Raw genomic sequence first — 55,698 nt, forward strand, 5'->3', positions numbered from 1 at the left:
TCTTCGGTTTCCTCGCCGGTGGCAATGCGCATGACCTTAACGGCGTTGTCGATCACGTCGGCTGGTCGCTTCTGGCCTTTAGGTGCGGTCGGCATCGGCACGTTTCTCCTGTGCGCTCTTACAGAGATTATCGAATTTGTTGCGAATCCGATCGTTATCAAGCAGTAGCTTGGCGCGCGGGAAACCTTTGCTACGAAGCTCCCGTTCGATGGCTTGCCACCCTTCAAAGTCGCCCGATGCGGCAAGTTTCCCAGCCTCGCGCCACATGCGCACGTCCATGGCCGTTTCCTCCTGATCCTCCGTTTATTCGCGCCCAATTGGGTAGTTGGATTTGTTCCATCAGACTTGATCGGGCGGCCGCATGATTGCCCGCGTCGGAACGCTCTCCCCATGGTGTTGCTATCCCTCAGATCAATCGGAGGGATTATGGGCAAAGAAGAGAGAACCGCCGCGAGACCGGCGCCAGAAAGTACCCGGCCAACCCCGATTCGGATCCGTCAGATCGGTTTTCGCAGGCTGCGGCCGACAACGAAAAACCTCGCGGCCGATTTGGGCTCACCCGCATCGATCGCCGAGCGGTCGAAGGATGCAAAGGCGCCAGAAGTTAGCCGCTTCGCCGGTGCCCGTGTAAAGAAGTCGTAGTGTCATTCGCCCCTGGAATTACTTGTTGGTCCGCACCTTCTGCCGCGGATTGATCCCCCCAGCATCAGTGGTGTCGTTCTCGATATCGCCTTCGATCGTGCTGTCGCCCTGTTCAAGTTCGTCGCCTTCCTTGACGGTGCCCTTGGACGTTCCAATGCCAGGGTTGGTGCCCATATCGGCGTCGCTTGGCTTTTTCGATTTTCGATGTCGGTTTCCGGTCATGGCCAATCCTCGCTATATACTGCACGAACCGGGAGACGCGCCGAAGGTTCCGGATCGGGCTTAATGCCGGATACATCCGCTCTGTGTTGCCTAGATACCGAAGGGGTGATTTCCCGGATGCTGCCCGCGCCGAAACGCCCTTTGTCCGAGCGGCGTTACGGCGGTCGTTTCATCAAAGCAGACCAAGGTATCGGTTCGCCGCGGCTGGTCAGGAAGGTGGAAGCGCAAGCGCTTGCGGCAGCGTCATCCTTCGGCTTCCATCATCGTCTTTGCCGGCTCCCGCGCGACGTTTTGCTCGATCAGTTCATGCCCCGGAGTCTGCGGGAGCGCCTTTCGGAAATTCTTGGCGTAATCGGGCGGCATCTTGGGCGGCATCATTGGTTCGTAGGCATCGACGAGCGCCTGAACGACGACCGGCCCTTCGGCGGCGAAGGCTTGGTCGAGAACGCGCTCGACCTCGTCGGCTCGCTCGATGCTGAAGCCTTTGCCGCCCATCGCCTCGGCGGCCTTGGCAAAATCGATCGGCTGCAATTCGCAGCCGAATTGCGGATTGCCAAGGAACATCATCTGCTCCCAGGCGATCTGGTTCAGCATGTTGTTCTTGATGACAAGCAGCTTCAATGGAATGCCGTAGCGCACGGCTGTGGAGAACTCGCCGAGCTGCATGGCAAACCCGCCGTCACCCACAATTGCAGCGATCGGCCGGCCGGGAAACGCAATGCCTGCGGCGATCGCATAGCTCAGCCCGCAGGCCATGGAGGCGAGCGCGCCAGAGACGCCGAAGGCCTGCCCGTCGCGAAGGTCGACATGGCGTGCGGCAAGTTCCGTATTCTGACCGGAATCCGCAGCCAATATCGAATTGTCGGCCAGCCGTTCGCCGAATGCGCGGGCGATCAGTTGCGGTTTGAGCGGATGGCCTTCGCTGTCCTCCGACTGCCGCATCATCTCTCGCCATCGGTGCATGGCGGACCGCGCCGCGGCGAGGAACATGCCGTCAGCCTTCGGCTTGAGCCTCCGGTTAAGCGCATGAAGCGTTTCCGCTGCATCGCCAACCAGGCCGGCCTCGACCGGGAACCGCAAACCGATGCGCTGCGCGTCACAATCAATCTGAACGCCGCGCGCCTGCCCCGGCTTCGGATAATATTCGATGTAGGGAAAGGTCGAGCCGACAATGAGAACGGCGTCGCAAGTTTCCATCGCCTGCTGCGACGCCAAGGTCCCCAAGATGCCGATGCCGCCCGTGGTGTAGGGATGGTCGTCCGGGAGCACGGCCTTGCCGAGCAGCGCCTTGATGATCGGCGCCTGAAGCAGTCCAGCGGTTTCCTCGAGCTCGGCCGCGGCACCGATCGCGCCGCGCCCCGCCAGGATCGCCACGCGCTTAGCGGCGTTCAGGATAGCTGCCGCCTTTTCCAATTCCTCGTTATCGGCGACGCAATGAGGAACGAACATGTTTTGTGGCATATGCGCGGGACGGTTGCGCTTTGAACGCTTGGCGGCATCGGAGGGCTGCTCCTGGATGTCGCTGGCGACCGAAAGATGGGCGACGCCCTTGCGGGCGAGCGCGGTTCGGCAGGCAAGGCTTGCCACGTTCTCCATATGCGCAGCGTCCGAGACCTGCACGTTGTAGACGGCGACGTCGTTGAAGACACGCGTCAGATCGACGTCCTGCTGGGTGAATGTCTCGATGAGATCGTGGAATTGCATCCCGGTAATTGCAAGCACGGGAGCCTGATCGAGCTTGGCGTCATAGAGCCCGGTCAGAAGGTGGGCGCCGCCTGGGCCGGACGTGGCAAGACATACGCCGAGCCTTCCGGTCCACTTGGCATAGGCGCAGGCCATGAAGGCGGCGGACTCCTCATGACGCACCTGGACAAAAGAGATTTCGTGCTGCCTTTTCCGCAGCGCCTCCATGATGCCATTGATCCCGTCGCCGGGCATGCCGAATACGACCTCGACGTTCCAGGCAATCAAAGTGTCGACGAGAATTTCCGCTGCATTTGGCATAGGTGAGGCTCCGCTGAATGGCTTCCGAACCAACAGGGCGGCGGTTGGTTCCATTTGGCCGGATAGTCACAAGGCTGGGGAACAATCCCCTCCGCATCGGGTTGGATCGCTTCGAGCTAACAAAGCCCGAGAGAATAGGCGTCCCGGATCTTACCAAGGGCGAATTTTGTGGGAACGAGCGAGCCGGACGGCTCGAATCCGCAGATGAGGAAAGCAGCAGGAATAGAGGTTCAGAGCCGGAAAGGTTCACAATGAGCGAGCCGCTGAAAACCACAAATCACGAGGTGATCCGTGCGTGGATAGAAGCCCGCGAAGGCAGGCCTGCGATCGCGCGAAATGCAGGGAAGGGCGCGGTGCTACGTGTGGACTTCGGCGAGCACGAAAACGATTTGGAGCCCGTCGAATGGGAAGAGTTCTTCACCATATTCGACGACAACGAGCTTGCGTTCTGGCACCAGGACATAACCTCTGAGGGTTTGCCCAGCCGGTTCAACAAATTCGTCGAGCGCGGGTGAGCCGCCAGACGGATCAGGCGAACGCAACTCGCTCGCTTATGCTTATTGATTGCCCGGCATTTTGTTGCTGTCTTGCGGATTCTTTTTTAGCCGGCCGCCGAAGACGTATCCTGGGGTGCGTTGCCGCCCTGGTTCTGCTCGGGAGTCCGCTTCAGCGGCGCCGTTGGCCAGCCACTCTGGACGTAGACGAAATGCCCAGTAGCACGCCAACAGCACAATTACCGTCAGCGGCAACGGCACTCGTCTCACGCCAACTCCTTATTTGCTGTGCTGGCGGTAATTTGCGGCCGCAGGATCGAATCCGGTCCAGCCACCTGCCTCGTATTCGTTCCGCCGCTCGGCGACGTCCACGGATCTGGAGTCGCGAAGGATCGCCTGGACTTGCGGAGCGAGATCATCCTCGACGCGAGCGGTGACCAGCGTGCCGCCCCGGCGGACGCCTTCGGCATAGACATGCGCATCACTTTCCGACACATCGGCACCATCCGTCAGGCTGCCAATGATGCCGCCCGCCGCGCCACCCACGACCGCGCCGGCAACTGCGCCCGCGGCCGTCGCCGCCAGCCAACCGGCCGCCACGACCGGGCCGACACCAGGTATCGCCATGGCGCCGAGCCCGGTCGCCAAGCCTCCCACGCCGCCCACGACCGCCCCGATCCCGGCGCCGCTGGCTGCATCCTCGGCCGCCGGGGAGGAATGCCGACCATCGGCATTATTGGCGATGATGCTGAGGTCCGATGTCGGCACACCCATGGACTCCAGTTCGCCTACGGCGTCGGCGGCATCGTCATAGTCGTCGAATAGCGCGGTGATCGTTTGCATCTTGAATGTCTCCTTTGGTGATTATTGTTGGCCGGCAAAGACATTTCCCTGGTAATCGAGCGCGACGGAGATTGGCTTGCCGTCTTTCTTCGCCTGGCCGCGCCAGACGCCCTTGTCATCCTTGGCGAGCGGCGAGATGTCGATATAGCCAGCGTCCTGGATTCGGTTTTTTGCCTGTGCTTCGGTGAAGCTGTTGGCGCCCGGAACCGGGGCAGGTGGCTTGGGTGTCGATGCCGACTTGACTGCCGGCATGCCTGCGTTGGCCGCGGCGATCTTCTCGATCATGTCCTGATGCATCTTCAGTGTCGGCAGGGTTTGCGCCGCGAATGCCTTCAGACTGGGGTTGTCGCCGTCGTTGGCGTAGGATTGGAAGAGGTTCACCGCATCGGCATGCGCACTGCGCTGTATGTCGACATAAGGCTGGTCAAACCCTTTCGTCGTGTTCTGCAGCTTTTCCAGGTCGCTCTTATGCGCAGCATCGGGTTGAGCCGGCACCTGCAGCTTCTGCTCGGTGGCGATCTTTTTCAGCTTCTCGTTCGCCGCGCCGTGATCGGCAATCATTCTCTCGGCGAAATTCTTGACCTGTTGGTCCTTGGCTCTGTCCTGGGCGAGCTTGCTGGATTCCACCTCGAACATTCCGCCGATGGCGGCCTTGTCGACAAAGGTCTGCGCGGCGTCGGCGGCGACTGCCGGGAAGGCAAACGACGCCATGGCGAAGGCCAGCGGTGCAAAAAGCGTGCGCGCGTTCATGTTCAACTCCTTTGCTCGATGGAGCCGAACAACGGTCCTACGGGCTTTGTTCCAGTCGCAGCAGTCCAATTTTTCAGCGCCCAGGACCGTTGCCAGCACGCAGACATCCGTCTCGCCGCCTGTGACCACCAGCGGCCCTGATGACCGTCTATCATCAGCGGTTCGCGCAACAGGTCGAGACCGTCGAGATGGAACCCGTCCTCTCCGCTTGGACCTGATTGCGCTATGAGATCAGCCGCACCGGCACCGACTTCGCCGCGGGCACGTGGGCCTTATGGGCGCGATGCCAGAGCGGTACCAACGGGTTGAGTTCCGGATAGTAACCCGCGCAATTGCCGATCGGAATGGAGTACGGCGTGACACGCAATCCTCTTACCCGTCGCTCAACTCCGTCATCGGCGTGCGTCTCAAGATCGACTTCCTGTCCCTCGCTGAGCCCCATCCGCCGGATGTCTTCCTCATTCATCAGCAGCACCATTCGCGTTCCGATGATACCGCGCAGCCGGTCGCGATAACCGTAGACTGTCGTATTGAACTGGTCGTTGGACCGGACGGTGGTAAGGGTCAGCACATTTTTGCCGGAAATATCGATATCCGGATCGGCTTCCAGCGTCGTGGGCAGTTTGAAGTTCGCCTTCTTGTTTGGGGTTTGCCAGACGCGCTTGGACGCCTTGATGTCGCGATGGAAACCGCCCGGCGTGAGAAAGCGCTTGTTGAAGTCCTTGAAATGCGCCGGGAAGCAGCGCTCGATCTCGTCGCGGATGCGAGAGTAGTCCGCAACCCAGTCGTCCCAAGGGACCGAGCTCTTGCCGGCGACCGTCGCCTTCGCCAGTTCCGCGACGATGCTCGGCTCCGATAAAAGGTGTTCGCTTGGTTTTGGCCGTGAGCCGAACGAGCCATGAATGCAGGCTGTTGAATCCTCGATCGAGAGCCACTGCGGACCGCTGGCCTGGACGTCCTTCTCCAGCCGCGAAAGGCATGGCAGCAGATATGTCACCTTCCCAGGAATGAGATGGCTGCGGTTGAGCTTGGTCGCGACCTCGACGTGCAGGTCGAGGTTCCGCCAGGCCTTCTCGACCAGCCCGGTTTCAGGCACGGCTCGCACGAAATTGCCGCCGAGCCCGACGAAACCATGAACCCGCCCGTCGATCACGCCCTCGCAGGTCTCGACCGTGTCGAGGCCTTTTTCCCGCGGCGGCTCGAACCCATAGAATTCCTGGAATTTGTCGAGCGGGACGAGCTCCGGTTTTTCGGAAATGCCGACAGTGCGCTGTCCCTGGACGTTGGAGTGCCCGCGCAACGGCGACACGCCGGCGCCAGGCTTGCCGACATTGCCGCGCATGAGCAGGAGATTGCACAGCATCTGGACGTTTTCGGTCCCATGGCGATGCTGGGTAAGGCCCATGCCGTAGTTGCCGATCACTGCATTGGCCAGGCTGTAGATCTCTGCGACATGTTCCAGATCAGCTCGGGAGATGCCTGAGCGTCGAACGATGCTTTCCCAGTCGGTGGCCCTCAGATAGGCCTCAAATTCGACAAAGCCCGCCGTATGCTCCGCGATGAAGGCGGTGTCGAGGACACGGTTTGCGCCGCGTTCCCTGGCCGCGTCGTCGAGCGCCAGTACCGCCTTGGCGATGCCTGTCATGGCTGCGATGTCGCCGCCGGCCCGGACCTGGAAGAAGTCGCTCGACATTTTCGTCCCCGGGCCCGGCGACAGCATCTCGACCGGGTTCTGCGGGTTCTTGAATCTCACCAGACCGCGCTCGCGCAGAGGATTGAAGGTGATGATCGGCACGCCGCGCTGACGGGCGTCCTCGATGGGATGCAGCAGCCGCGGCGCGGTGACTCCGGTGTTGTGGCCGAAGAAGAACATCATGTCAGCTTTGGCGAAGTCCTCCAGTTGCACCGTGCCGACAGGAGAGCCGATCGATTCCGGCAGGCCGACCGACGTCGATTCGTGGCACATGTTCGAGGAATCGGGGAGGTTCGAAGAACCGTAGATCCGGGCGAAGAGCTGATACATGAACGAGGCCTCGAGCGAGGCGCGTCCGGAGGTGTAGAAGACCACGGAGTTTGGTTCCAGGCGCCTGAGTTGCGCGCCTATATCGCCGAACGCATCTGGCCAAGCCACCGGTTCGTATTTGTCGGTGGTGCTGTTGTACCGCATTGGCTCTGTCAGCCGTCCCTGTTCCTCCAGATCGTGATCCGGCCAGTCCAGGAGTTCGGTCAGGCTGTGGGCCGCGAAGAAGGACGGTTCGCAGCGTTTCCTGGTCTGCTCCCACATTGTGGCCTTGGCGCCGTTCTCGCAGAACTCGAAAGGCCGCGGCTTGGCCGGCTTTGCCCATGAGCAGGAGACGCACATATAGCCGTCCGCCTTGTTCTGCTTCAGTAATGTGCTCCATATGTCCGACAGCAGCAGCCCCTGGTCGCGAGCGTTGCGGATCAGGGATTTGAGCGACCCCCATCCTCCGGTCGGATGATTGTATTTCTTGATTTCCACGTGATCGGTAACAGCCGGTTCCATGCGATTTGTCCAAGAAGGGAAGCAGAAGGAAAACCGGAATGGGACGCAGTTGTTCCGCTTCCCCTTTGTCAAAACGCTACAACGCCGCCGGCGTTCAGGCCTCCACGCCGATCAATGCGGATATGCCTGCTCCGGCACCGCAGGCGAACTCTGCGTCCGAGATCAGGCGCTTTCCAGACAGGCGGCCCGCGCGAGTTTAATGGGCATTTAGGCACTTCAGGAGAGGAGAGAGTTTGTCCTGTTTTAGCATGGTGACGGCTTGGATGAGACTGTCGCACTCGCTTGGCGAGAGCATGTCACCGGCCAGATCACGAAACTTCGTTTCGATGGCTGATTGATCCATGGGATTGTTGGCATCACCAAGGGGCAGGGGCACATCCGCCATCGCCTGGCGCTGACCCAACATCATTGTCACTCGCGCGGGGGTACTGTTCGGGAAATGACCCGCGAGGTCGGTTGGGTAGCGAACTTCGACTTTCTCGGCCAGCGCAATGACCGTTTCGTCCGCCAGGGATTCAGGACGCAAGGGACGGAACGCTTCGGCCCCCCTGACCGCCGCGAGCGCCGCGGCGAAAGGAACCGAAAACTGTGCGCCCTCGAGGGATTTCGGTGCCGTCTCGTTGGGCAGCTTGCGGGCTTCGGGAAAGACATCGATCTGGATCCGGCTAATCGGTTCGTCGTCGGATCGGTCGGCAACCAGTTTCAACACAGCGTCTATGACTGGGTGAGTGTATCGGCAGGCAGCATACGGCTTCAGATACGTCTCGGTAATCAGCCAGCGGTCGCCGAGCCCTGCGATGATTGCCGCAATGTCGTAGGCGTGATCGCGGTCCAGCATGTCGATCGACCCGGTCATTCCATATTGTGCCCGGTCGAGCGCGAACATTGCCGCGACGGTTGACCAAGGGCTGCTACCCTTGACGGAACTCGCCTGGCAGTCACCTTGCGGCAGGTTTTGCGGGGCTTCGGCGCCAGCGATCGCCATAGCATGCGCGAGTTGCGGGATTGGAAGGTGGCGAAGCCATCCGACTGCGGCCGCGGCTCCAAACCCCGTCCATTGACCGCTTGCGAAACTCATTGCATCGGTAAATCGCCTCGCCGCTGCAATCCGCAGGGCGACGTCGTAGCCAATCGCGATCGCGGCAAGAAGGTCCCTGCCGTCGCGGCCGAGGCGGGCGGCCTCGGCCAGGGCCGCCGGCACGATGGCCGCTCCCGGATGACCTGCTGCGCGGCAGTGGCCGTCATCAATGTCGAGCGAGCTGGCGGCCGCGCAATTCGCAAACAGCGCTCCCAATGGATGAAGCTTGTGATCGGTGAACCATACCGCAGCCCGACCGGGCCCGAAGCACCCTTTTGCCGCCAAGGCCGAAAGTCTGGCGTTGTCAGTCGGGACCCCTGCAACGAGCGCGGCCACTGTATCGAGCACGGCCCGTTGCGCCTTGTCGATCACCTCGTCCGTCAGTTGCTGCGCCCGCATGTTGCCGGCGAAATCAGCCAAGCGTTCCATCACAAAAGCCATCGCATTCTCCTCCATTAAGAATACCTAGTATACCTGTCCTGACAGGAGGAAAAGCGAATTCAGGCGCCACGACCCGAAACATCGATGGAAAGGACGTGCTGATCCCCGATCGGACCGGCAACGCGCATGCCGGTGTCGACAAAACCGTAGCGCAAATAGGCTGTTCTAGCCTGGACATTACGTGCATTGACGGCGAGCATCATGCGTCTGACGAGAGGACGGTTCTTGCCGATCCAGGAGATTGCCAAACCGACTGCAGCGCGGCCGAGGCCTTTTCCCTGGCAGGCCAGCGAGATTCTGAAGCTGTGCAGTGTCATGACATCTGGTGGTGACCAGTCTGGCACGCTTTCTCTTTCCCGCAGGACGAAGAAGCCGACGGTCACGCCGCAGGAAACGACGGCGAAAGGGTGCTGGTTGGCAGGATGACCGCTCTTTGCAAGATCATCGAACACCGCATCGATCGAACCGGCATACTGCTCCTGGTCCTCGGGAAGCCAGACTCTCCTGACGATCTCCCTGTCCGAAACCGCCACGTCTTGTAGCTCCACGTGCACGGGACTCTCCTAGATGAGTTTGCTCAACGCCGCGGCTGGCGCGGCGTAGACGTTGCTGCGGCTCTCAACTGACCGCGCTCCAGCGAAACGACCGCGATGGCAGCACAAGCAAACAGACCGGAAAGGCCGAGGAATGTGTGCCTTGCTCCCAAATTGCTGAAGCTCGCGATGAGGTAGACGGCGATCGCGGCCAAACCGATCCCTGCCTCGATATTGCTGCGAACACGTCCAACCATGCGGTTAGGCACGGCTTTCAACACCGCCACGTCGCCGGCGACGCGGATCATCATGAACGACAGGCCGATCAGACCTTGCCACAGCATGGCCTCGGCAAAGGTGTGGGCGGTGGACAGGAGTGCAGTGGCGAGTGAGACCAGAACGGAACCGACCGTCATGAAAACGCTCGCATCGAGCTTGTCGATGAACCTTGCAAGAACAGCGCTGCCCAGCAGGCCGCCGCCCGAGTACATCGCGGCGATCCAGCCGTAGAGCTCGCCCGTGAGTTTCAAATCGTCGCGAGCGAAACCGGCAAGCAGTGCGTTGGAGGCGTGGGCCGACGCATAGGCGAGCATCAGCGCGCATAAAGACGCTCTCAGTCTGGGATTGCCGACCGTAGAGACCACGCCTGCCAGCAAAAGCAGGCCATGGTTGGCGCGTGGCATCCGCACGCAGCGATCGTTGTCGAGCTTGAGAAGCCAGGTGGACGCAACCGCCACAAAGGACCAGACGGCGCAGATTGTCAGTCCGCCGCCGACCCCTGTGAGCGGAAGACAGAGCCCCGCAAGCGCCGCGCCGACAATGTTGCCTAGCTGGATGCAAAGGAGGCTGAAGGCGACGGCCCGGGCCAGCATGTCCTTGCCCGTCCGCTGCAGCAGGGCCTGACTGCATGGATAGGAGAGAAGCGAACCCAGCGATATCAGGCAGGCGCAGACGTAGAGCGCAGCTATGGGAATGTCGATTGGTGAAAGGCAGACCGCGACCAGCGACAGCAGCAGAACGCCGACGGCGTGCAGCGTTTCGCCAAAGACAAACAGATGACGTCGCGGGAGGCGATCGAGATGTGGTCCAAGGAAAGGGCCAACGGTGAATGCGAGCAATTGCCAGCAGATCAGTACCTTGCCGACCGACGTGACGTTTCCGGTAATCTCCAATGTGAACCAGGAAATGAGAACGATGAACATGCTGCGCGCGCACTGCATCGCAAACAGCATGGAATAAAGGGGCAGGTAGCCCAGGCGCTGCATAGACCCTTGCCCGGCCTTGCCGGTTAAAGACACCACGGCCGTCCTCGTCTGTTGCGATTATTCGCGGCAATGCCGCAGTCTGAATCAGCGCTTCACCGGTGTGGTGTTAGGCCGTCGCAAAGGTTGTTGCGGCTGCGCTATTGGCGCCCGCTAGCCCGGCTAGGCCGGCGTTTGTCCTGTATCTCCCAGTACTTGCCCGAGCGATCGGCGCTCCCACCCGAACCGTGACCAGCCGCGCATCGGATCGTTCGGCGTCGCGACGGTTACAGGATCCTCGCGGACCCGGCCTGGTCGGCTTGTGGCGGATTGAAGCCATTGCGGATCGTAGACGGTCTCGACATATCGATGGCCCTCGTCGGGAAACAGTGTGACGACGGTCTTTCCGGGGTTGCGCCTTGCCCACCACTGGCCGACCCTGAAGGCCGCGCCGCTGGTCGGTCCCATGAACAGACCATGGCTGCGATGAAGGTCGTGCGTGGCGGCATAGGTCTCTGCCGGAGTCAGCCAATGAATTTCGTTGAACTGACTGTGATCGACATTCCTCGGCAGGATGTTCCCGCCAAGACCGCTGAGATTGAGCCTGCCGCTCGGTTGTCCGAACAGGACGCTGTTCGGGGTATCGACGCCGATTGTATAGAGGTGGGGAAAGAGCGGGCGAAGATATCTCGACGTGCCGCACATCGATCCGCCGGAGCCTACAGGGCCGACCAGACAGTCGATCCTGCCGACGCGGTCTATCAGGAGTGCTGCGACCTTGCCGTAGGAAAGCGGATTGTCGGCATTGTCGTATTGGCAGGGCCAGTAGCTGCCCGGATGCTCCCGCAAATAGCCGTGAACCCGGTCGAGCCGAGCTCGTTGCAGACCACCCGAGACGGCAGGCGTGTCGACGATCGTAACCTGCGCGCCGAGCTCGTTCAGACGACGATGCAGATGGCGGTCGAGAGCCCAGTCGCTGACAAGAACCAGCCTATGCCTATGCTGGAGCGCAAGCATGGCCAGCGCCAGTCCAAAGGTGCCGGAGGAGGATTCGCAGATGGTTGCGCCAGGTTTCAAATCACCGCGCTCGGCGGCATTTTCCAACATGAAGCGCGCCGGCAGAAGCTTCATCAGGAAGAAGCTTGCACCGTACATGGCACCATCGAGCGGGACGATGCGGGGGTTCTCGAAATCTTCCAGCTTGCGCATAAGCTCACGCTTCGACATGACGACCCCTCCGCCAATCAGCTGTGAAAAATAGTCGGCTCGAACGCCGATCGCTTCAGCATGTCTGCCGCCTGCTCGATGTTGCGCGGGGCATCGGCATCGTGCTTGTCGAACAGCAGCCCGACGACAGTGCCGCTGTGAGCGACCTGGATGCCGACGGCACCGAAGCGGGCGCCAATGGCTTCGATCTCGTCCAATCGCGGTTTTGGCAAGAACCTTTCGTTTAGATGTGCGCTTGCCGTCGCGACCTTGCCGAGCAGGTGGGGGTCTGCCTCATTGACGGCGGTCCGCAGCAGGCTGCGCAGGGGTCGAAATGCCTCGACCTCGGCCGCGTCGTAGCGCGCTGGCTCGAACTCGAGCGTGTTGACGGTCGCTTCGGGCATGGTGTCCACGCTGATGATATCGAAGGCCGGCAAGGGCTTGCGGAAAGCCTCCATGACCAACCCTTCGCGATGCGCAAACAACACCGCCTGCTGCCTGAACAAGGTGGAATCGCAAGCGATTTCGGCGCCAACCGCAATGCGCATGACTTGTTCGGATGATGCTTCGATCCGCAAGCAATCCATCACCGCCAGGATGCTCGCCAGCACGTCGGCGGTCGAGGATCCCATCCCTCTGCCAATCGGGATATTGCTGTCGACCGAGAGGACACCGCCCAGGCCTTCCGGACCGAAGGCGCCCAGGGTCATTTGCGCCGCCCGAAGCGCCTTTTGACAATGAGGCTGGGACACGGTGACGGGTTGATCGACCTGCGCTCTGAACGAGGCCCGCGTCTTAAGATGACGGCAGGGCAAGGAAACCAGGGCGCGTCGGAAATGCACGCCTGTGTCCTCAAACAGGCCCTGTACCAATTCGCCGTGATGCCCGATGGCCTCGGCGTATCCAATGAGCTTCGACATCTGGCGGCCCCCGCAAAATACACCCATCATTGATGGTATTTCTGCAGGCCATAAGGGTCATCATCAACTATTAATTTGCAAATTCTCCAAGAAGAAAGTTTTCTTTCCAGTAACCATTTATATGCCCGCTGACTCAAAAGCTCATAATCATAAAATAACGTTGCGTCGTCTTAACGCACAACAAACAAACCTTGAAAACGGATCATCTGCCGCCGGCCAGCCGCCGCCCTGGATGCTCGCCCCGCCTTTTGCGCAGCGCATAACCGGCCAGCCTGACGGTGAGGATAAAGGCGCTTGCACAGTTCTGGTGCAGCAGCTTTCGCAATTGACTTATGTGAACATCGACGGTCCGCGCGCTGACGTTGTCCTTTGAAGGCCAGCCTGCCGCGATCAACTCATTCCGGCCGATCACCTTTTCGGGATGTTCAAGCATGTGCCGCAGCAACTTGAACTCGATCGGACCCAACGACACTTGCCTGCCACCGCAGCGAACCCGGTATGTGTCGATATTCATTTCGACGTCGCCGTAGGCGAGAGATTTGGCTTTGACGGATCCCGGTGAACGGTTAATCGCAAGGCTCGAGTGTAAGTAGTCTATCAGCCTTGCTGGCGCGAATGGTGTGGCAAGGCATTCATCGATGCCGGACTTCAGGAGCGCAATATGGTGCTGGCCTGCGCCAGGCGGCACCAAGGCGATGCAGGCGAGCGTGCTGGTGCGCGGGTCTTGCTTGAAGCGCGCTGCCTCCTCCACCAGCAGGTTTCCTGGCCTGCAGTCGAGCACGAGGGCGCGGATCGACTTCTCCGCGGCGAGGTCGAACGTTTCCTCCACGCTTGCCGCCAGCGACACCGAGAACCCGTCCACCTCCAATATATGGCCGAGCATCAGATAGAACTGCGGGTCTTGCGTGTAGATCGCGACGAGTGGCTTCATGAACTTGGCGGCGTGGCTTTGGAAGGCAGACCCGGCCGACGGAAGAATGGCGTGAAGATCACCCTTTCTGGCTCCTGCGCGACGACTGGATCGGCAAACCGCAAACGAGAAAAACCATCCTTCCTCAACAAGCTCTCAGAGTTCGCCTACAGGCACAAGGAAGGAGCGCTGGAACAGTTGTTTTGCGGTGAGAACTTTGTCTCTCGGCAGAACCCGGAAAGGCCAGGCACTGCGCAGTTAGAGGCATATTCGATTTTCGGCGAGAGTACTTGGGATCGGTGACCTTGATGTGGGGGTCGATAGATTGGCGCATAGTCGTATCGTCGGGTCGAGCAACAGAGGCAGACGATCGTCTTCGCCATGTGGGCGCGACAAGGCCAAACTTCTGGAACAACAGCTTTTGGCACCAGAATAAGCGGCCCGGGCATTCAGGGCCGGTAGTGGGTCAGTTTGAAAGTCCTGGGTCGATGATAACCGGAATGCCGGACACAGATGTGACCTTCATAACCTCGTGTCCGCCGATATCGCGGACTGTGCAGACTATATCGCGGGTCTCTCCGCGGGTCGTCGGCGCGGCCACGAACCTGCGCACGATTTCGATGGCGCGATCCTGCGCCGCCAGTGGGGTTGGAAGGTTGGTTCCGCCGGCATCGTGGTAAACCTCCCCGCTATGGGAGAGATCGAAGTAGAATCGAGGCATGGGCTAATAAGTGCGGAGTGGCGCAAAAGGTTCACCCGACTTATGAGTTTTCCTAATGCCGGGCCAGCTTCCCGTTCGCTACGCGCTCAAGCTCTGTTGATAGCTGCTCGGCGTCTTCAATGCCTCGCCTGAAAAGGCTCATCACCATGATGGCGATCTGTTCCCGGTCGCGCTCATCCTGGCACTCGGCGGGATGTTTTGCACAGTAGTCGTTCAAAGCTTTTGTGAGAATGTCGAGCTGGGCGGAATCCGCCATTCCATGGGATAACATACCGGCCTCCCTCCCTCATCGATATTGGAAGACGATACACCCAAAAAAAGTCAGCTTCGAGTCAATTAGGGTCGGACCGAGGTCCGGGGCTAACGTCTGGGTTTGTCAAATATACAATCGCCCTTTGGATACTTGTCGGTCATGGCTTGAAGATGCCATGCGCTTCCAGACGGCGCGTGGGCGAAACCGTATATTGTGATCGGGTCGGATTTCAAACTGCCCCACCACCTTCAGACCTGATGGGTCGTTGAGCGGCCTGCGATGTGCTATGATTTCGGCCGATGGGAAAGAAGGCAAAGGCCAAGCAGGCGATTGAACCCCCATTGGATCGCGAACGGACGCGAGAGGCTGACTACTATGCCCGCAAGGTCGGCATGACCAGAGATGAAGCTCTCAGGATAATCCGGGAAGCCGACCCGGCGAAGCTCTCGACAGTTCGAAATGGCAATGCAAAGCGCAAATAGGCGATCTAGCGCGACCCGGCCCCAAACCGCCGGATGAAGGCGGCATCCTTCCAGGTGATTTTCCCGCACCGACTTCAACAGCGCTTCAGGCAAGTCCTGCATTACCCGCGGTCCGCTGGTTGCTTCCAGCATGCCGCTTTGCAATAATCTGGCCTCGCAATATTCCGTGACTGACCGTCGCGGGCGCATGCTAGCCAGGGACGACACGACGCAAGTCTGGGCGCATCGCGCCTTGATCGTGGCTCACTGCACGTGGGTTTCAACGTCCGGCCGGCAGCACAACGCCGCCCTCGCTGGACCATCCCGCGGGAGCTGTTGTCATGGCCGAAATCAAGTCCAACCCACTGAACGTGTGCACGTCGGATGACGGCAAAGCCAGTTTTTGGGCCATCGCCGATCCAGTAACGGCGGCCAACGCCGCGCGCGCGGTTTACGGCTCGCATGCCGCTACCGCCGCCGCACATTGCGCCTTGACGGCACATTTCGACGGACGCAATGGCGACTACCGCTTCTGGTGCACGGTCTTCCACGAACTGGCGGGCGGACAAGGCCAGCTCCCCGGCTCCGCGGCCGCCTCGTAACGGATACCTCAAACTCGGCGGGTTTGTTTGGGCACCGTGGTCTGGATTCGATCACCAGCTGGTCGGGGTCGGGCACTCACCATGGCGGGCATGGTTTAGAGTGCCAGCGCCCGTGTGAGATCACCATGCTCGAAGGCGCTGGCCATGCGGTTAATCTCGGCGGAGCGGGCGCCCACCGCCTTGGCGGTATCGCGCCACGTTGCGGTCACCGTCGCGACTTCCTTGATGATCGTTCGCGCCTTATCCAGCGTGAGCGCAAAGAACTCCGACGCCGCCTCCAACAGATCGAGCGAACAGGTACCGTCGACCACATCGATATTGGTCGTCAGGACTCGTGGCTTGAGGTCGGTCGGAACTGGATTGAGATCGTAAGCAGGCGAAAGCGACCATCCGGTCTTTCCCAGCCAAAGGAAGCCGTGGTTGCGCAGGTGGTCGTCGACATTGGAAACCAGCACGTTGAAGACGACGCGGCGGTAGAGGGCATGGGCATCGCTTTTTCCCTGGGCACCATGTTGGGCAAGGGCATCGACCATTTCTGGATAGCTGCCGTGCTCACCGTCCTTTACGCCCATCATCGCCATTGCGGACAGGAACGGAATACGGACTCCGCCGTCGCGGTCGAAACGTCTTGACAGCATGACCGGCTTGCCTGCGACCTTGATCAGCTCGTGCTTCGGCGTGGCGATGCCGGCTTGTCCGGCCAGACGGAACGCTATTTCCTCCCACACTTCTATGCTGTAGTCGTCGGTCTCCTTAGGAAACTTGGCAATAGCCAGGTTGCCATGTTGGTCGATGACCGACGCCTTCGGTCTCGCCCCCCAAGGGAAGAGCCGGGCGCGAAGATCAGTCGGAGGTCTTCGTCCGTCTCTTCGTCCCGGAGGATCCGCTCGGTAATTTGCAGAAGTCGGCCGAGTTCGATTAGGGTAGGGACCCTGTCACGGGTCGGTGCCTGGTAGACGTCTTCGCCTACCCACCGGAAGCGGAAAGCGCCAAGCCGCGTCTCATCCGCGACGCCGAGAAGGTAATCGCTTTCCATAAGTGTGCGAACAGGACGTCCTTCGCGTTCCGCCAGGATCGTCTCCGCGCCGCGCCCGCGATTGGCCCTCGCCAGGCCGACCGCGCGCGTGCGGCCATCAAGGTCAACATGGACTTCGAAGTCAGCCATCGCGGAGCGTCCGCGCTGGTCGCTTTAGGTGAGCGTGTTTGGGCAACTGGGCTGCGGCCAACGCCTGGCCAACCTCGTCGTTGCCGATGTCGGCTAGCTGGCTCAGGCCATCGAGCAGGCCGAGCGCTTGCAGGACGCCTGCATAGATGCCGATGCTTACATTGGTGTCGCCGGCTTCGACCCGTTGCAAGGTCGAGCGCGAGGTGAAAGCACGCTCGGCCACCACAGCCATCGGCAGCCGGCGCCGCCGGCGGGCGTCGTGGATATCGGCTCCTAGCTTGCGCAGCGCCCGCTTGACCGCGGCTGGAGGAGTATGGGGTGTTGGCATTTTTTGAAGCCTTCGTCCTACAAACCACGTTGATTTGTAGCATGAAGCTTACAATTTCTCTAGAGCGCCAATAAGGCCGGTGATTTTCGATCCACCGGAGACGTCATGCGACGCGCACAGATGCCTGGGCAGCAGCTTGAAGGCGCGTTCAACACATGGTCTAGCTTGCGGTCGCTCACCGCTATCGGACCTTGTCAAATTGGCGCGGCCGCCAGCCGACCTCCTGCCAGCTTGAGCGCTGCGGCATGAGCTACAGGATCGCCTGCGGGCAATACCCTCGTCTGGCGCAGCTTTGTAATATATGTAATTGGTATTAAATAAACTTCGCAAATGCTTCATTTGTATTTTCGGGCAAACCAGGCAAAATGTGATGCAATTCTGCGCTATCTGACGGCCTGATAACATGCAGCGGACGTGCGGACTACTGCATTGGTTCGCCATCACAAGGCCGAGTCGCAGTGCTTGGAGTGCCATCTTGGAATTTCCGCTTAGAAATACGTATCCGAGATATCGAAAGTCTGGCGCGCAGAAGGTCCTGCGGGCGTTGACTGGAAACCACGCCACCAGCAATGTTATCTCAGACGAAGGCGATGAGATTTCTAACTTGTCCAGGTTTGGGCTCGCCTTACCGATGATCCGCCTAATCAACCGACATCATCGTCTGCTGGTCATCCGTGACAATCTGAGGCGACGGTCGGAACGCGGAAGCGTCTGGGCACCGCGCGCCCTCACAATGCGCGCAGCTCTATTGGCAGCACGGATTGCCGAGCGCTGGACGTGGCGGCGACTGGTCTGCCGTGGGGCGTCCAACGCATTCGAGGCCGAACAGAAGGCCCTTTATCTGATGGCTGCGGTCATTGCGCAGCGAAAAAGCATCAAACGGCAAGAGATTGCCATGGCCGCCCGTGCCGTCAGGCAATTCAGACACCAGTTGGCCGACCTTTTGGGGATTGTCGGAACGCACGACCCACTGTGAATATCTGCGATATCCGGGCTTCATTTCGCTGGGCTGTGGGTAGCGGGTCGGTTTGATCGCCGACATCGTGGCCCTGATCGAAGCCAAGGAAGCCGAAAAGCCGACCGTGCGCGGCCCTTATAAAAAGCGAGCCTAATTAGGAATTGAATGAACCTTTCCGCCACTTTGCGGTTGAGGCGTGCGCGAGGGGTCATCCTTAACAACGTGGGTGACGCCAAACACAGCGTGGTTCGAAGGTGGGAAAAAATCCGCCGCACAGCATGACGCGGAGCGGCGCGCCGAGATCGCGAAAATAGGCGGCGGAAGAAAGTATCGCCCACGACTCGTGGCCGATACATGGATTGAAATTCTTCCCCAGTAAGATTGAGAAGATTGACGAGATCGTTGACGGAGTTACCCAGTTCGTAAAATTGACCGTGCGGAGACGCATTGGCTTGCATCTCATCTTTCTCGCGTTAGCCAAGTTATCAGCGCTCGCGCGGCGATCCAATTTCAAACTGGAGACACCACTAAACCCTGCGCGGAACACTTCTCGAATCTGAATTGTCCGGACCGGTATCTTGCTCGCGGTAACCGGGCACAAGTCACAAAAGATCCTTCAGCCACCTGAGCGGGAGGAAGAAGTTGTAACCGGCGTCGCGCTGCTGGCCGGCGAGGTAGTTGCGGCCCTCCGGTGCTCGGCATTGATGTGGCCGATGACGTCGGCGGGGCGCTTCTGGCCTTTAGGTCCGGTTGGTATCGGCGCGTTGTTCCTTTGCCCTCTTACAGATATCATCCAATTTTTTGCGGACCCGGTCGTTATCAAACAGCAGCTTGGCGCGTGGGAATCCTCTGCTACGAAGCTCCCATTCGATGGCAAGCCATCCTTCATAGTCGCCAGAGACCGCAAGTTTCCCGGCCTCGCGCCACATACGCACGTCACGCTCTCGGGACACACCCTTTCCCCCGCGCTTTTACGCTAAGCATATAGGAGGTCGGGCCGCGCTGAAATCGCTGCGCCACAGCCTTTTCCGCGAGGGACATCCGATACTTTTTACATTTTGTGATTCGCACCATACCTCTAATGGGCTCTGATTGTGGGTGTAACGGGGCTTTGGTGGGTGCAGGCCTTTCTGACTTCAGGCATTTGGACGAAAAGGGGTGGGGGTGTGAAAGGTGGCCAAGCATGGCCTATACCAACACCATTGTCTTGAGCGGCGACCCTGCCTGAGGAGTTTCATATGACACCAGAACAACCCATCGAGCGTCATCAAAAGACAATCGAGTTCATCAAGGAGAATGTCGCTTGGTTGAAAGCATCCGGCTTTTCTATCGGTTCTGGAAAGCGAATCGAGGAGGGTAGCAATGCGGCCCTTGTCGAACGCCAAGAGGAGAATCTTCGCATGTATGAGGGCTTCATTGCGAAGCTCAAGGAATAGATCGAATAGTCGCCGATGTACGTCTCAATGCTCATCCGCAAGTTCGTCATCGAGGCGATCTACTCCGCCCTGTTTCTGATTGCATTTCATTGGGTGGCCGCCACACCGTTCGAGATGTTCGTGATCTTCGGGCTGTTCACCATCTTCCTGAGGCTTCGCACGGGCAACGATTCCGCCGAGCTTCGGGCGCAGAATAATCTGCTCATGCGCATGATATTCGACGGGAAGGATCTGCTTTCCCGCTTCTCGGACGAACAGAAGGATTCGGTCGGCGGCGAATACAGCGGCCAGATATTCTCCCGCATCATCTCTTGGGTCACCCAGGCCTGGATGCTGTTCTGGATCGTGAGGAGCATCTTTTAGATCGATCGGGTACGCCAATTGTTGACAACCCCACAACCGATTGAATCCAAGTTCCCCAGCCACACCATCTTTTGCTTATATATCAATTTCTTAGGTAACTTTAGAAGCTTCTAAGTATTACAGCCTAGTGGATGATCCACATGGCAGTCCGGCCTGCCCCTCGCCTCGTTCAATCAGTGCGGGTGCATTTGCCCACTGCGCGTCAGGGATGAAAGTTCACGCTCGGTTCGGTCTTAGCGCAGAATTTTCTTCTAACCCCAATCCAGCGCGTTGATCCGATCGATGAACGCAAGGATCGGCGCATCTTTTGCGGCGCTATCGAGAGACTGCAGGTCAGGCGGCTCAATCACCCTTCCTTTGAGTCAGATTCCCTCCTCTGGCGGAATCCCCTTTGCGTTGCGAGAGGTAATTTCGCTAGACTCTTTAATCCAAATTTTGTAAAGTTATTTGCAGTAAATCTTTCCGAAGGCGCAGTTGCGATCTGGACGCACGGTGGTGTATGAGATGCGCTAGTTATCTCGGCGATGCTGAGTAAAAAGGATGCCTACGGCGCAGTGATAATCACCAGACGGTGTGTTTGGTCTGGAGTGTTGTTCTTATTGCAATGAAGCCATGTCGTTCGTAGGGGTCGACATGGATTTGTTAGAGCATTCTACTGGTCTGGTTATTAGCGATCTATCCCGCAGTTATCTGAACAGCCGGTTCAGACGATCGCTGGATACGTTGGTAGCTGTACTCTTGTTGGTTGCCCTGATCCCGGTGATAGGGCTCATAGCCGTCGGTGTTTCAATAACATCTCCTGGACCAATCCTTTTCCGGCAACGACGGAGCGGAATAGGCATGAAGCCATTTATGCTCCTCAAGTTCCGTACGATGTATTGGGCGGAGGAACGGGCGGGAACGGTCGAGCAAGCGATCCGGGAGGATGCACGAGTCACCCCATTGGGCCGGCTCCTCCGGGCGACGAGCCTCGATGAGCTTCCACAGCTCTTCAACGTGGTGCGTGGTGAGATGTCACTCATCGGCCCGCGGCCACATGCCGTTGAGCATGACCGATTCTACATGACGCGCATCCCACATTATGTGCGGCGATTTGAAGTTCGCCCAGGCTTGACTGGGCTTGCGCAAATCAGCGGCGCGCGCGGGGGCACCCCGCGAATACAGGACATGCAGCGGCGTGTGGACATTGATTTGGAGTATATCGAGAACGCCAGTTTGCCAGTCGATTGCCTGATCTTCCTTCATACCGTCCGTGAGGTGTTCGAATCAGATTCCGCCTACTGAGCCGGTCCGCGGCCCGTCCCCCAATCGTGCATACGATTGAGTGATTCGGAAGTTGTTTGGAGTCTGACCATGACGACCGAAGCAGTTCCGTTCTACCGCACGCACATTTGTGTTATCGCCAGTGGACAATCCGCCGAACAAGGGTGCGGATGACGGCGCGACGTTCGGAGGCAAGGCGAGGAAACAAGGAATCATCATCATTGATCGCCGTGCGCTCGCCCGCGACTGTCTCGTTTCGGCGATTAGGACCATCAAGACCAACCGCAGGATCGAACATTTTTCAACTGTGCATGAGTTGTTGCAGCAGGATTGGCGGCGGCTTGCGCCCTCCCTGTTGGTGTATTGCTATCACGAGACGGGTGACAACCCGGAAGGCTTGGAAGAAGAGGTTTCAGCGCTCAATGGAGCTCCAGAGCGGGTGCCATTCGTGCTGGTAGCCGATGTCGACGATATTGAGATCATTGATCGCGCTTTCCGGGTTGGGATGTGCGGGTTCGTTCCGTCTACCCAATCGTTGCAAGTCTTGATGCAAGCTGTGGCTCCGCTTGTTGGGACAGCGCCCCGCGGAATTTCTACTCGGCTTGCGGCCTGGTCCGGCACACGCGCGCCAATCTTGCCTCGATCACAGGAACTCTGACACCCCTCCAACGCGACGTGCTGCGGGAACACCAGCCGGGCAATGCTAACAAAGTGATCGCGCCGAACCTCTCAGTCCGCGAAGTGAATGACGTGCGCGACACGCTTTCGCCCGGTCGGAAATAGCCGCATTTTTGGCATCAGCTGACAATAATAAGCACGAAGCAGTGCGCTTAGTCTTGCACGACAATCCAGGCAACCCTGCCGCCGCAGTGTTGGTGACAAAGACACCTGTCAGCGAAATAACTCGCGTGAAAGATACGAGCCTCGCGGGCATGACCTGCCCAACGGGCACCTGCCAGGCTTGGCTGCGCTGGCGGGTGCCGTTGAGCTGGTTCGGGGAATTCCGGCCTCTAGGAAATCCGCTATCGCGCTTATGTGGACGAGCCGGATGGCAACCGCATGATTTCCGCTCTCAATTTCTAGACTTACATCAATAATGGAAAACCGCAGGATGACGTCACCCGCATGCCTTATCTGCGCGCCAAAGGATCGTACACAGGTGCAGGCTATTGCGAAGCGAGCCTGCGCCAGCCGGTGCCGGACTCCCTTGTTACGACGCTTTATTCGCCGGAGGTTGCAATGGTGGACCATGGAGAAGCCGGCGACCTTCCGGTGACCCATTCGATCGTCCTGCCCGATGCTGATTTCCACAACGGGATTGCTGGCGTCACGATTGTAGAGGCTGCGGGAAGCTTTGGCCGAGCAAGAGTTCCTGCGGGAGTGGGCGCTGCCTCTGGCGTACACCGGCTGATCGTCAACAGCGATTGCAATGCGCGGCTCCACCAATTCCGGCTTGCTGGTGTTTCCCTTCACGATCAATTGAGGACGGCGCCGTATGGGACGGCTACCAAGTGCTCAAGGTTTGATCGTTCGCCAGAAACATATGAAATAGGTGATGTTGGCAGCGATTAGCGTAGCTGCGGTCGCAACGGCGGCGCCATCGGCACCGTAAAGTGCCGAAAGGATGAAGGTTGCTACGAAATTGAATGCCGCGAAGCCCAGCGCCAGCTTGCTGTAGGTCCGCTCCTTGTCAACCATCATCAGTGCCGTGGCGCAAGGGCCTGCGGCGGCAGAGATCAGATAGCCGAGGCCAAGGAGACGGAGGATAGCGGCCGCTCCAACAAACTCGTTGCCGAACCAGCCGAGCACAAGAGTTGGCACCGCCCAGAACGCTACGGCAAGCGGCAGTGCACCAGCGAGCGACAACAGACAAAGGCGCAGATATGACGTCCTCAGTTCCTCGAGGCGGCCATCGTTGAACATCACGCTAATCCACGGCGCGGCAACCGGCGTAATGATCCGCAGCATGAAGACGTTCATCAGCGCGAGCCGCGACGCGGCTTGATAAAGTCCCGCACCATGGTTGTCGCCGGTAAAGCCCAAGATCAGCACGGCGGTGCGTGATACGAGCTCGTCACTAAGACTGCCGACCAGCATGGCGGCGGCCGCAAAAGCCCATTCGCCCACACGCCATTCAGCTGCTGTCTTCCAGGTGGCGGGCGGCGTAAACTTCGCGACTGCAACCGCTGAAATCGCAAGGAGCGGAACGCAGATGGCGCCGTAATAGACCACCGCACGGCCTGGATCGTGGAGCCCCAGTGCCAACACCAAGCCAATGACGCCCACTGGCAGCATCAGGGTAGGCAAAGCCTCACCGAGGTCGCCCGCGTGGAAGCCGCGCAATAAGTAACGATGCAGTTCAAGCAGTGTCACTGCTGTGGCAAGTAATGCCATATAGGCCGGAACTATGTTGTCCGGGGTTCCTGGCCACATGAAGCGTGCGAAGCCCAGCGCTCCGAGGAATACGGCGAGCCCGGCGATAGTCGTCGCATAAGCCTGCAGCAGCACCCCCTTGATGAGACCGAACTGTTGTGCGTTGGTGTAAGCGCTCAGCAGCCGCGTCGAAGCGTTGAGCCAGCCCATCGGAGCAAGCCGCGCTGCGACTGTGGCGATCGCCAAGGCGACATTGAACGCGCCGTAATCCGCTGCGCCAAGTGACCGGGCCAAAACGATTTCGAGCGCGAACAGGGCAGCAACGCCGGCGCTGCGCACGAAGAGTACCCGCAGGATGCGCCCACTCAGCTTGCGGCGCGAAGCGGCGCTAGCATCGGAGCTCTCCAGCCACGCCGACGGGAGGAAGGTCATGACCGGAGACTCTGCCGAATCGGGGACTGCAGCGCCACCCTCCGGGCGGGTTGCAAGCTGGCTGCGAGAAACTCGCTGTAGGCAATGAAGAGGAAAATCAGTATGGAGGCGATCGCGGGTGCGTCAATATCCTCGAACGCGAGCCACGCCCACAAAGTGATCTGAAGCGTCAACAACAGCCGGAGCTGCGTTCTGGCAACGACTGGCAGCCTCTTGGCGGCCGCTGCGAGACCGAGCCAGCGTATGGCCGGAAGAACCAGTAGGTAGGCCGCCACCAGCGACAGACCGAGAACGCCTCCCTTTGTAAAGGCGGAGATGAAAGTCGAGTGCGAACCCACCGCGATATGGCTGATTTCTTCGCGCGGCTTGATGCCGAGGCCGAAGACGGGGTTGTTGTCGAGCGTTTCGACGACGGCTCGGACGTAGTTGTCAGTGCGGCTGTCGGTGCTGTATTGCCGGTAAGTCGTGAGCGACGATAAGTCCGCGACTAGCGACAGGAGAAGGACCGCGGCAACCGCCGCAATGCTTGCCAAGCGTCGAAATGGCGAACCGAAAGCTATTCCCGCCACCGCGAGCCCCGCCAACCAGCCTGCAAGAACTGAACGGCTTAACGAAATGGCGAGTGTTGCCGTGATGAGGCCCTCAAGCAATGGCGCGAGCAGGGCTCGCCGGCCTCCACGGTTATGCAGGTGCAGAAGCGCCAGGACACCGAGGATGGCGATGATGATGGCAGTGGCGTTTGGATAGGGGCCATAGATGCCGATGCGTGGCGTCGGAGTTCCGTGCAAGCCCCAGTCGGCAATAGTGAGGGTGATTGTTGTGGACTGGCGGATGAGAGCAGCCGAATCTGGAATCCTGTTACCGGCGATGGCGCCAAAGAGACTTGGGAATTGCAAGTCGAATCGCCTGACTGCATAGGCGAACACGAAGGCGCCCCAGGTCAGGGGGATGAGAACTACAAAGCTCCAGAAGGCACGATGAAGAATGCGGCGGCGCCCATCGCCGGCATCTTGGAGGAGCGCGCGAAACTGCTGGACGATGATGAGGGCGCTCGCCCAGATTGCCACGTTATAGATGGCCGCGGCGAATCTCAGCGGTTCCTGCGCGATGATGAGGCCATTGACGAATGCGGATCCGGTGAGCGCAACGATGATGAAGGCGAGCAGACAGTCCCCCAAAGTGAAATGCAGGTTTGCCGAAGGGCGCATGATCAACAAGATGAGGGCGAGTAACATCGGCATCAGGAAGCCGATGCCCAAGGCCCACCAAATGGGTAGCCCGAGCAGAAGAATCGAAAAAGCTGCTTCGGTAAAGTGAGCATAGCCCTTCTCCCGCCTGCGGCTGGCGGCAACAAGGCGCGATGGGGCAGCACTCATGGACATGTTCAGGAGTCGATCCTTCCGCAACTCCGCCAGTTGCCTGGGCTTCCGCGCATTACACAGAACCACGCCGCCGCGGCACCTGGAGTAGGTGCATCGTTGTCGATGCGGAGGCCCGCAGGGTGCCAACCCTGTGACGGTGGAGCGTTTGCAAACTGAAAACTGTTGCCGGTGAAGCGGGGCCGGACCGCTGTTTCGTCCCAAGGCCGCAAGAAGGGAGTAGCGGTTCCCGGGGCGGAGTTTCCAATAACTAGCGCTTCAAATTCGCCGCCCCCCGCCTTTCCGAAATCGAATGTGGAAAAGGCATGGGTAGCATCGCCCCGCCTGACAATCGTGTTGCCGATGACGACGGCGCGCGCTGTGGGCATCGATCCGGCCCGCAGGCTGATTGCCACATAATCATTTCCGGCAGTGGCCGCCACAGAGCGGCAGGCGATACGATTGGATGAGATAATGAGCGAGCCATCGGCGCCGTCGCCGAGCGCGACGATGGAGTTGCACGATATGGCTGAGAGAACCCCGTCGCGCTCTCCAGCGCCGACGCCCCAACCATCAATGTAGCAACCGGAAATTTCCGTCTGGAAGGCATGCTCGAAGACCATGCCATTACGCCCCGCGCCGTTTAAGTGGCAACCGGTGGCGCGCCATCCTGCGGATTGGGTGATGTGAATGCCATTGCCACGGCAACCCAGAAGTGCTTCGGGGCCGACGGCGACGGTGCAATAGTCCAAAATGCCGTCAGTCGCCAATGGCGGCTCAGTTGCGCCTCTGGGGTCTCGGGCTCCCGGCAAAGCGCCGACCAGGATGCCGCCGAAATTCATCTCGCCATGTGGTCCTGTGAAACTGGCTCCGCCAACCCCCGCGCCCTTGACCCATACGCGACGCAGTAGGTTGTCGACGAGCGCAGCCATAAAGGTACCGTCGGGGCGCTGGGTATTAATCCACAGGCCAAAGCCGGTGGCGCTCCGGATCCAAATGTTATGAATGTCGAGTTGTTGATTGGCGAGCATAAGCCCGTGGACTGGAACACCGCCGCGCGCTGTTATGGCATCGACGTCGAAGTACAAGTCGCGCATGTGAAGGCGTCTTGCAAAATCTTTCCCCTCCACCCATTCACGGCTGACCAGCAATGCGGCAAGCGGCAGTGGAGCCACACCTTCAACGCTTGAATAGTGTAGGACATATGGCGTCTCAAATCCCTTCAGGGCCCGAAAACCGCTCAGCGGAGAATTGCCGTCCCCCGGCACTTCGCCAGCAAGCTCGATCGACTGCGGAACGGCGATTGGGCGGGCGAGGCCGAACATGCGAGGCGGTACACGCAGCCGCGTGCCGGGCCTTTGCCCTGCCCAGTCAAGTGCTGTCTGCAGAGCCTCAGAGTCGTCGGTGACGCCATCGCCGCGCGCACCGAAATCGTCTAGCGACGGCAATTCCCGCAGTTTATCTTCAATGCGGCGCTTAAGACTTCCCGGTGCCGCAAGACTGAATTCCGCCCCGGCGTGGGACGTATTGGCACTCACCCCCGCCGGCAGCGCAGCACCTGCTCCAGCAAGACCTGCAAGGAGGAAGCGCCGCCGGTTGGATGGCGCGGCACCTTGATCTTCATCCCTCATAGAGTCTCCGGAAACGCTTTGGCGTGAGCAGGCCTGACGACTGGAGTAGTTGCCCCCGGATTTCGACGCCGGTCATGACGGCAAAGACGAAACGGGTGGTCAGCCGCCGCAACACTCCGGCACCAGCCTCGGCGTCGGAGCGCTCGGTCCTGCCCCATTCCAGGGCGATGAGGACGCAATCGCCATGGCTTGCGAGGACGTGGCAGTCGCTTACCCCCAGCAGCGGCGGCGCATTGATGACGATATACTTGTAGCGCTTGGCCAGCATCTTGATCAGCGTGACGATGTTGTTGTGGGGGGCAGAAACATGGGCGTCACTTTGGGGCTCGCCGTCGAGGGGCAAGATGTCGAGTCCCGTTGCCTGATCGAGGATCAGCGCCAGATCGATCGAGGTGTCGGAAGTCAGATTTGAGGTCAACAGCTTGGTTGCTTCGGCCGGCACTTGCAGGCCGAAATCTCGCATCAGTACCGGTTGGTACTTGTCGAAATTCACCAGTAACGTGCGCTTGCCGGCCAGGGCGCAATAGACTGCGAGATCGACAGCGAGCCGCGCCTTTTCGCAGCTCGGCAGGGGTGAGGTGATCACAATGGTCCTGGCCCGCGGTGAGGCAACGGCCAGTCGCGCCTCCAGAGCGCCAACCGCGTGGGCATAGAGGGAGTTCGCCTTCCGGCCGAGGGCCGAGAGTTGGCGGATCTGACCGGCGACGCGATCAGGCTTGGGCAACAGAGCCAGGCAGGGCACCCCTAGCGCTTCCTCGACCTCGCGTGAACCGACGAGCCGCTTGTCCAAGGATTCGCGCGCAAGTGCGATCGCGGCCCCGAGCAGAGTCGATAGCACCGCAGCAGCAGCGGCGATGATGAAGACACTGAGGCTCGATGGCTTGATAGGAATCTCGGCCGGCGACATGACCCAAGCGCCCGCATCCTCAGAACCGAGCACAGCGTCGGCTTGTTGTTCGGAACGCAGCAGATCCTCATAGACTGAGCGCTTTGCTACGGCGTCGCGCTCAGCTCCCTGCAATTGCACGGAGTAGAGCTCGGCGCGTCCGTTTTGGTCTGCGGCTCCCTTTAACTGCTGTTCGAACGCTGCCGACCGCGCTGTGACCGCGGCGAGTTCGTTGCGAATGCCCGTGACGATGCGGTCAATCTCTTGGGAAATGCGCTGCCTGACATCGGCAAGGTGGCCGTTCAGCATTGCAGTACGCGGATTGTGGTCGTTATAGATCGCTGAATTCTCGGCAATCTGGCGCACCAGATCCAGTTCCAGCGTGCGCAATTGCGACACGGCTTGGGAGGCGAGAACCGCATTGATCGCGTTGGTAGGACCGCCGGACAACTTGATCTGATCGATGGCTGATAGTTTCGATCGGAGATTGGCTTCGTCAGCCCTCGACTCGATCAGCAGCTTGTTTAGTTCTTGCATATCGGAATTTGCAAGCGTGACATTGCTGCTTGCCAATATCTGGCCCTTTGCACGCAGGTCAGCGACCCTGTCTTCGGCTTCCATTACCTGGCGCTTCTGAGCATCAAGCCACTTCAGGGCGCGTGCGCGCCAAGCACTGACCTTGGCATTTTTGCGGTCGAGAAGATTGGCCACGTAGAAGTTGGCCAGCCGATTTGCAATTGCTGCCGCCTTGCCGGAATCGATGGAAGTGAACGAAATTTGAATTACGCGTGAGTCCGGGGGATTGGTGACGGCGAGGTTCCGCTCAAATATGTAAAGTGCATATCCGCGCAACTCTTCGGTGGCGTTCGCTTCCTGGCCTTTGCTTGAGAACCGCGCAAGGAACCGGCCACGTGCGCTGATCTGGAATTCTGGATCATTGAGGAGTTCCAGTGCATCGATCGTCTGGTTGGCAAGAGGATTACCCAGCAGAGTCTTGACCTGGGTCTGCATGAGTGAGGGGTCCGTGGTGGGACTCTGTGTCTCAACAGGGGCGCCGGTGAGACTCGTTTTTGGGTCGACGACGACCAGCACCGTCGCCGTGTAGCTGGGGCCGCGCCAGATGGCAAAGGCGGTAGATGCCATGGTGACGACGAGTATGGTGGTGATGACGGTCCGAGTGCGCTTGCGCAAAATGGCCAAGAGATCGCTGAATGAGGCTTCGCGACTTGTTTCGGCGATCGAGTTCTCATCGATCATGATGCTTGAAATCTCTCGTTCTTCCCTGTCGTGATCGTTATCTGACGATCCGTTTCAAAGGCGCCTCCGGCCGCGCCAAAATGAAGGCAGGCCGCGAGGGCGGTCGCGAAATCATTGCAGTTGCTCTCTTCACGGCCGGCAAGCCTGGACTCAACAAACCACAAAAGTGAGCACAGCAGACTGATCGCCGCGAGCGGCTGCGCATTGTCCGGATCGAAGCCCTTGCTTTGCAAGGCATCGCGGCCCACGTGGATGACGCGCGGCATCAACGGCAGCTTGGTCAAACGGCGCATTTCAATGAACATCACGAACTGCATGATGTCGAGGCCCAGTGGAACTCCGATTTTGCCACGCTCCCAGTCCCACACGTTGAAACGGCCACCTCTAAGAACCCGGATATTCGGCGGGATCCAGTCACCATGGCTTACACCAAGCGGGAAGACGATCCCGCCCCAGCGCGCTTCCACTGTCCTCCAACCGTGTTCGACAGCGGCGGCGACACTGGCAGACAGCAGAGGACCTGATTGGCTGGCCAAGGTGCGAATCTCCTGCCAGAAGCCGGTCTCAGCCAGGGCTTTGGGTGGTGACGGCGCGAGGCTGGCGATGGCAGCAGCGGCCGGCAACATCGTGTGCACAATGGGGGACCACCCGCGGCCGGGAAGCTGGTGGACGATCAGCGCCTCAAGACCGCGCCAGGGTCCGCTGCCGAGCACCGTCGGAATGGCCACGGCGCTCTGGCGGCAGAGCGGAGCGAGTTCTCTGAGAAATTGCGCTTCATGGCGCACCAGGCGCCGAGTCAACTCATCCCAGCCGAATTTCGCATAGGCCAGAACCTGGCCTCGCGGTGATACCGCTTGAACGACGGGCTTGCTATTGGGCCGGCCCGGGGCAAGCCTAAGACTCATCACGAAGTCCCCCGTGCCGAGCACATCCGCAAGAAAGCCGTGGACCGGCGTGTCTTTGGCTGCAAACGAATCTGTGACGACGGAGACGCGATTGCCCCAGGACAACAGCGGCAGACCGAGACGGCTTTCGAATGACAACACCTGGGCGGCCAGGCGCGACACGCGCGAACCAGCTCCCGTCCCATACTGCGCAAGGACCGCAGTGCGGGCCTTAGCACCACCGGTGAGTGGGATAAGCACACGGGGATCATCGAGCCCGGGGAATACCGCATAGCGCTCAAGGATTTTGTGGCCGTTCTCCATGCCTGCGGGGCTTATTTGGAGCATGCCAAACTGGCCGCCGGAGAGCACCTGCAACGCGGAATCGAGGTGCCGCAGACAGAGCATTGGGTCCTGTGTGTTGCCGTACCGTAGATCGTGCACCAAGGATCCAACCCTCCTTTTTCACAAGACCGCCCAAACCGCATTGACCGCCTGTCTGGCCGTCTCTTCCAGAGGTGCGGTTGTGTCGATGGTGACGACAGGCGTCGATCCGAAATCCGTCTTACGTTCGAGTTCCCAATGCCGCCGCACCGCGGCCTCGTCCGGTCCTCCTGCCTTGTCGCGTGTGGCATCGCGCGCGATGGCGATAGCGATCGGCGCTGTGAGTTTTATTACGAGATTGGGACGGGGTATCGCGGAGTAGCAGTAGCGTTCGTATTGCATCAACTTGCGCTTCAGCCATGAATCGCAACCGGCAAGGGCCAGACTGTCGAAGCTGCTGCTGTCGATGGTGCCGGGCTGCAACGAGGGATATCGGTCAGATATGACAATTGCGCCGGCTGCCGCTTTGCGCAGAGCGCGCTGCAGCAGACGGCGGCGGTCGTGTGCGAGCAATGCCATCCGTGCGACATGGAAGAGGGAGAAATCGCGACGCTCGCGGCGCGCGGCGTCTTCATAGACCGCCCACCGTTCATGCGGCAGGAGGCGGCGGGCCAGGGGAACGAACCAGCTCGGAATCCAGGAAATCAACGTTGGCGGCGGTTTTCCAGCGTGGATGCGGCAAACGTTTAGGTGCCGGCCGAGGCAGCGGGCGAGTTCATTCGCAGTCGTTGATTTGCCAGTCGCCTTGGGGCCTACCAGTGCCACAATGGCGCCGCCGCTCACGAGGTGCAAACTCTTCGCGCCACTCAGCTTGCCCCTGACGAAATCGCCAAAGCGCCAGAGCCGCGAGGCAGCAGCTGCAAATGCTGAAAGCCGCCGCATGCCGCGCAGCCGCCATGCAACCTTCCAGCCAAGCCGAATACGGAGCAAAATTGCATCCTGTCTGGCGACAGCATTGACGAGATCGGAAAAGAGGCCAGGACCGATAACGGGAAACAGCCTGTCGCAAATGGCCGGGGGCGGCACGATGCTTCGACTGGCCGCCTGTTGCAGCCAGGCAAGTTCGTCGGCGTTGTTGCTGCGATGACGGTTTGATTTCAGTAATTCGATGGGACTCAGATGTTTCAGTGCGATCCTCAGCACAAAATAGACCAACTCGCAGGCCGCGTCCGGCACCTTCACCCCCAAGAGTTCACGGGTGTTGGCAAGGAGCTCGCCCTCGATCGGCATGCGGTAGTTCTTCACCAGGCTGTCGCCGCTATAGACTTCATGGCAGACGTGGAGGTCGACAAGCTCGCCCGTGTGACCGTCAAGGCCAATCGCGTGAAATGTGCTGGGGTGGCCGGCTCCAAGAGCGGATTGCGCCAGTTTGAACCCCGAGACGCTCAGCGCCCCTTGGAGATTCGCGGCCTGTCGGCGGTCCACAAGAATGTCAATGTCTTCGTCGCCGGCAAGGGTCGCTTCAAGACGGCAGTTGCTCTTCCAATGGCAATAGGAAATCCTTGCCGCATCCAGTTCCCTGACAAGCTTGCGGATTACGGCTTTCTCATTCTGACCTTTGCTGTCGAGGCTCAAGGCCCCTGGCACGGGAACCTGATTCATAGCCAACCACACACTACAACTGAGTCTAAGACATCAAACCGGCGATGGCGGTTCTGCAGTCTACCCCTGGCCCCCGCTGCTAGCATGGATCTGACAGCAGCGTTATTGGGCCTTGCGGGTTAGTCGTGCGTACCTCTTTTGGATCGTGCCCACTGTGTAGCTGACGGCATTGGTCGCCGTGCTCTCCGGCAAGGGCCGGAATGATCAGCGCGCCACGGCTGGCAGGCTGATGAGTGGATCATCAGCCCATCTGGCTGATGGTCTCAAGTGTCATGTAGCGCCCGCTGCATGGCCCATTCATCGTTCTGCTCGAGCAGCAGGGGCCGACGAGGCGGAGGATGGCGTTGTCGTTCGGGAAGATGCCGACCACGTCGGTTCGGCGCTTGATTTCGCCGTTGAGACGCCGATCGGATTCGTGCTGGGTGCTCCTTCCGGAAGGTCATGTAGGCGAGCACGTCAGGTTCGGCGTTGTCGAGGATGGCGGCCAGCTTCGGCACCTTCGGCCTGATCTGGTCGGCGACGGCCCGGCACTGGGAACTGGCGGCTTCGGGCGTCTCCTGCGCGAAAGCGATGGCGATGAAGGCCGTCGACGCGGCGGCCGCTCTTGCCTGCGTGCGCAGCACGTTCCTCATGAAGTGGACGCGGCAGCGCTGCCAAGTGGCTGAGAGAACCTTGGTCACCGCGGCCTTGAGGCCCTCATGCCCATCGGAGACGACGAGCTTGACCCCGCCCAGGCCACGCCGGGTAAGCTTGCGCAGGAACTCCGTCCAGATCGGCTCGGCCTCCGAGGTGCCGATCTCCATGCCGAGCACCTCGCGCCGGCCGTCGGTGTTGACGCCGACGGCGATGATGACAGCGACCGAAACGATGCGGCCGCCGCGGCGCACCTTGAGATAAGTCGCATCGATCCAAACGTACGGCCAGCCACCTTCGAACGGCCGTTCGAGGAAGGCCTTCACTTTGCCGTCGATCTCTTCGCATAGCCGCGACACCTGGCTCTTGGAGATGCCGCTCATGCCCATCGCCTTAACCAGGTCGTTGACCGAGCGGGTCGAGATACCTTGGACGTCAGGCCTCCTGGATGACGGCCGTCAGCGCCTTCTCGGCCATGCGGCGCGGCTCCTGGAAGCTGGGGAAGTAGGAGCCCTTCCTCAGCTTGGGGATGCGCAGCTCCACCGTGCCGGCCCGCGTCTCCCAGTCGCGCTCGCGATAACCGTTGCGCTGGGCGGTCCGCAGCGCGCTCTTCTCGCCATAGCCGGCCGGGTGGCGGCGCCCACCTCCAGCTCCATCAGCCGCTCAGCGGCAAAGCCGACCTTACTGCGCCCGCCGAAGCGAGCTTTGCGAGGCGGGTCATCTCGCGCAAGATATCGGCGTCGGGGGTCTTCTCCACGAGCGTGCGCAGGTTCGTCATGTCTTCGGTCATCGGTGGTTCCTTCGAATCAGGTTCGTGTCAGCGACCCGACCCTTACCGGAGAACATCGATGACCGCCGCTACGCCGCTCGCTCGCTTCAGCGCCGTTGAGGGGCGCGCTCGCGAGCGGATTGGTCACCGCCGAGCTACACCACTCGGCGGTGCACGATCCCTCTTTTGACTGAGACCCGTCGACCTTCTGCGTTTCCGCGCACTCCCTGTGCGCTGGTACAATTCCGCCAACTGCGCCGCGCACCAGCCGGCAAAGGGGTTCGATGATGAGTGCGGACACCGTCAATACGTCGTCACGAGTGCTGCGTGGGCGCACCGCCTCCCAGGCGCTACCCACGGAGATCATTGGTGGCGTGAGCATTGCCACTCTCAGCCGTGTTGAGACCGCAAGACTCATGGTTGACATGGCCCTCAGGGCCAGAGGCAGCGGACTCGCCCCCTGTATCTGTTCGTCAGTCAACGGACAGGTGTTGGCTGACCTCTATGTTGGCCGGAACCGTCATCGCACACAGCAGCTCCTTGCGTGCACGCATGTTCTGAGCGCCGATGGCCAGCCGCTTGTCTTCGCTTCCCGGTTGCTGGGAAACGGCGCGCTGCGAGATCGCTCCGCGACCACGGATCTGTTCCACGATGTGGCGAAGCTCGCTGCCGCGGAAGGCGCGAGCTTCTACATGCTCGGCGCTTCGGAAGATGAGAATCGATCCGCTGTTGGCAATGTCCGCGCCCGCTATCCCGGCCTTCGAATTGTGGGACGGAGGAACGGCTACTTTGCGTCCACGGATGAAGAGCTGCTGGCTGTGCAGGAGATCAATGCCTTGCGGCCAGATATACTGTGGGTAGCGATGGGTTTTCCGCGCGAGCTCGAGTTCTGCCATCGCTGGCGACAAGAGCTGACCAATGTTGGCGTGATGAAGACCAGCGGCGGGTTGTTCAACTTTCTGTCCGGCGCCCACAGGCGGGCACCGCAATGGATGCAGTCGGCCGGTCTCGAGTGGGCGCACCGGCTGTATCTCGAACCAAGGCGCCTGTCGGTCCGCTACGCCACGACCAACGTGATCGCCACTTGGGCTCTGCTCAGCAAGACCAAGCACACCCCGCAGTAGGCGCTCTTCCCGTCTCGAGCCCCTCGGCGCGCGCTCGCGATAACGGGACCTTTTGGCGGCTTCCGTCCAACGTAAGCGCTTAGCCGATAGCGTCTGGCTTGAAGTTCCAAGGCTTGAGCGCGTCGATTTCGGATGCGGCCAGCCTTGCGCGATGCGGGTCAAGGTCTGGGAGAGCCAGGCGAGCGGATCGACCCTATTCATTTTGGCCGTTTGCAGCAGGGTGGCCACCGTCGCCCAGGTTCGTCCACCAGCCTCGGAAGCAGCGTCATAATGCCGGGAATCCAGGCTTCGACGTGGTCGTCACCCATCCATTCCATCCGTTGGTCGGGCAGACCGTTGCCGTGGTCGGTGAGCATGATCATGACGGCATCCGCCACCTTTTGAATCGGCAGCCGCACGGCGGGACCTTCCATCTTCCGGACTGGATGGCCGCCCCACAGGCCGGTTCGGTTGCGATCATTGCTGCGCCCCGACTTCCGCTCACACACCTCCTCGAACTTCGCGCACTTGTCGATCATCTCGTAGCCTCTCTTCCGAGGGACCCGATCTTTGTAGGAGGACATGCCGATGAAGAATCCGCTGCGCACCCAACTGGATTTGTTCGCGCCCGCCGTACCGCCGGCCAAGATGTCGAGCGAGGAACGGGTAAAGGCAGTAATGCTGTTGCAGTCTCTACTCGTCGAAGCAGCGTCCGCGCCGGGCGCGGACTGTCGAGTCGGAGCCGGAAGCAGGCGGGCGATGAGCAAGATCACCGCTGAGCATCTTTGCCGCAGCCCCATCATCTACATCCGGCAGTCGACGACGTACCAGGTCGCGAACAACCTCGAGAGCCAGCGTCGCCAGGATGGCCTGACCGAGCGGACTCGGCAGTTGGGTTGGGACGATGTGCAAATCGTCGATGACGATCTCGGCCGATCCGGCGCCGGCACGGCTCGGCCCGGCTTTGGGAAGCTGTGGGCGGCCATGTGCGAGGGCCGCGTTGGAGCGGTCATCTCGCTGGAGGCGTCGCGGCTGGCGCGCTGGCCGTGACTGGCATACCTTGCTTGAGTTCTGCGGGTCGGTCGCAACATTGATCGTAGATGAAGATGGCGTCTACGATCCACGCCTGATCAACGATCGCCTGCTACCTGGCATGAAGGACACGATGAGAGAGATGGAGCTTTCGGTGTTCCGGCAACGCTCCATCGAGGCGCTGAGGCAGAAGGCACGCCGTGGGGAACTTCTGCTGACTGTAGCTATCGGCCATGTCAAAGCGGAAGATGGGCAGCTCGACAAGGATCCGGATCGTCGTGTCCGGGACGGCATTGCTCTGGTGTTCCGCAAATTCGCCGAGTTGCATTCGATCCGGCAGGTTCTGCTCTGGTTCCGCCAGGAGCAAGTTCTCGTTCCGTCGTTCAGAGCCGCGGCAAGCAGGCGATTGAATGGAAGGTGCCGGTCTATCACACGCTGCAACACATGCTGACCAACCCGGTCTATGCAGGCGCCTATGCTTTTGGCCGGCGCGGAACGCGCGTTGTAATCCAAGGCGGCCGCAAGCGCGTTATGCGCGATAGCATTCGCCACAACTGGAAGGACTGCGAGGTTTTGATCCGCGGCCACCATGAGGCATATATTTCCTGGGAGGAGTTCGTGAGGAATCAGCGCCAGATTGCCGACAACGCCAACGGCAAGAGCTACCTTGGGCGCGGGGCGATCCGCCGCGGCGAAGCCTTGCTGCCCGGTCTTTTCCGCTGCGCACGCTGCGGCCGTCGATTGCATGTCGCTTACAGCGGCAAAGGCGGAAACACCCTACGTCTGTCGCGGGACCTTCGGCGACAAGGCCGTCGACAACTGCATCCGCTTCAGCGGTATGCGGGTTGACCGGGCCTTTGCCCAAGAGGTTCTCGGTCAACTGCAACCGGCATCGAGGCGGCGCTGGCTGCCATGGAGGCGCAAGGCCAGGAGCATAGTGACAAGCGACAGCAAGTCGAAAATGCTAGCCGGCAGGCCCGGTACGAGGTGGAGCGTGCACGCCGCCAATACGACGCGGTTGATCCCGAGAACCGGCTTGGCGTCGGTGAACTCGAGCGACGCTGGAACGAGAAGCTGACCCACCTGGGCGAGCTTGAGGAGGAGCTTGACGGCGCGGCCGCTCTGCAAGCGCCAACGGTCTCCGCCGGCGATCGTGCAAGACTGATGGCTCTCGGGAAGGATCTCGCCCAGGCATGGGACAGCCCGGGTGCTTCGACCGAGACGCGCAAGAAGATCATTCGCTTGTTAGTCAAGGAGATTATCGCCGATGTCGTGGACGACAGTCTGGCGCTCATCATCCATTGGCAAGGCGGCGATCACACGCGTCTCATCGTGAGGAAGAACAAGGTCGGGCAAACCCGCTGGACCCGCCAGATGTCGGATCTGTCGATCCCCGCCCGGAAGGTTTGCGGCGGCGTCTGGCGTTATCAGGAATTGCTGGCCATCCTGGCCGATCCCGGTCATCCCCAACACGCCGAACGCGTCGAAGAGTTCGGCGACGAGTTCGATCCGGACGAATTCGCCCTTGACGTCACAAATGCCGCACTTACCTCCCGGTTCAGGATGAAAATAGCCGCAGCCCGACAAGCCACTCTGCCGCCAAACCTCAGAAAGGGAGTAATTACCCCGGGCAGTGAATTCTTTGTAAAAGTCGTTTGGGTCATTACTCCGTCATGGGTATCTGGTATACTCCGTCGTGGGTATCTGTTGCAAAGGCAGGGATACGAGAGTTAACATGCGTTCCTCACATGCATTCAAGGGGATAGCCATTGGGCTCTTGCTGTCGATCCTATTGTGGATGGCAATCGCTTACGGCTATTTCCATATGTTGAGCCGCGATAATACAGTTCAGGTAATACGCCTCCACAATCTGGCGACAGATCAAGTCGGAAAAATCGCGATTAAACCGGACGACGGCAAAGGAGTGAGGCCGTCTACAGCGGCGCAGCCCTAGAGCAGCAAGGCTAGACATAATTCAATTGGCTGATTATGCGCCTCACAATACTTCGAAAGAAGTAGACCGGTTTAATCCGATGCGCACTACCTCACCCGCAGCTGGTGTTGATAAACTCACCCTCAAGTAATCTCGCCGCCGCAATCAGGCATTGACGCTGTGGCCGGTCGTTCGTTCTGATTGTTTGGAGTTGCCCTGTTGGAAACGGGTGAGTTCATGCATCGTAATGTTCCGCTTTATATTTCACTGACCGCCGCTGTGGCTTTGACTGTGGCGGCGGCGCGGGCCGAGGATGGCCTCAACTATACGATAAGCCCGCAGGATAAGCTGAGCGTTCGCGTCTACGACTGGCAGCAGGCGGATGGGACATTGCGCGAGTGGCCTGCGTTCAATGGACAGTTCGTTGTCGGAAGCGATGGGCGGGTGGAGTTGCCGCTGATCGGGCTCGTCGATGCGGTGTCGCGCAATGCGCCGGAAATCGCCGTCGATGTTGCGAACAGACTGCAGGCCCAAGTCGGCCTCATCGCCAAGCCCAGTGTCATCGTCGATATTGCAGAGTACCGGCCCTATTACGTGATGGGCGATGTCGATCACCCCGGTGAATTTGCGTTCAAACCGGGGCTCACGGCATTGAAGGCCTACAGTATCGCCGGCGGGTTACGGTTGATACAGGCAACGGCGTGGCAGCCGGCGCACGACCTCCTTTCGGCGGCGGGCGATATGCGGACGCTGTCGCAAAGAATCGACGAACTCAAGGCAAAACGTGCGCGGCTTGGCGCTGAACTTGCGGGTGAGTCCGCGGTCTCCTTTCCACCCGAACTTGGTGCAAACTCGAAATCTCTCGTGGAAAGAGAGCGCCAGCTTTTTGAAGTGCGGCGCAACGCATTGCGCCAGGGTCTCAACTCACTTGCCAGCCAGAAGGCGCTGAACGAAGAGGAGGTAAAGGCACTTCAAGGGCGCATTGCCGTGAAGGCAGATCAGTCTCAAAGGATTGAGGCCCAAATCGAACGCACGAAGGGCTTGGTCCAAAATGGCCTGATCACGACGGCACAGATCTTGACTCTCCAGCAAGCACTCTCTGACTTGCAGTCGCAGCAGCTTGATATCAATGGCCGCATCTTCATTGTCCGCGAACAGATCTCCAAAACCGAGAAGGACATGCTCGACTTACAATCCTCCCGGCAGCAGGAAGTCCTCGCAGATATGCAGGCGACAGAGGCAAGCCTGCAGGAGGCTGTGAACCGCATCCAGACGCTCAGCGACATTATGGGCCAAGCGCAGGCAGCTATTGGGACTCTTTCACTCGCTAACCCATTGCACACGGCAAGCGATATTCGATTCACGATCAGACGCAGGCACAGTATCCTCACGTTTGATGACGGCCGCGACCCTCCAATCGAACCGGGCGACATTGTCACAGTCGAGCGGACCGGCAGCCAGGCGGCCGGCGGCCCGCAGTCGGCGGCACAGACTGCGATCGTCCGGGCGGATGGGAAAAGCCCGGCTGGCGTGCAATGAGTGAGAAGACCAAGGTGGCCCCCGACCGGGGGAACTGGAGCCATTCGGATGATCAAAGCACGAGAGCCGAAGCTTGGCAGGCCTGTGTGGCTATCTGGTACCCTGCCCCTGCTGGTGGCAGGCGGGCGGCTGCACAGGCTGCCTGGGGTGTTACGCTTTACGTCAACAATCAGGTCGACTGCTCGGATGCCCAGGGCATGCCCTATTGCACGATCGGAGCGGCCGTGGCCGTTGCCAATCCCGGCGACACGGAAAGCGACGGTCTGGACAGGGCGGCACAAGCTCAGGCACGTCGAGACTTTCTTAAGAAGGGCGCTTCGCGGCGGTGACGCCCGCAGCCATTACACTTCTGCTCGGCACAAGTTTGAACTCGGTCCGGGCGTCTTTGCCAACGCCCACTGGCCCCCTTCATGTCGACGGCGGTGATCTGTCGCCGTGGTGCGCCTGAAGTAACCCTCCTAGGCGAGCAGTAAACTGCTCACGAAGTTGTCATCCTGGAACTGATCGACATGGACGCCGGTGAATGTGATGTGGTCGCCGCCGCCCAGCGTAGCCACGACGTTCGAGCCCTGGTTCGTGGCCACCTGCTGGAACTGGCTGGCGTTGTTGATGCCGAAATCCCTGAGATCGAGGACATCGCCGGTGCCGGTGCCCGCCACGAAATTCATGACGGTGTCCTGCCCGTCTCCCTTGTGGAACACGAACAAATTTTGCTGGTTGCCGGCGACGAGCAGATCGTTGCCTTTGCCGCCGATCAGCGTGTCGTTGCCGCCAAGGCCCCACAGATAGTCCGCGCCCGTCGTGCCGTTCAGGACATAACCGCCGTTGACGATCGTCGGCGTGCGCCCGGCGGGCGTCGGGACAAAGTAGGAATCCACCAAAACGGGAGTTGCGGTTGTCCCGCTGAAGCTGCTCACCTTGTAGAACTCGATCAGCATGCCCTGGTCGGTGACCGTCACCAGGTTGGCGCCGACATTGGGGACGGTCTTGCCGGCGCCGCCGAGGCCGGTGGTCGTGTAGGGAAGGTAGACGCCGTCGCCATTGTCGTCCCGGTTCTCCCGGTAATAATTGTGCTCGTGCCCGGCAAAGACCGCGTTCACACCCCATTGCTCGAAGGGCCACCGCATGGTGGCAGTGTAGGCGCTCGGATTGTACGGCGTGTGATGGAAGTAGGCGACGTTGAAGGTCGCGTCGGAGCTCGCAAGAAGGTTTTGCATCCATTGGCCTTGCACTGAAGTATAGCTGCGGCTATCCGGTTCCTGCATGTTGCTGTTGAGGGCAAAGACGGAGGGATTATCATTCCTTTCGTAAACTATTGAAATAAATGAATAAGTTAATACAACTCTTCCGATACCCTACTAGCAACCCTAGTCTGATCTTCTCTCCATGGCAGCGCTGACGCCCAGGTTAATCATGCACTGACATTCAAACCGGAACATCTCTTGGGGGGGGGTCAGCGCAGATACTAACACGCCCTACCACTTCTCAGTTCACAGCACGGCTGCTAGATGGCAGTAAAGGTAGGCCAAGCTCCTTCAATGACTCATTGTGCCTCGCCGTCGCCTCCGCGATCTCCCTCATCGACACGCGCCGAGTCTTCAGGTTCGCTGCTGAGAGGACAGACTTCTACGAGCACTACTTCAGATCGAGCGGATGGCACTCGTACTTGAGAAGCGTCGCGGGTACCGGTGCAAGACACGATCGAATGAGCATAACGCCGGGAGCCTTCATGAGGATGCCGGTGCCGATCCCTAACTCGGCGTGCCAACTCCAGGACATACCGCCCTCTATCGAGCGCTGCATTTATACACGACCCACCCCCACCATTCTCGGCTTCCTGGGTCCAGCCGTCAGGCCAGCAGCCAGTCCGAGCCCAGATGGATTTCGAACAACCGGCCATCAGCGACCTGGTCGACGCCGTAGTCGGCGACGTAGAGGCTCATTTGCTGTCCGTCGTTCGGGTCGGAACTTGGTGCCAGCTCCAGACCCTTGGGCCTCACCGCCACCCCGGTAATCGGGTTTGTGTAGGCCGGCGAGTTGAGGACGCTGATTGTCGAGATGATGTCGCCGTCGTGATCCATCTCCCAGATATTCGGGCTCAATCCGGAGGCGACGAAGAAGATGCCGTGAGTTGGATCGTAGGCCAGCGCCTCCGCGTCATGCATCACCGAGGGGAGATTTATGGTTCTCACCAGTGCCCCATCGCCAGTCAGTTCGTACATCAGTTTCTGGTGGCCACCGAGCTCGAAGATGTGGCCGGTCGTCGGATCGAACCGCAAGTCCTCGCTGTCGTCCTGCCCCAGGGATGCCGTGTCGAATGATCCAAGCTTGACCGATGGATTGGCCGGGTCGACCCAGAACACCTCCAGCTGATCGTCATCGGAGATATACATATGGCCGTTGGACGGATTGATCCCGAGGCCGGTGGGCTCGAAGGTGAATGACTCCACGCTGTATCCCTGAATAGCACCGGTGGGACCGATCGAGAACAGGTTGGTCTGGCTGAACCACGGTCTCTCATCATGTTCCGAGTCGGCAATGAACAGCTTGTGAGAGACCGGATCATAGGCCAGGCCGGAGGGATCGCCGATACCAACCCCTGCCGCATCGACATCGCGGAAAGGGGCCGTGGCGAGGTCGGTCACGGCGACGACACTGGCTTGAATGACGGGGTTTGGATCGTTGTCGTAAATCGTACCAGTCGCCGTAGTGTCTGCGATGAAGGCACCGTTTGCGGAGTTCAACTTGAGGCTAAAGGATTCCGTGTTCTCGGTGAACGTGTCGTCCTTGAGCGTGAGCGCAAGGTCCAAGGAACTCTGGCCGTCAGAAATGGTCACTGTACCCGTCGCCGGGCCGAGCAGGTCATTGGCGGCGGTGGCGGTGCCGTCAATGATCGAGTAGCTGATCAGAATGTCTTGAGACGCAGCATGGTCGAGACTGAGGTGGAAGGTAATATTGGCGCCCGGGCCTTCGGTTTGCGCGGCATCGGAAATGCCCAGGGCCGGCATGGAACTGGTGCCGATCACGTAGGTTACGGCGAGCTTCGGGTGCACTGAACCCTCGGAGGAGTCTAACCTCCAGGCGTCGGTAGAACCTGTGCTGATCAGCCAGCCCTGGTTTGCAGCATTGAGTTCAGCAGCAGTCGTACCCGCTGTTGCCCAGGCGCGCAGGCTTGCGGTGACATCAACCGTGGTTGGTCCGAGAGCGGTCTGCCCCACAGTCACGTCCGCCACGGACAGGGCCTCGACGCCATTGGCCTGGACGCCTCCAACCATCGAGTTCCAAGTCGCGCTTTCGGTCCAGTCGACCAGCATGCGATAGAACGCACCATTGGCCGCCGACGCAGATTCGTTGTTCGTCTGTAAGGTGAGGATTGCCGAGGTGATGGTGGCACCCACTGGGATCTGCCCCGGGCCCGAACCAAACAAATTGTCGAAACCGAGCAGCGCTTGCTTGGCATTGGCGACGCCGGCATCGGCTTTGTCGACGCTCACTGCGACGTCGGAGCCGAACGACGTCGTGGGCTTTGCCTGATCCAAGGTGGTGTCCAGGGTGGCCGCATAGCCGTTCAACCCATCCTGGAATACTACCGTCGTGGGGGCGGGAATGGCGTTCACCGTCAGTTCGGCCGATGCCGCTGCGCTGTAGTCGTGGCCATCGAATGCCCGGTAGGTAAAGCTGTCGGTCCCGATGAAGCCGGCAATGGGCGTGTAGGTGAATGAGCCGTCCGCGTTGAGCGCCAACGTACCCTTGCTGGGGCCGATGAGCAGCACCGCCTGCAGCACGTCGTTATCGGCATCACTGTCATTGGCGAGGACGCCATTGGCAGCGCTCTTCGTCAGGGTCGAGCCGGCATTCAAGCTGTAGACATCGTCAGTGGCTACTGGAATGGCGTTGGGCGAACTGACCACCAGACTGACAGTTGCCGTGTTGCTATAGGCTGTCCCGTCGAAGGCCTTGTAAGTAAAGCTGTCGGTTCCGGTGAAGCCGGCAACTGCCGTGTAGATGAACGAACCATCACTATCGAGGGTCAGGCTGCCATTGGCAGGCCCCGTCTGCAGGACGGCCTCGAGCGGGTTGCTGTCGGCGTCGCTGTCATTGGCGAGGACGCCCCCCGCCCTGACGACGCTAAAATCCGTCCCGGCCGTGACATTGTAGCTGTCATTGGCGGCAACAGGTGGCGTGTTGTCGGAGGTAACCGAGAGCGTGACGGCGGTAGCGGCGCTGTACGCGGCCCCATCGAAAGCCTCGTAAGTAAAGCTGTCCGGGCCAGTGTAACCGGCGGCGGCAGTGTAGTCGAAGGACCCGTCGTCCAGCAGATGGAGCGTCCCGTGCGACGGGCCTGAAATCAACACGGGTTGGAGGGCGCTGCCCTCTGCGTCGTGATCATTGGCTAGGACGCCTTGCGCCACCGACACATTGAGTTGCACGCCGGCTTTGGCTGCATAGGCGTCTGCGCTAGCAACCGGCGCGTCGTTGGTGCCGGTGATGGCGACATTGATTTGCTGGGTGGCCGACCCGCCATGACCGTCCGACACCGAAATCGTGTAGGCGATGGTCAAGACCTGGCCCTGTCCTAGGAAGTCAAAGGCTTGCGATCCGGAGTCGAATTGCCAGCCGAGGTTATGCGAGTCGCCGGCGTTGGCAGCAAGCCCCGTGGCCGGAGTGAGCTTCAACAGTCCTTTGACATCGGCTTCGACGAGGCCGCCGGTCGCGCCAGTCAGAACCGCCTTGGTCACAGTTGAACTGACGGTCTCGGAGGTATCGACATCGGTCACCGTAAAGTTGCCGGCAGCCGTAAGCGTGGCATTGGTTTCGGTCAGGTTGGCGCCTGCACTGTCGCCGCTGCCGATCGAGATCACCGGATTATCGTTAACGCCAGTGATGGTAAAGGTAAGCGTGCTGCTGCTGGTATTTCCGAGTTGATCGTTCGCCGTATAGCCGAATTTCTCGGTTACGACCGCTCCCGCGGCCAAGGCCTCAGCCTTCGCCAAGTCGGCTGTGTAGCTGTAGCTTCCATCGGCATAGACCGTAAGGGTCCCGTAGAGGCCCTCAATGGTAGTCGTCGAGCCCACCAGCTTGGAGGTGCTGCCATACTTGATCCACTTTAGCGCGAAGGTTTCCGTGTCGTTGGCAAGCAAGTTACCAGTGACCGTGGTATCTTCGAGAAGACTTGCGGTGTCCGCCTTGGCTTTTATTGTCATTTTACCCTCGCCGTCGCGATTGAAGCCACGCGGTGGGTAAGTTTAGTCCTTATCCGAGCCGGTTTAAAGGCAGCGTGCATCCACCAAAGGAGGTATGGCAACTGGACTGGGGTTTCCGAAACTGTCACCAGCCGACCAAGTCATTATTGCAGCTGTAATTTTTGAACCTCTGCAAACTCCATAGGCCCTGCAACTGCCTTTAGCAGCGTTTGTGCAGCCCCGATGCTCTGTCCTGCACAGTCGGGAAAACCCTGCACAAGCAATTGTCGGGGCATGCCGCAACGCCTCGCGACTTGATCAGGCAGTTGGCCTCTACGAATGCTGGGTGTCCGTACCCGGCAAAACCCCCATGCGCAGCCAATCCCTGATCCGGCCCTCGATGCCCTAGGCCTCGGTATTGAGACGTTGATCTTGAAGCGCGACGGTCTGGAGGTGGCGGGATGCCAGCTCAGTGAGATCAATCTTGACGAGATGATCGAAAAATGCCGGCACTTCGGTTCCTAACAACTCCTTCTTCTCGTCACCTACCGCTTCAATCAACGCAGCATAGTAGGCATGATCGCTCTTGAGGTCGGTATCGACAACAGAAAACCGTCTCTCTTGCGGCCTGAAGGCACGATCGATTTCAACTGCGAGTGGATGCCGGCCATCTGGCTCGGGTCTACGCCGGACTCGATGATCGACGACGAGCTGGAAGAAAAACACCCACTGCTTGGTGCCGGAGCGAGTCACCTGAAGATAGAGATTGCCGCCATCTGATAATACGCGAGATAACGGAAACATATTAACATTGTTAATCGAATGGAAGGCCGTGCGAGACAGCTTCGCGCAGCGTCCTTGAGCGTGCATGCTGGAGGATTAGCTACAAAATCCTACGACCATTATCTCCATAATGAGCCAGCTTCGCTTCCGCGTTACCCGTCGCTCACTGCGCTCGCTCGGGACGGCGCGAGCGCCGGCGACGATGTCGAGCCGAAGAACTCCGGCGCGATGTCGACCAATGTCTCAGACCTGGAGCTGGGTTATGATGGCAGCACCGCGCAGACTGACGGTCTTCGTTTCACTGGGATCAACATTCCTCAAGGCGCCATCATCACCAGGGCCTACATCCAATTTCAGGCCAACGAGGTGAAGACCGGCGCGGCGTCACTGCTGATCCAGGGCGCTAATGTCGACGACGCGAGCGCCTTCACCAGCAAAGTCTTCAACGTGTCGTCGCTTCCCAGAACGACGGCGTCCACCGCCCTGGACGGAAGCGGGGTCAAGCATCGATTGATGGACCAGTAGCTGAATTGCCATCCCGGGCAGGGTGGCCGCGTGGAGATGAGATCACCGATCTTGGCAGCGGCTTGGTCCGCGCCGTTGCTGTTGCCGCGGACGCTGGTTTCGACAGCCGGGCTGCCGCCATCTTCCGGGCTCGCTTCTCCTGTCGCCGAAGCCCTTAGCGTGCTGTCACCGTGGTGTTCACCTGCGTCCGGAGCGCTGGTTCCGGACAATGGTATCGGCCCGTCATCAATTGTCTGAAGGCCTTTGGAGGAAGACCAGGAGCCAAGCCAAGTCATGGCCTGTTCAACAACATCCCCACCGCCCGCAATTCCGGAAATCTGAACAGATTTGGACATATCGGATCTCCTTCACTGCTGACGGCACGCACCGCCCAGACTCAGCCTGGTCGGGCAGCGAGCGTCTCAGCAACCTCCAACCGATCGTGCTCAATTGGGCGCCGTCGCCATGACCGATAACCTGACACGACCGACGCGCAAGAACCTTCCCAATTCGGAGCGACGAGCGCGACCTTTGAGATTCGAAGACGGCAGCCGGGTCTCACCTGGCGCGCATCCAATGCCACCTTGCAGCATGCTCACGACGCGCCGATGGCCCACGCGACCGTCTTCGCGCGCAGCCCTAGGCGAAGAACCCGCATGGGCAAAAGTGACAAAAGTCATGAGGCTCGATCCTACTCCGTCCCGCTAGTAGGCCAGCTTGAACCTGATTCATTCCAAATTGCCGCACCGAGATCTGGAATCAATTCATCTCAAGTGCGCCCACGCGATATATAAACTGCCACGACCTCAGTCACGACGCCTCATGAATTCTAGTGTTATTTCAGGCTACTTTGCCGCCATCCGAATGAGTAATCGATCAGACAAAAGGTTTAGCAAGCGTGGACCTGCTCTACGCGGACGAACTCCGGCAGGATTGCCGAAACAGAGCAGAGGCCGCATAGGACCGAGGTTCTCGAGGACTTTGTGTCGAGGATCGAAGTTCTCTTCGCTTGGTCGATTCGACGTCCATCAGGTCATCGAAATTCCGGACGCGGTCCGCGTCGAGATGGAAGCTATAAAATGGTAGGATGAGTTTCCTTCGTGAGCGGCCTTCGATGTGGCGCATTTGCGGCACCCGCCCCCGCTCACCCATCACAGTTTCTTTGGGCCGCCGCTTCTACTAGGCCGCGTGTGCCTGATCCGGCGAGGCTTGGGAGTTCGCGGGCATTGTTGCTTCGTCGAAGCCAAGGAAGCTGAACGGCCGATGTGCGCGGGCCTTATAAAAAGTGAGCCTGATTCATAAATAAGCTAAGCTTTTCCGCATTGTGCTATTATAAGCTGCCATGCCTAGATTTTTCTTCGACCTTTCCGATACCGGAGATGTCTATCACGACGCACGCGGAGCCCTCCTACTGGGCACTGAGTCGGCGAAGGAAAGGGCCCTCGAAATGGTCCGCAAACTGGTGGCCGGGCCGCCCCCCATTGAATACCGCGATCTGGTGTGTACGGTCCGCGACTTCAACGGCAGTCAGATCATGCAGATCAGAATTGAATTCGGAACGCCGGTGGTTATCTCGGAAACTTCAAACTAGCCCGCGGCCGAAGTCTGGCTTTGTACCAGACTGCACAAACGCCAAGCTCGGTCACTTTGGCTGGCTGGCCACGCTATAGGTGCCGGACCAATTAGGCACATAGCGTAGGTAGATTGCTGCGGCGGGGAGCAAGTTCGTCTGCGCCCCGCGCTCTATCACCCAGCAGAAAATCGAAGTGTGATTGCGAAGCGTCCTCTCTAGGCAGCAGGCGGCTCGGCGCCGCAATCCTACCAGCCAGCATCGCGCGCGAGCAGTCATTCGGCTGAAGTTCGAAAGCAGGCGGCGGCGAACGGAACTCCTTGTCCGCAGAGGGGCGTCCCCGCCCCTTGTGAAGCCGCTCTGAAGCCACGCCAACGATCGCCCGGCGACGCGCGCCGGCTGGCCAGCATGGATAGCTGCCGGTAAAGTCCGGCCTGCGGATCGGCGTCTCTGGACGGAAAGGAGCGCGCGAGCTCCCGGAACGGCGTAGAGGCACCCATCTCGGCCGTAAAGTTCAGTTCCTGGCCGCCCGAAATCTAGCGGCCATGTTAAGGGTTGCAGTTGCGGCAAAAGCGCATGAAGGCGCCGCGATACGGCCGGCAGCCATTGGCGGCGAGAACACCTCAATAGCGAACCGACCAGGCCGACTAAAAGTAAATCCGTTTTGGGTCAGGTTAAGATATGGCGCGCAATCTCGCCGCGCGACCGCAACGGGTTGCAGTGCCGCCTACCTAGGAAATTGGAACTTCGGCTTTTGATCCAACACTAACCTCAAGGCCTCCGTTCCAGCCTATCGCGCAAAATGCTCCATGCGAGCAAGACGTTCGGCGCATAGCGGACCACGTTGTGGAACGAGATCGGCGATGGCGGAGCGAAGGGAAGCGGCAAGTCGCCGACATTCATTCCCCCGGCCCAATCGGCGAGCGCCTTGCCCATGGCCGTGGTCATGGCGATGCCACGGCCGTTGCAGGCAAAGCCCGCGATCAGTCCCGGACCGAGATCTACGAGGCGCGGCAGGAAGTCAGGCTCGACGGCCGCCATGCCGGACCAGGAATATTGCAGCGGCGGGATATCCGGCAGCTCGAGATGCGTGGCGAGGCGCCGCCAGATCGCTTGCGGCACCCGTGTTTCGGCGCCGGCGCCGACAACATGCATGCCGCCGCTGATCAGCCTGTTTTCGCTGTCGAAGCGAAAGGTCAAAAGGTTGCGTCTCGTGTCGCCGACACCTTGTCCGCCAGGCAGCAGCCTGCTGCGCATGCCCCGCGGCAGCGGCGCCGTCGCGATCTGGAATACCCTGAGCGGGAAGTAAGTTTGCCCGAGAACCGGATTGAGTTCCTCGCCATAGGCGTTTGTGGCAACCAGAACCTTTCCCGCCCGCACCGATCCCGACGGCATCTTCAGCGCCCAGCCTTGCGCAGTCCGGTCGATTGCTGTGACGCGGCTGTGCTCGAAAATGCGGGCGCCAGCCTTTTCGGCGGCGGTCGCCAAGCCACGGGCGTAGGCGACCGGATCGAGCACGCCGCCGGAGCGATCCATCCAGCCGCCGAGATAGCCGCGCACGCCTGTAAGCTCCTGGACAGAACGGCTGCCGAGCGTGACAGCGGGCCTGCCGCGCGCAGCCCATTGACCGGCGCGGGATTTCACCTTTTCCAGAGCCGCCGCCGAGTGCGCCGGCTGGATCCAGCCGTTCTGCACCGCGTCGCAATTGATCCGGTGCCGCTTGATGAGGTCGAATACCAGGTCGGCGCTGCCGCCGGCGAAGTCGATCAGCCGCTCGCCGCGCTCCGGCCCGAGATGCGCGATGATGGCGGACGGATCCATCTTGGCGAAATTGGGCACTACGAAGCCGGCATTGCGGCCCGTTGCCCCCCAGGCGATGATCTCGGCTTCGAGTACAGCGACCGAGATGCCTCTCTCGGCTACGTGAAGCGCGGTCGAGAGGCCGGCGAAGCCGCCGCCGACGATCGCGAGGTCGACATCGATCCGGCCTTCGATCGGCGGTCGGTCATGGTGATCGCGAGCAACGGCGTGCCAAAGGGAGAGGTTTTGCGATTCCTTTAAGGCCGTCCGGCTCATGGGCCGCTGCTCTCAGGCGCGGCGGGGCTCGGAGCCTTGGCGGTCCGGAGGCGTCGCGGCCTGTCGCCGAACAGGCCGCTCGGCCTGACCAGCAGGATGACGCACAGCATCACGCCGATGGCGACGATCTGCAGGGCGGCTGCCCGTGCCTGCTGCTCCGCCGAGAACAGCACGCTGGTGAGCGCGCCGGAGCCGGCCCATATCGCCCAGACCAGTACGCTGCCGGCGACGGCACCTAAATTGCTGCCGGAGCCGCCGAGAATCAGCATGACCCAGACCTGGAATGTCAGGATCGGCAGGTAGTTGTCGGGCGCGATGAAGCCGATGAAATGCGCCTGCAGCGCGCCGGCAAGCGCCATGATGGCGCCGCCCACCGCGAATGCCTGCACGCGGTAGAAGCGGGCGCTCTTACCGAGCGAAATCGCAGCACGCTCATCCTCGCGCAGCGCCTTCAGGACGCGGCCCCACGGGCTGCGGGAGAGATGTTCGAGCGCGATGTATGCGGCGAGCGTCACCATCGAGACGATGGCAAGGTTCGACAGGTTGAAGAGCAGCGGCGTTTCAGCCAAGCCCCCAAAGGGGCGCGGAATGAAGCCGATACCGAAAGGGCCTCCGGTCAGTTTCTGGGCATTGAGCGCGACCAGTTGCACGACCACCGCGACGCCAAAGGTGGTGATCGCCAGATAATCCGATCTCAGCCGCAGCGTGGCGATGCCGGTCAGTGCCGCGGCAAGCCCGCCGACGACCATCGCGCCCAGCCAGCCGATGAGGATCGGTAGCTCGAAACCGCCAAGCCGCGCGGGATCGGCCGGCGTGGTGAGCAGCGCCGAGGTGTAGGCGCCAATCGCGACAAAGCCGGCGAGCCCTACATTGAACAGGCCGGTCAGTCCCCATTGCAGGTTCAGCCCCAGCGTGATCAGCGAAAAGATCAACGCCGTGGTCAGGAAGAAGGCGCCGTAGCCGACGAGATCGATCATCTTTCGCGAACCCCGAAGAGGCCGATGGGCCGCACGAACAGCACTGCCATCAGGATGATGAAGGAAACTGCCGCGCGCCATTCGGCGCCGATCAGTTGCACGGCGCCGGCCTCGGCCAAGCCGATGATCAGTCCGCCGAGCACGGCGCCCGGCACGCTGCCTATGCCGCCCAGGATGGCGGCGGCAAACATCGGCAGCAGCATGTCGAAGCCCATGAAAGGTCGGATCTGGATGAGGATGCCGATCATGACGCCGGCCACGCAGGCCAGTCCGCCGCCGATGATCCAGGTGACACGCACGACCTTGGCGACGTCGATACCGACGACGCGGGCGAGCGCGGCGTTCTGGCTGAGCGCCTGCATGGTGCGGCCTGTCTGCGTGCGCGTGATCAGGAGATGGACGCCGGTCACCAGGAGGGCGGTCAGCAGGAGCAGGGCGATCTGGTCCGGGGTGATGCGGATGCCGAGTCCGACCGGCATGGCGATCTGTATGGCCCGGCTGAAATAGGTCGGCCGTGACGTGAACGTGAATTCGAGCAGGCTTCTCAGCGCCATCGAGGCGCCGAAGCTCGCCATCACCACGATGATCGCTTGGCCCTGCTTGCGCAGCCGGGAAAACAGCACCAGGTCGAGCAGCAGCGCGAGCAGCGCCGTGAACGCCATGCCGATGACGAGCGCGACGATGAGCGGCCAGCCGAAGGAGAGCGAGCCGATCGGCGCGAGCTTGCCGAACATCGCGCCGATGGCGCCGACGACGGCGAGCGTCGCGTAAGAGCCCCAGGCCATGAAGTCGCCATGCGCGAAGTTCGAGAAGCGAAGGATCGAATAGGTCAGCGTCACACCGATGGCGCCGAGGCCGATCATCGAGCCGGTCAGCAGCCCGTCGACGATGAATTGCAGGCTCATGCGGCGCTCCCCTTGCCGGAGGGCATGGCCTTGCCGTCGCTTTTCGGGCGCTGGCCAAGGTAGAGCTCCGCGACCACCGGATCATTCCACAGTTCAGCGGCGACGCCTTCATGCCGGTCCTTGCCTTCGACCAGCACATAAGCGCGGTCGCCTATGGCAAGCGCCGCCTTGGCATTCTGTTCGACCAGAAGGATTGTGACGCCGGACTTGCGGATGGCGCAGAGCATCTCGAACACCAAGGCGACGAATTTTGGCGACAGGCCCGCCGACGGCTCGTCGAGCACCAGCACCTTCGGACGCACGATCAGCGCCCGCGCCACCGCCAGCATCTGCCGCTGTCCGCCAGACAGGTTCCCGGCGGCCGCCTTTCGCTGCCGCAAGAGATCGGGGAAGGCGGCGTACATTTCCGCGATGCGCGCCGGGATTTCGCGTGGCTTCAGGATGCCGCAAGCGACTTTCAGATTGTCTTCCACCGACATCAGCGGAAAGACGTTCTCGGTCTGCGGCACGAAGGCGAGCCCGAGGCGGACCATGGTATGGGCGGGAGCCGAAGTGATGTCCTTGCCGTCGAGCAGTACGGTGCCGCGGCTGATCGGGACAAGGCCGGCAACTGCCTTGATCAGGCTCGACTTGCCGGCACCGTTCGGGCCGAGAACGACGACGATCTCGCCCTTGTTGACGGTGATCGAAGCGCCGCGCACGATCGGCACGCCGGGCTCGTAGCCGGCTTCGAGATCGCGGACGGCAAGCACGGTCTCGCTCATGCCGCGCCTCCGAGATAGGCCTCGATAACGCGCGGGTCGCGCGCCACCTCGTCGGCGGTGCCTTCGCACAGGAGCGCGCCGCTCGCCATGACCAGCACGCGATGGCAAAGCCGCGTCACCATGTCGATATTGTGCTCGATCAAAAGGAAGGTGATGCCGCTTTTGTTGATGTCGCGGATGCGGTCGATGAGCACTTCGAGCAGCGTGGCGTTGACGCCGGCCGCCGGCTCGTCGAGCAGGATGATCGCCGGATCGGCCATCATCACGCGGGCAAGCTCGAGGAGCTTGCGCTGCCCTCCGGAAAGCACGCGAGCCGGCTCATGCGCCAGTCGGGTCAGCGAGACAAGTTCGAGAAGCTCGGCAGCTTTCCTTGCGGCGGCCCTTTCCTCGGCGGCGACACGCCAAGACATGACGAAGTTGGCGAGCAGCCGCTCCCCGGTCTGTCCCTGCGCGGCGAGCATGACGTTTTCGATCAGCGTCAGGTTGGGCAGGGGCCGGGGGATCTGGAACGTACGACCGAGGCCGCGGCCGATACGGCGGTGCGCCGCCTCACCGGAAACGGGCACGCCGCCGAGATAGATCTCGCCGCTGGAGGGCAGGATGCTGCCGGCGAGCAGGTCGAACATTGTCGTCTTGCCGGCACCGTTGGGGCCGATCAGGCCGAGGATCTCGCCGGGATGAACCTCGAAAGAGACGTTGTTGACGGCAACGAGCCCGCCAAACCGCCTGACGACGTTCTTCGCCGCCAGCACGGGCTCCTGGGCCTTTACCCCATGCCGCTTCTCCGTCTCTCCCATCATTTCCTCAGGCCGGAAACGCCGCTTCTCTGATTTGATATGTGATCACACTTGCTTTGATCACGCTATTCGGCTTTAATTTTCTCTGCAAGCCGAAAACGGGCCAGCCCGCCAAAGGGCCCCGCCAAAAAAAGGGCTGGAGTCGGGAACGCCATGCAAAAGGCAGCCGTGGAGCGCAACAACGAGGCTCTCGCCGCGCAACTCGCGCCGGTCGGCCGCGAGACCGTTCAGGACCGCGTCTATTCGGAGCTGCGCAGGGCGTTGATCGGCGGCCTCTTCGAGCCGAGCCAGGTGCTCACTATCCGCGGCCTTGCCGATGCGCTGGTTACGTCCACGATGCCCGTGCGCGAGGCGCTCGGCCGGCTCATCACCGAAAAGGCGCTCGAGGCGCTCCCCAATCGCTCGGTGCGCGTGCCGCCGATCACGCTGGAGCGGATCGATGATCTGCTGCGCGCCCGCATCCTCATCGAGGGCGAGGCGATTTCGCTCGCCGCCTCGCGCATGGGGCCGCGCCAGATCGCGACCGTCGAGGCCCTGCTGCGCGAGTGGGACGAGATCCGTGCCCTGAAGCACAAGAAGGATGTCGACCGTGAGGTGACGCTCAATCAGAGCTTTCATTTCGAGATCTACCGTGCCTGCGGCTCAGCGGTGCTGATCCCGATGATCGAAAGCCTCTGGCTGCAGTCAGGACCATGCATCCGCGTCGCCATCTACGCCTTTTCCGAAGCCGGCGAGGTGGACACCGCACATTATCACCGCAGCATCGTCGCGGCGCTTGCGGCTCAGGACGCGCAAGCCGCGCGCGAGGCGCTGGTGGCCGACATCAGCCGCCCCTTCGCCTTCCTGCGCGACAAGCTGCAATCCAGGACCAGAACGGAGTGACATGACAGGACGCGCCATAAAGATCACCGAGCCGCGTTCCGGCCTATCGGCAACAGCGCTTCTGCTGCCGGAGAAGGCGCCCGACAACGCGGCCTTCCTGTGGGCCTATCTGGAGGAGCCGCGCGTCGTCGCCGGTATCCATGCCATGTGGACTGGCCCTGAAATTTCCTGCCCGGTTCCGCCGTCGCATTTGGAGAACCAGGCTTACGCTCAGCCTTTGCCGGCGGAGAATGCGACGCTGACGCCGCAACCCGGCGACATCGTGCTCTCCTACGTGCCACCGCGCATGTGGAGCGGCAACCCGAACGCGATCTTCGACATCGGTCTGTTCTACGGGCAGGGCGCGCGACTTTTGTTTCCGATCGGGTGGCTTGCCGGGAGTGTAGTCGCCCAAGTGCTGCCCGAGCAGCGGGAACAGATTGCGGCGGCCTGCGGCGTCATTCGCCGCAACGGCGCCTGCGACGTAACCTTCACACGGGCGGAGGCGTGAATGGCTAAGCGCGACGACAGTTTCGAACTCTTCGACCTGCGCGTCGAGGCCGTCATCCCCGAAGGCAAGCCGATCTACTGCGGCGCCAAGCCAGGCGACTATTTCGAACTCAGGGGCGAAATGCTGTCCATGCCGGCGGGGCAGGGCTTCTCGATCTACTCCATCGCCGCCGTCCTGCCCTTGCTCGCGGCAAAGCAGCGGCCGACGCACCCGAACGACTGGATGACGTCGGATGCGGAGATCGCTTGCCCCGATCCCAACTGTGCAAGCCGGCTAAGGATCGTAAGAACGGGCAAGCGGCGCTTCAGCCATGCGGAGACCACGGCCGTGCCGCTGCCGCCCGACAGTGAGGACAAATGATGGCAAAAACGTTCGAGCTCGGCTCCGGCTACACGATCTCGCGGGTCATCCGCGGCGGCTGGCAGCTTGCCGGCGGGCATGGCACGATCGACCGGCAGCAGGCGGTGACCGACCTGATCGCCACCTTCGACGCCGGCATCTTCACCTATGACTGCGCCGACATCTACACCGGCGTGGAGGAACTGATCGGCGCCGCCCGGCTGCGGCTTGCCAACGAACGCGGCCTCGACGTCGCCGCGCGGATGAAGGTGCACACCAAGCTGGTGCCCGACCTTGAGCGGCTCGCCAGCATCAGCCGCGATTACATCAGGAGCATCGTCGATCAGTCGATGCGGCGGCTGAAGACGGAACGGCTCGATCTCGTGCAATTCCATTGGTGGGACTATTCGCAGCCCCGCTACATCGACGCGATGGGCTGGCTGAATGAGATGCGCGCCGAGGGCAAGGTGCGCAATGTCGGCACGACCAATTTCGACACACAACGCCTGTCCGAAATCCTGTCAGCCGGCGTGCCCGTGGTCAGCCAGCAGCTGCAATATTCCGTCCTCGACCAGCGTCCGGCGAAGGGCCTTGCAGGTCTCGCCGCGGACAACGGTGTCAGCTTCCTTTGCTACGGCTCGGTGGCGGGCGGATTTCTCAGCGAGAAATGGCTGGGTGCCGCCGAACCATCGATGCCGCTCGAGAACCGCTCACTGGTCAAGTACAAGCTGATCATTGACGATTTCGGCGGCTGGGATCTGTTCCAGCATCTGCTGGGAACGTTGAAAGCGGCAAGCGACCGCCACAGCGTCGACATCGCCACTGTCGCCAGCGCCTGGGTACTGGGGCAGCCACAGGTGGCCGCCGTCATCGTCGGTGCCCGCAACCAGGCGCATGCGCTCGCCAACGCCCGCATTATGGAGATCGCGCTGTCCGCGCAGGACCGGGCGGCGATCGGAACAGTGATCGCCGAGAGTTCTGGGCTCGAAGGCGATGTCTATACGCTTGAGCGTGACCGCCACGGCCGCCACGGCTCGATCATGCACTACAATCTGAACGCTGGCGGGAAGTGAGCCTGGACATGGACGCTTCGCTCCTTTCCCGCGCCAGCGCCGAGGTCGTCGATCTGCATCGCTTCTTCGTCGACTGGTTCGACAGGCGGCGCTGCGACAGAGCGGATTTCAGCCGCTTTGAAAGTGTGATGGGCGAGGGCTTCTCCATGGTCGTGCCTAGCGGCCAACTGCTCGACCGCGA

At 60.6% G+C, this 55,698-nt stretch carries 56 protein-coding genes and 4 pseudogenes (2 of these 60 cut by a window edge); 26 read left to right on the forward strand and 34 right to left on the reverse strand.

Annotation, left to right across the window (positions count from 1 at the left end):
• The 4 genes from ABID26_RS19475 to ABID26_RS19490 all read right to left on the reverse strand — a co-directional run.
• On the reverse strand, positions 1–95 hold the beginning of the coding sequence (locus tag ABID26_RS19475; RefSeq protein ID WP_354416053.1) for an RNA-binding protein. Its footprint begins 97 nt before the window's first position; the window shows 95 of its 192 coding nt (coding positions 1–95); its start codon is at positions 93–95; the stop codon falls past the left edge of the window.
• The gene (locus ABID26_RS19480) at positions 79–279 is read right to left on the reverse strand and encodes a hypothetical protein (protein WP_292374206.1); all 201 of its coding nucleotides are present in this window, start codon (positions 277–279) and stop codon (positions 79–81) included. The genes ABID26_RS19475 and ABID26_RS19480 overlap by 17 nt, the downstream gene beginning before the upstream one ends.
• A gap of 381 nt (positions 280–660) precedes the next feature.
• A complete protein-coding gene (locus ABID26_RS19485; RefSeq protein WP_292374208.1) occupies positions 661–864 on the reverse strand; it encodes a hypothetical protein in 204 nt (67 codons plus the stop codon).
• Between the two features lie 243 nt (positions 865–1,107).
• Complete coding sequence (locus ABID26_RS19490) at positions 1,108–2,868, reverse strand: thiamine pyrophosphate-dependent enzyme (protein WP_292340689.1); 1,761 nt, start codon at positions 2,866–2,868, stop codon at positions 1,108–1,110.
• A gap of 251 nt (positions 2,869–3,119) precedes the next feature.
• On the opposite strand from ABID26_RS19490, the gene ABID26_RS19495 reads away from it, so the two are divergent.
• Positions 3,120–3,383, forward strand: a complete 264-nt coding sequence (locus tag ABID26_RS19495) for a hypothetical protein (RefSeq protein WP_292340688.1) — start codon at positions 3,120–3,122, stop codon at positions 3,381–3,383.
• 258 nt (positions 3,384–3,641) lie between these two features.
• Here ABID26_RS19495 and ABID26_RS19500 read toward each other — a convergent pair whose 3' ends face one another.
• Together ABID26_RS19500 and ABID26_RS19505 are read right to left on the reverse strand one after the other, a co-directional pair.
• On the reverse strand, positions 3,642–4,205 hold the full coding sequence (locus tag ABID26_RS19500; RefSeq protein ID WP_292374210.1) for a hypothetical protein: 564 nt from the start codon (positions 4,203–4,205) through the stop codon (positions 3,642–3,644).
• Between the two features lie 21 nt (positions 4,206–4,226).
• Entirely contained in the window at positions 4,227–4,955 is a 729-nt protein-coding gene (locus tag ABID26_RS19505; protein ID WP_292340765.1) for a DUF4142 domain-containing protein, read from the reverse strand.
• A gap of 134 nt (positions 4,956–5,089) precedes the next feature.
• Between ABID26_RS19505 and ABID26_RS19510 the strand changes: the two are divergent.
• Positions 5,090–5,173, forward strand: a pseudogene (locus tag ABID26_RS19510) (cysteine hydrolase); the annotation flags it as partial.
• Between the two features lie 5 nt (positions 5,174–5,178).
• Here the strand turns inward: ABID26_RS19510 and ABID26_RS19515 are convergent.
• From ABID26_RS19515 to ABID26_RS19545, 7 genes are all read right to left on the reverse strand, one after another.
• Complete coding sequence (locus ABID26_RS19515; RefSeq protein ID WP_292374212.1) at positions 5,179–7,479, reverse strand: FdhF/YdeP family oxidoreductase; 2,301 nt, start codon at positions 7,477–7,479, stop codon at positions 5,179–5,181.
• Positions 7,480–7,675: 196 nt separating this feature from the next.
• The gene (locus ABID26_RS19520; RefSeq protein WP_292340685.1) at positions 7,676–8,998 is read right to left on the reverse strand and encodes an MmgE/PrpD family protein; all 1,323 of its coding nucleotides are present in this window, start codon (positions 8,996–8,998) and stop codon (positions 7,676–7,678) included.
• 59 nt (positions 8,999–9,057) lie between these two features.
• Positions 9,058–9,552: a GNAT family N-acetyltransferase gene (locus ABID26_RS19525; protein WP_354416054.1), complete on the reverse strand. Its 495-nt coding sequence runs from the start codon at positions 9,550–9,552 to the stop codon at positions 9,058–9,060.
• A gap of 23 nt (positions 9,553–9,575) precedes the next feature.
• Entirely contained in the window at positions 9,576–10,796 is a 1,221-nt protein-coding gene (locus ABID26_RS19530; RefSeq protein ID WP_292374217.1) for an MFS transporter, read from the reverse strand.
• A gap of 159 nt (positions 10,797–10,955) precedes the next feature.
• Positions 10,956–11,999 carry a cysteine synthase family protein gene (locus ABID26_RS19535; RefSeq protein ID WP_354416055.1) on the reverse strand — a complete coding sequence of 348 codons (1,044 nt, stop codon included), beginning with the start codon at positions 11,997–11,999 and terminating at the stop codon, positions 10,956–10,958.
• Positions 12,000–12,016: 17 nt separating this feature from the next.
• The gene (locus tag ABID26_RS19540; protein ID WP_292374222.1) at positions 12,017–12,898 is read right to left on the reverse strand and encodes a GHMP family kinase ATP-binding protein; all 882 of its coding nucleotides are present in this window, start codon (positions 12,896–12,898) and stop codon (positions 12,017–12,019) included.
• 202 nt (positions 12,899–13,100) lie between these two features.
• Entirely contained in the window at positions 13,101–13,829 is a 729-nt protein-coding gene (locus ABID26_RS19545; RefSeq protein WP_292374224.1) for a winged helix-turn-helix domain-containing protein, read from the reverse strand.
• Between the two features lie 51 nt (positions 13,830–13,880).
• Here ABID26_RS19545 and ABID26_RS19550 point away from each other — a divergent pair, with 51 nt between their 5' ends.
• Positions 13,881–14,111: a hypothetical protein gene (locus ABID26_RS19550; protein ID WP_292374225.1), complete on the forward strand. Its 231-nt coding sequence runs from the start codon at positions 13,881–13,883 to the stop codon at positions 14,109–14,111.
• A 163-nt stretch (positions 14,112–14,274) separates the two neighbouring features.
• Here ABID26_RS19550 and ABID26_RS37070 read toward each other — a convergent pair whose 3' ends face one another.
• From ABID26_RS37070 to ABID26_RS19560, 3 genes are all read right to left on the reverse strand, one after another.
• Entirely contained in the window at positions 14,275–14,529 is a 255-nt protein-coding gene (locus ABID26_RS37070; RefSeq protein ID WP_435528587.1) for a DUF6894 family protein, read from the reverse strand.
• A gap of 52 nt (positions 14,530–14,581) precedes the next feature.
• On the reverse strand, positions 14,582–14,800 hold the full coding sequence (locus tag ABID26_RS19555) for a hypothetical protein (RefSeq protein ID WP_292340679.1): 219 nt from the start codon (positions 14,798–14,800) through the stop codon (positions 14,582–14,584).
• Between the two features lie 266 nt (positions 14,801–15,066).
• On the reverse strand, positions 15,067–15,396 hold the full coding sequence (locus tag ABID26_RS19560; RefSeq protein WP_354416056.1) for a hypothetical protein: 330 nt from the start codon (positions 15,394–15,396) through the stop codon (positions 15,067–15,069).
• Positions 15,397–15,584: 188 nt separating this feature from the next.
• Between ABID26_RS19560 and ABID26_RS19565 the strand changes: the two genes are divergently transcribed.
• A complete protein-coding gene (locus ABID26_RS19565) occupies positions 15,585–15,845 on the forward strand; it encodes a hypothetical protein (RefSeq protein WP_292374229.1) in 261 nt (86 codons plus the stop codon).
• A gap of 95 nt (positions 15,846–15,940) precedes the next feature.
• Here the strand turns inward: ABID26_RS19565 and ABID26_RS19570 are convergent.
• Both ABID26_RS19570 and ABID26_RS19575 read right to left on the reverse strand, forming a co-directional pair.
• Positions 15,941–17,010 (reverse strand): annotated as a pseudogene (locus ABID26_RS19570) (type II toxin-antitoxin system HipA family toxin).
• A complete protein-coding gene (locus tag ABID26_RS19575; protein WP_292374231.1) occupies positions 17,003–17,338 on the reverse strand; it encodes a helix-turn-helix domain-containing protein in 336 nt (111 codons plus the stop codon). The pseudogene ABID26_RS19570 and the gene ABID26_RS19575 overlap by 8 nt, the downstream one beginning before the upstream one ends.
• A gap of 475 nt (positions 17,339–17,813) precedes the next feature.
• Here ABID26_RS19575 and ABID26_RS19580 point away from each other — a divergent pair, with 475 nt between their 5' ends.
• The 7 genes from ABID26_RS19580 (at position 17,814) to ABID26_RS19610 (ending at position 22,930) form a co-directional block, all read left to right on the forward strand.
• Entirely contained in the window at positions 17,814–18,314 is a 501-nt protein-coding gene (locus ABID26_RS19580; RefSeq protein ID WP_292340674.1) for a hypothetical protein, read from the forward strand.
• 560 nt (positions 18,315–18,874) lie between these two features.
• Complete coding sequence (locus ABID26_RS19585) at positions 18,875–19,276, forward strand: hypothetical protein (protein WP_292368087.1); 402 nt, start codon at positions 18,875–18,877, stop codon at positions 19,274–19,276.
• Positions 19,277–19,534: 258 nt separating this feature from the next.
• Positions 19,535–19,732, forward strand: coding sequence for a hypothetical protein (locus ABID26_RS19590; protein WP_292374233.1), 198 nt, complete (start codon positions 19,535–19,537; stop codon positions 19,730–19,732).
• A gap of 15 nt (positions 19,733–19,747) precedes the next feature.
• Positions 19,748–20,095 (forward strand): hypothetical protein, encoded by a 348-nt coding sequence (locus tag ABID26_RS19595; protein ID WP_292368091.1) that lies wholly within the window; start codon positions 19,748–19,750, stop codon positions 20,093–20,095.
• Between the two features lie 633 nt (positions 20,096–20,728).
• Complete coding sequence (locus ABID26_RS19600; protein WP_292368093.1) at positions 20,729–21,379, forward strand: sugar transferase; 651 nt, start codon at positions 20,729–20,731, stop codon at positions 21,377–21,379.
• A gap of 121 nt (positions 21,380–21,500) precedes the next feature.
• A complete protein-coding gene (locus ABID26_RS19605) occupies positions 21,501–22,016 on the forward strand; it encodes a hypothetical protein (protein WP_292374235.1) in 516 nt (171 codons plus the stop codon).
• A 467-nt stretch (positions 22,017–22,483) separates the two neighbouring features.
• Positions 22,484–22,930, forward strand: coding sequence for a hypothetical protein (locus tag ABID26_RS19610; RefSeq protein ID WP_292368097.1), 447 nt, complete (start codon positions 22,484–22,486; stop codon positions 22,928–22,930).
• Here the strand turns inward: ABID26_RS19610 and ABID26_RS19615 are convergent.
• From ABID26_RS19615 to ABID26_RS37075, 7 genes and pseudogenes are all read right to left on the reverse strand, one after another.
• Entirely contained in the window at positions 22,874–24,163 is a 1,290-nt protein-coding gene (locus ABID26_RS19615; protein WP_292374239.1) for a lipopolysaccharide biosynthesis protein, read from the reverse strand. The two genes, ABID26_RS19610 and ABID26_RS19615, sit on opposite strands and share 57 nt — an antisense overlap.
• Entirely contained in the window at positions 24,160–25,545 is a 1,386-nt protein-coding gene (locus ABID26_RS19620; RefSeq protein WP_292374241.1) for an O-antigen ligase family protein, read from the reverse strand. The genes ABID26_RS19615 and ABID26_RS19620 overlap by 4 nt, the downstream gene beginning before the upstream one ends.
• 2 nt (positions 25,546–25,547) lie before the next feature.
• On the reverse strand, positions 25,548–27,152 hold the full coding sequence (locus ABID26_RS19625; RefSeq protein ID WP_292368103.1) for a right-handed parallel beta-helix repeat-containing protein: 1,605 nt from the start codon (positions 27,150–27,152) through the stop codon (positions 25,548–25,550).
• Positions 27,142–29,295 carry a GumC family protein gene (locus tag ABID26_RS19630; protein ID WP_292374244.1) on the reverse strand — a complete coding sequence of 718 codons (2,154 nt, stop codon included), beginning with the start codon at positions 29,293–29,295 and terminating at the stop codon, positions 27,142–27,144. Before ABID26_RS19630 ends, ABID26_RS19625 begins: the two co-directional genes overlap by 11 nt.
• Complete coding sequence (locus ABID26_RS19635) at positions 29,292–30,626, reverse strand: hypothetical protein (RefSeq protein WP_292374246.1); 1,335 nt, start codon at positions 30,624–30,626, stop codon at positions 29,292–29,294. Before ABID26_RS19635 ends, ABID26_RS19630 begins: the two co-directional genes overlap by 4 nt.
• An 18-nt stretch (positions 30,627–30,644) precedes the next feature.
• Positions 30,645–32,138: a nucleoside/nucleotide kinase family protein gene (locus ABID26_RS19640; protein ID WP_292374248.1), complete on the reverse strand. Its 1,494-nt coding sequence runs from the start codon at positions 32,136–32,138 to the stop codon at positions 30,645–30,647.
• Positions 32,139–32,369: 231 nt separating this feature from the next.
• A pseudogene (locus ABID26_RS37075) lies at positions 32,370–33,588 on the reverse strand (IS256 family transposase).
• 266 nt (positions 33,589–33,854) lie between these two features.
• On the opposite strand from ABID26_RS37075, the gene ABID26_RS19660 reads away from it, so the two are divergent.
• Positions 33,855–34,691, forward strand: coding sequence for a WecB/TagA/CpsF family glycosyltransferase (locus ABID26_RS19660; protein ID WP_354416057.1), 837 nt, complete (start codon positions 33,855–33,857; stop codon positions 34,689–34,691).
• 79 nt (positions 34,692–34,770) lie between these two features.
• Here the strand turns inward: ABID26_RS19660 and ABID26_RS19665 are convergent.
• Positions 34,771–34,949 (reverse strand): annotated as a pseudogene (locus ABID26_RS19665) (transposase domain-containing protein); the annotation flags it as partial.
• An 83-nt stretch (positions 34,950–35,032) separates the two neighbouring features.
• On the opposite strand from ABID26_RS19665, the gene ABID26_RS19670 reads away from it, so the two are divergent.
• The 7 genes from ABID26_RS19670 to ABID26_RS19700 all read left to right on the forward strand — a co-directional run bounded on the left by ABID26_RS19670 (position 35,033) and on the right by ABID26_RS19700 (position 39,503).
• Complete coding sequence (locus tag ABID26_RS19670) at positions 35,033–35,449, forward strand: hypothetical protein (RefSeq protein ID WP_354416168.1); 417 nt, start codon at positions 35,033–35,035, stop codon at positions 35,447–35,449.
• Positions 35,430–35,720: a recombinase family protein gene (locus ABID26_RS19675; RefSeq protein ID WP_354416058.1), complete on the forward strand. Its 291-nt coding sequence runs from the start codon at positions 35,430–35,432 to the stop codon at positions 35,718–35,720. The genes ABID26_RS19670 and ABID26_RS19675 overlap by 20 nt, the downstream gene beginning before the upstream one ends.
• Positions 35,721–35,730: 10 nt before the next feature.
• On the forward strand, positions 35,731–36,153 hold the full coding sequence (locus ABID26_RS19680) for a serine integrase family protein (RefSeq protein ID WP_292368117.1): 423 nt from the start codon (positions 35,731–35,733) through the stop codon (positions 36,151–36,153).
• The gene (locus ABID26_RS19685) at positions 36,120–36,551 is read left to right on the forward strand and encodes a recombinase family protein (RefSeq protein WP_292374258.1); all 432 of its coding nucleotides are present in this window, start codon (positions 36,120–36,122) and stop codon (positions 36,549–36,551) included. The genes ABID26_RS19680 and ABID26_RS19685 overlap by 34 nt, the downstream gene beginning before the upstream one ends.
• Positions 36,552–36,614: 63 nt before the next feature.
• Positions 36,615–37,436, forward strand: coding sequence for an IS1096 element passenger TnpR family protein (locus ABID26_RS19690; protein WP_292374260.1), 822 nt, complete (start codon positions 36,615–36,617; stop codon positions 37,434–37,436).
• Positions 37,437–37,854: 418 nt separating this feature from the next.
• Positions 37,855–39,174 carry a polysaccharide biosynthesis/export family protein gene (locus ABID26_RS19695; RefSeq protein WP_292374262.1) on the forward strand — a complete coding sequence of 440 codons (1,320 nt, stop codon included), beginning with the start codon at positions 37,855–37,857 and terminating at the stop codon, positions 39,172–39,174.
• Positions 39,171–39,503: a hypothetical protein gene (locus tag ABID26_RS19700; protein WP_292374264.1), complete on the forward strand. Its 333-nt coding sequence runs from the start codon at positions 39,171–39,173 to the stop codon at positions 39,501–39,503. The genes ABID26_RS19695 and ABID26_RS19700 overlap by 4 nt, the downstream gene beginning before the upstream one ends.
• Before the next feature lie 129 nt (positions 39,504–39,632).
• Here ABID26_RS19700 and ABID26_RS19705 read toward each other — a convergent pair whose 3' ends face one another.
• From ABID26_RS19705 to ABID26_RS19715, 3 genes are all read right to left on the reverse strand, one after another.
• A complete protein-coding gene (locus tag ABID26_RS19705; protein WP_354416059.1) occupies positions 39,633–40,391 on the reverse strand; it encodes a hypothetical protein in 759 nt (252 codons plus the stop codon).
• A 633-nt stretch (positions 40,392–41,024) separates the two neighbouring features.
• On the reverse strand, positions 41,025–44,378 hold the full coding sequence (locus ABID26_RS19710; RefSeq protein ID WP_354416060.1) for an Ig-like domain-containing protein: 3,354 nt from the start codon (positions 44,376–44,378) through the stop codon (positions 41,025–41,027).
• Between the two features lie 384 nt (positions 44,379–44,762).
• The gene (locus tag ABID26_RS19715; protein WP_292373393.1) at positions 44,763–45,161 is read right to left on the reverse strand and encodes a hypothetical protein; all 399 of its coding nucleotides are present in this window, start codon (positions 45,159–45,161) and stop codon (positions 44,763–44,765) included.
• Between the two features lie 54 nt (positions 45,162–45,215).
• Between ABID26_RS19715 and ABID26_RS19720 the strand changes: the two genes are divergently transcribed.
• Together ABID26_RS19720 and ABID26_RS37080 are read left to right on the forward strand one after the other, a co-directional pair.
• Complete coding sequence (locus tag ABID26_RS19720) at positions 45,216–45,665, forward strand: hypothetical protein (RefSeq protein ID WP_354416061.1); 450 nt, start codon at positions 45,216–45,218, stop codon at positions 45,663–45,665.
• A gap of 1,321 nt (positions 45,666–46,986) precedes the next feature.
• A complete protein-coding gene (locus tag ABID26_RS37080) occupies positions 46,987–47,235 on the forward strand; it encodes a DUF6894 family protein (protein WP_435528589.1) in 249 nt (82 codons plus the stop codon).
• Positions 47,236–47,985: 750 nt separating this feature from the next.
• Here ABID26_RS37080 and ABID26_RS19730 read toward each other — a convergent pair.
• The 5 genes from ABID26_RS19730 to ABID26_RS19750 are packed head-to-tail and all read right to left on the reverse strand — an operon-like array spanning position 47,986 to position 52,733.
• Positions 47,986–49,290: an NAD(P)/FAD-dependent oxidoreductase gene (locus ABID26_RS19730; protein ID WP_292373398.1), complete on the reverse strand. Its 1,305-nt coding sequence runs from the start codon at positions 49,288–49,290 to the stop codon at positions 47,986–47,988.
• Positions 49,287–50,267 (reverse strand): branched-chain amino acid ABC transporter permease, encoded by a 981-nt coding sequence (locus ABID26_RS19735; RefSeq protein WP_292340671.1) that lies wholly within the window; start codon positions 50,265–50,267, stop codon positions 49,287–49,289. The genes ABID26_RS19730 and ABID26_RS19735 overlap by 4 nt, the downstream gene beginning before the upstream one ends.
• The gene (locus ABID26_RS19740; RefSeq protein WP_292373400.1) at positions 50,264–51,172 is read right to left on the reverse strand and encodes a branched-chain amino acid ABC transporter permease; all 909 of its coding nucleotides are present in this window, start codon (positions 51,170–51,172) and stop codon (positions 50,264–50,266) included. The genes ABID26_RS19735 and ABID26_RS19740 overlap by 4 nt, the downstream gene beginning before the upstream one ends.
• Positions 51,169–51,936: an ABC transporter ATP-binding protein gene (locus ABID26_RS19745; protein WP_292373402.1), complete on the reverse strand. Its 768-nt coding sequence runs from the start codon at positions 51,934–51,936 to the stop codon at positions 51,169–51,171. Before ABID26_RS19745 ends, ABID26_RS19740 begins: the two co-directional genes overlap by 4 nt.
• Positions 51,933–52,733 (reverse strand): ABC transporter ATP-binding protein, encoded by an 801-nt coding sequence (locus ABID26_RS19750; RefSeq protein ID WP_354416062.1) that lies wholly within the window; start codon positions 52,731–52,733, stop codon positions 51,933–51,935. The genes ABID26_RS19745 and ABID26_RS19750 overlap by 4 nt, the downstream gene beginning before the upstream one ends.
• 153 nt (positions 52,734–52,886) lie before the next feature.
• Between ABID26_RS19750 and ABID26_RS19755 the strand changes: the two genes are divergently transcribed.
• The 5 genes in view from ABID26_RS19755 to ABID26_RS19775 are tightly spaced (at most 8 nt apart) and all read left to right on the forward strand, a layout consistent with a single transcriptional unit that may run on beyond the window.
• On the forward strand, positions 52,887–53,615 hold the full coding sequence (locus ABID26_RS19755) for a GntR family transcriptional regulator (RefSeq protein ID WP_354416063.1): 729 nt from the start codon (positions 52,887–52,889) through the stop codon (positions 53,613–53,615).
• A gap of 1 nt (position 53,616) precedes the next feature.
• Positions 53,617–54,105, forward strand: a complete 489-nt coding sequence (locus ABID26_RS19760) for a DUF3830 family protein (RefSeq protein ID WP_354416064.1) — start codon at positions 53,617–53,619, stop codon at positions 54,103–54,105.
• On the forward strand, positions 54,106–54,465 hold the full coding sequence (locus tag ABID26_RS19765) for a TIGR04076 family protein (protein WP_354416065.1): 360 nt from the start codon (positions 54,106–54,108) through the stop codon (positions 54,463–54,465).
• The gene (locus ABID26_RS19770) at positions 54,462–55,517 is read left to right on the forward strand and encodes an aldo/keto reductase (RefSeq protein WP_354416066.1); all 1,056 of its coding nucleotides are present in this window, start codon (positions 54,462–54,464) and stop codon (positions 55,515–55,517) included. The genes ABID26_RS19765 and ABID26_RS19770 overlap by 4 nt, the downstream gene beginning before the upstream one ends.
• 8 nt (positions 55,518–55,525) lie before the next feature.
• Positions 55,526–55,698 carry the 5' portion of a DUF4440 domain-containing protein gene (locus ABID26_RS19775; RefSeq protein ID WP_354416067.1) on the forward strand. Its footprint extends 250 nt past the window's final position, so the window shows 173 of its 423 coding nt (coding positions 1–173); the start codon lies at positions 55,526–55,528; its stop codon lies off the right edge, out of view.

This window comes from Mesorhizobium shonense (assembly GCF_040545255.1).
GTDB lineage: Bacteria > Pseudomonadota > Alphaproteobacteria > Rhizobiales > Rhizobiaceae > Mesorhizobium > Mesorhizobium shonense.

Excerpts from the sequence above, each read along its gene's own strand:
- ABID26_RS19480 (WP_292374206.1), bottom strand. The coding sequence starts at position 279 with ATGGACGTGCGCATGTGGCGCGAGGCTGGGAAACTTGCCGCATCGGGC.
- ABID26_RS19485 (WP_292374208.1), bottom strand. The coding sequence starts at position 864 with ATGACCGGAAACCGACATCGAAAATCGAAAAAGCCAAGCGACGCCGAT.
- ABID26_RS19490 (WP_292340689.1), bottom strand. The coding sequence starts at position 2,868 with ATGCCAAATGCAGCGGAAATTCTCGTCGACACTTTGATTGCCTGGAAC.
- ABID26_RS19495 (WP_292340688.1), top strand. The coding sequence starts at position 3,120 with ATGAGCGAGCCGCTGAAAACCACAAATCACGAGGTGATCCGTGCGTGG.
- ABID26_RS19500 (WP_292374210.1), bottom strand. The coding sequence starts at position 4,205 with ATGCAAACGATCACCGCGCTATTCGACGACTATGACGATGCCGCCGAC.
- ABID26_RS19505 (WP_292340765.1), bottom strand. The coding sequence starts at position 4,955 with ATGAACGCGCGCACGCTTTTTGCACCGCTGGCCTTCGCCATGGCGTCG.
- ABID26_RS19515 (WP_292374212.1), bottom strand. The coding sequence starts at position 7,479 with ATGGAACCGGCTGTTACCGATCACGTGGAAATCAAGAAATACAATCAT.
- ABID26_RS19520 (WP_292340685.1), bottom strand. The coding sequence starts at position 8,998 with ATGGCTTTTGTGATGGAACGCTTGGCTGATTTCGCCGGCAACATGCGG.
- ABID26_RS19530 (WP_292374217.1), bottom strand. The coding sequence starts at position 10,796 with ATGCAGCGCCTGGGCTACCTGCCCCTTTATTCCATGCTGTTTGCGATG.
- ABID26_RS19535 (WP_354416055.1), bottom strand. The coding sequence starts at position 11,999 with ATGTCGAAGCGTGAGCTTATGCGCAAGCTGGAAGATTTCGAGAACCCC.
- ABID26_RS19540 (WP_292374222.1), bottom strand. The coding sequence starts at position 12,898 with ATGTCGAAGCTCATTGGATACGCCGAGGCCATCGGGCATCACGGCGAA.
- ABID26_RS19545 (WP_292374224.1), bottom strand. The coding sequence starts at position 13,829 with ATGAAGCCACTCGTCGCGATCTACACGCAAGACCCGCAGTTCTATCTG.
- ABID26_RS37070 (WP_435528587.1), bottom strand. The coding sequence starts at position 14,529 with ATGCCTCGATTCTACTTCGATCTCTCCCATAGCGGGGAGGTTTACCAC.
- ABID26_RS19555 (WP_292340679.1), bottom strand. The coding sequence starts at position 14,800 with ATGTTATCCCATGGAATGGCGGATTCCGCCCAGCTCGACATTCTCACA.
- ABID26_RS19560 (WP_354416056.1), bottom strand. The coding sequence starts at position 15,396 with ATGCTGGAAGCAACCAGCGGACCGCGGGTAATGCAGGACTTGCCTGAA.
- ABID26_RS19565 (WP_292374229.1), top strand. The coding sequence starts at position 15,585 with ATGGCCGAAATCAAGTCCAACCCACTGAACGTGTGCACGTCGGATGAC.
- ABID26_RS19575 (WP_292374231.1), bottom strand. The coding sequence starts at position 17,338 with ATGCCAACACCCCATACTCCTCCAGCCGCGGTCAAGCGGGCGCTGCGC.
- ABID26_RS19590 (WP_292374233.1), top strand. The coding sequence starts at position 19,535 with ATGACACCAGAACAACCCATCGAGCGTCATCAAAAGACAATCGAGTTC.
- ABID26_RS19595 (WP_292368091.1), top strand. The coding sequence starts at position 19,748 with ATGTACGTCTCAATGCTCATCCGCAAGTTCGTCATCGAGGCGATCTAC.
- ABID26_RS19600 (WP_292368093.1), top strand. The coding sequence starts at position 20,729 with ATGGATTTGTTAGAGCATTCTACTGGTCTGGTTATTAGCGATCTATCC.
- ABID26_RS19610 (WP_292368097.1), top strand. The coding sequence starts at position 22,484 with ATGCCTTATCTGCGCGCCAAAGGATCGTACACAGGTGCAGGCTATTGC.
- ABID26_RS19615 (WP_292374239.1), bottom strand. The coding sequence starts at position 24,163 with ATGACCTTCCTCCCGTCGGCGTGGCTGGAGAGCTCCGATGCTAGCGCC.
- ABID26_RS19620 (WP_292374241.1), bottom strand. The coding sequence starts at position 25,545 with ATGTCCATGAGTGCTGCCCCATCGCGCCTTGTTGCCGCCAGCCGCAGG.
- ABID26_RS19625 (WP_292368103.1), bottom strand. The coding sequence starts at position 27,152 with ATGAGGGATGAAGATCAAGGTGCCGCGCCATCCAACCGGCGGCGCTTC.
- ABID26_RS19630 (WP_292374244.1), bottom strand. The coding sequence starts at position 29,295 with ATGATCGATGAGAACTCGATCGCCGAAACAAGTCGCGAAGCCTCATTC.
- ABID26_RS19660 (WP_354416057.1), top strand. The coding sequence starts at position 33,855 with ATGAGTGCGGACACCGTCAATACGTCGTCACGAGTGCTGCGTGGGCGC.
- ABID26_RS19675 (WP_354416058.1), top strand. The coding sequence starts at position 35,430 with ATGAGCAAGATCACCGCTGAGCATCTTTGCCGCAGCCCCATCATCTAC.
- ABID26_RS19690 (WP_292374260.1), top strand. The coding sequence starts at position 36,615 with ATGGAGGCGCAAGGCCAGGAGCATAGTGACAAGCGACAGCAAGTCGAA.
- ABID26_RS19700 (WP_292374264.1), top strand. The coding sequence starts at position 39,171 with ATGAGTGAGAAGACCAAGGTGGCCCCCGACCGGGGGAACTGGAGCCAT.
- ABID26_RS19705 (WP_354416059.1), bottom strand. The coding sequence starts at position 40,391 with ATGCAAAACCTTCTTGCGAGCTCCGACGCGACCTTCAACGTCGCCTAC.
- ABID26_RS19710 (WP_354416060.1), bottom strand. The coding sequence starts at position 44,378 with ATGACAATAAAAGCCAAGGCGGACACCGCAAGTCTTCTCGAAGATACC.
- ABID26_RS19715 (WP_292373393.1), bottom strand. The coding sequence starts at position 45,161 with ATGTTTCCGTTATCTCGCGTATTATCAGATGGCGGCAATCTCTATCTT.
- ABID26_RS37080 (WP_435528589.1), top strand. The coding sequence starts at position 46,987 with ATGCCTAGATTTTTCTTCGACCTTTCCGATACCGGAGATGTCTATCAC.
- ABID26_RS19730 (WP_292373398.1), bottom strand. The coding sequence starts at position 49,290 with ATGAGCCGGACGGCCTTAAAGGAATCGCAAAACCTCTCCCTTTGGCAC.
- ABID26_RS19735 (WP_292340671.1), bottom strand. The coding sequence starts at position 50,267 with ATGATCGATCTCGTCGGCTACGGCGCCTTCTTCCTGACCACGGCGTTG.
- ABID26_RS19740 (WP_292373400.1), bottom strand. The coding sequence starts at position 51,172 with ATGAGCCTGCAATTCATCGTCGACGGGCTGCTGACCGGCTCGATGATC.
- ABID26_RS19745 (WP_292373402.1), bottom strand. The coding sequence starts at position 51,936 with ATGAGCGAGACCGTGCTTGCCGTCCGCGATCTCGAAGCCGGCTACGAG.
- ABID26_RS19750 (WP_354416062.1), bottom strand. The coding sequence starts at position 52,733 with ATGGGAGAGACGGAGAAGCGGCATGGGGTAAAGGCCCAGGAGCCCGTG.
- ABID26_RS19755 (WP_354416063.1), top strand. The coding sequence starts at position 52,887 with ATGCAAAAGGCAGCCGTGGAGCGCAACAACGAGGCTCTCGCCGCGCAA.
- ABID26_RS19760 (WP_354416064.1), top strand. The coding sequence starts at position 53,617 with ATGACAGGACGCGCCATAAAGATCACCGAGCCGCGTTCCGGCCTATCG.
- ABID26_RS19765 (WP_354416065.1), top strand. The coding sequence starts at position 54,106 with ATGGCTAAGCGCGACGACAGTTTCGAACTCTTCGACCTGCGCGTCGAG.
- ABID26_RS19770 (WP_354416066.1), top strand. The coding sequence starts at position 54,462 with ATGATGGCAAAAACGTTCGAGCTCGGCTCCGGCTACACGATCTCGCGG.